47 protein-coding genes and 3 pseudogenes (1 of these 50 running past the window's edge) are annotated in these 56293 nt (G+C 72.7%); 25 read left to right on the forward strand and 25 right to left on the reverse strand.

Going from position 1 to position 56293, the window contains the following annotated elements; translation table 11 throughout:
• The 3 genes from AB0P17_RS08780 to AB0P17_RS08790 all read left to right on the forward strand — a co-directional run.
• Window positions 1–890, forward strand: the 3' portion of a protein-coding gene (locus tag AB0P17_RS08780; RefSeq protein WP_365808912.1) for a LysR substrate-binding domain-containing protein. It extends 7 nt beyond the left edge of the window; 890 of the gene's 897 nt are visible here — the last part of the coding sequence; its start codon lies off the left edge, out of view; it ends in the stop codon at window positions 888–890.
• Window positions 891–1153: 263 nt separating this feature from the next.
• A complete protein-coding gene (locus tag AB0P17_RS08785; protein WP_365808914.1) occupies window positions 1154–2977 on the forward strand; it encodes a long-chain fatty acid--CoA ligase in 1824 nt (607 codons plus the stop codon).
• 105 nt (window positions 2978–3082) lie between these two features.
• Window positions 3083–3910 (forward strand): aldo/keto reductase, encoded by an 828-nt coding sequence (locus AB0P17_RS08790; protein WP_365808916.1) that lies wholly within the window; start codon window positions 3083–3085, stop codon window positions 3908–3910.
• A 92-nt stretch (window positions 3911–4002) separates the two neighbouring features.
• On the opposite strand, the gene AB0P17_RS08795 is transcribed toward AB0P17_RS08790, so the two are convergent.
• Together AB0P17_RS08795 and AB0P17_RS08800 are read right to left on the reverse strand one after the other, a co-directional pair.
• On the reverse strand, window positions 4003–4971 hold the full coding sequence (locus tag AB0P17_RS08795) for an AraC family transcriptional regulator (RefSeq protein ID WP_365808918.1): 969 nt from the start codon (window positions 4969–4971) through the stop codon (window positions 4003–4005).
• 25 nt (window positions 4972–4996) lie between these two features.
• Window positions 4997–5302 (reverse strand): 4a-hydroxytetrahydrobiopterin dehydratase, encoded by a 306-nt coding sequence (locus AB0P17_RS08800; protein ID WP_365808920.1) that lies wholly within the window; start codon window positions 5300–5302, stop codon window positions 4997–4999.
• Between the two features lie 123 nt (window positions 5303–5425).
• On the opposite strand from AB0P17_RS08800, the gene AB0P17_RS08805 reads away from it, so the two are divergent.
• The 3 genes from AB0P17_RS08805 (at window position 5426) to AB0P17_RS08815 (ending at window position 7665) form a co-directional block, all read left to right on the forward strand.
• Entirely contained in the window at window positions 5426–6268 is an 843-nt protein-coding gene (locus AB0P17_RS08805) for a helix-turn-helix transcriptional regulator (protein ID WP_365809124.1), read from the forward strand.
• A 114-nt stretch (window positions 6269–6382) separates the two neighbouring features.
• Window positions 6383–7279 carry an RNA polymerase sigma factor SigF gene (locus tag AB0P17_RS08810; protein ID WP_365808921.1) on the forward strand — a complete coding sequence of 299 codons (897 nt, stop codon included), beginning with the start codon at window positions 6383–6385 and terminating at the stop codon, window positions 7277–7279.
• Between the two features lie 128 nt (window positions 7280–7407).
• A complete protein-coding gene (locus AB0P17_RS08815; RefSeq protein WP_365808923.1) occupies window positions 7408–7665 on the forward strand; it encodes a hypothetical protein in 258 nt (85 codons plus the stop codon).
• A gap of 80 nt (window positions 7666–7745) precedes the next feature.
• Here the strand turns inward: AB0P17_RS08815 and AB0P17_RS08820 are convergent, their stop codons facing one another.
• The 5 genes from AB0P17_RS08820 to AB0P17_RS08840 form a co-directional block, all read right to left on the reverse strand.
• Complete coding sequence (locus AB0P17_RS08820; protein WP_365808925.1) at window positions 7746–10814, reverse strand: glycoside hydrolase family 38 C-terminal domain-containing protein; 3069 nt, start codon at window positions 10812–10814, stop codon at window positions 7746–7748.
• Between the two features lie 79 nt (window positions 10815–10893).
• Window positions 10894–12159 (reverse strand): glycosyl hydrolase, encoded by a 1266-nt coding sequence (locus AB0P17_RS08825; protein WP_365808927.1) that lies wholly within the window; start codon window positions 12157–12159, stop codon window positions 10894–10896.
• 96 nt (window positions 12160–12255) lie between these two features.
• Window positions 12256–13116, reverse strand: a complete 861-nt coding sequence (locus tag AB0P17_RS08830) for a carbohydrate ABC transporter permease (RefSeq protein WP_365808929.1) — start codon at window positions 13114–13116, stop codon at window positions 12256–12258.
• Complete coding sequence (locus AB0P17_RS08835) at window positions 13113–14096, reverse strand: sugar ABC transporter permease (RefSeq protein ID WP_365808931.1); 984 nt, start codon at window positions 14094–14096, stop codon at window positions 13113–13115. The genes AB0P17_RS08830 and AB0P17_RS08835 overlap by 4 nt, the downstream gene beginning before the upstream one ends.
• A gap of 17 nt (window positions 14097–14113) precedes the next feature.
• Window positions 14114–15406, reverse strand: a complete 1293-nt coding sequence (locus AB0P17_RS08840; protein ID WP_365808933.1) for a sugar ABC transporter substrate-binding protein — start codon at window positions 15404–15406, stop codon at window positions 14114–14116.
• Window positions 15407–15806: 400 nt separating this feature from the next.
• Between AB0P17_RS08840 and AB0P17_RS08845 the strand changes: the two genes are divergently transcribed.
• On the forward strand, window positions 15807–16823 hold the full coding sequence (locus AB0P17_RS08845; protein ID WP_365809126.1) for a LacI family DNA-binding transcriptional regulator: 1017 nt from the start codon (window positions 15807–15809) through the stop codon (window positions 16821–16823).
• A 122-nt stretch (window positions 16824–16945) separates the two neighbouring features.
• Here the strand turns inward: AB0P17_RS08845 and AB0P17_RS08850 are convergent, their stop codons facing one another.
• The 4 genes from AB0P17_RS08850 to AB0P17_RS08865 all read right to left on the reverse strand — a co-directional run bounded on the left by AB0P17_RS08850 (window position 16946) and on the right by AB0P17_RS08865 (window position 20658).
• On the reverse strand, window positions 16946–17179 hold the full coding sequence (locus tag AB0P17_RS08850; RefSeq protein ID WP_365808935.1) for a hypothetical protein: 234 nt from the start codon (window positions 17177–17179) through the stop codon (window positions 16946–16948).
• A gap of 89 nt (window positions 17180–17268) precedes the next feature.
• Window positions 17269–17664: a hypothetical protein gene (locus tag AB0P17_RS08855; RefSeq protein ID WP_365808937.1), complete on the reverse strand. Its 396-nt coding sequence runs from the start codon at window positions 17662–17664 to the stop codon at window positions 17269–17271.
• Window positions 17665–17756: 92 nt separating this feature from the next.
• A complete protein-coding gene (locus AB0P17_RS08860) occupies window positions 17757–20156 on the reverse strand; it encodes a phage holin family protein (RefSeq protein ID WP_365808939.1) in 2400 nt (799 codons plus the stop codon).
• A gap of 94 nt (window positions 20157–20250) precedes the next feature.
• Window positions 20251–20658, reverse strand: a complete 408-nt coding sequence (locus AB0P17_RS08865; protein ID WP_365808940.1) for a hypothetical protein — start codon at window positions 20656–20658, stop codon at window positions 20251–20253.
• 247 nt (window positions 20659–20905) lie between these two features.
• On the opposite strand from AB0P17_RS08865, the gene AB0P17_RS08870 reads away from it, so the two are divergent.
• Both AB0P17_RS08870 and AB0P17_RS08875 read left to right on the forward strand, forming a co-directional pair.
• Complete coding sequence (locus AB0P17_RS08870; RefSeq protein WP_365808942.1) at window positions 20906–21697, forward strand: MBL fold metallo-hydrolase; 792 nt, start codon at window positions 20906–20908, stop codon at window positions 21695–21697.
• The gene (locus AB0P17_RS08875; RefSeq protein WP_365809127.1) at window positions 21697–22410 is read left to right on the forward strand and encodes a VTT domain-containing protein; all 714 of its coding nucleotides are present in this window, start codon (window positions 21697–21699) and stop codon (window positions 22408–22410) included. Before AB0P17_RS08870 ends, AB0P17_RS08875 begins: the two co-directional genes overlap by 1 nt.
• A 120-nt stretch (window positions 22411–22530) precedes the next feature.
• On the opposite strand, the gene AB0P17_RS08880 is transcribed toward AB0P17_RS08875, so the two are convergent.
• Window positions 22531–23748: an aminotransferase class I/II-fold pyridoxal phosphate-dependent enzyme gene (locus tag AB0P17_RS08880; RefSeq protein WP_365808944.1), complete on the reverse strand. Its 1218-nt coding sequence runs from the start codon at window positions 23746–23748 to the stop codon at window positions 22531–22533.
• 182 nt (window positions 23749–23930) lie between these two features.
• On the opposite strand from AB0P17_RS08880, the gene AB0P17_RS08885 reads away from it, so the two are divergent.
• The 5 genes from AB0P17_RS08885 to AB0P17_RS08905 all read left to right on the forward strand — a co-directional run bounded on the left by AB0P17_RS08885 (window position 23931) and on the right by AB0P17_RS08905 (window position 27888).
• Window positions 23931–25433, forward strand: coding sequence for a phosphatase PAP2 family protein (locus tag AB0P17_RS08885; RefSeq protein WP_365808946.1), 1503 nt, complete (start codon window positions 23931–23933; stop codon window positions 25431–25433).
• A gap of 65 nt (window positions 25434–25498) precedes the next feature.
• Complete coding sequence (locus tag AB0P17_RS08890) at window positions 25499–26149, forward strand: GNAT family N-acetyltransferase (protein ID WP_365809129.1); 651 nt, start codon at window positions 25499–25501, stop codon at window positions 26147–26149.
• Between the two features lie 73 nt (window positions 26150–26222).
• The gene (locus AB0P17_RS08895; protein ID WP_365808948.1) at window positions 26223–27032 is read left to right on the forward strand and encodes a methyltransferase domain-containing protein; all 810 of its coding nucleotides are present in this window, start codon (window positions 26223–26225) and stop codon (window positions 27030–27032) included.
• 20 nt (window positions 27033–27052) lie between these two features.
• Window positions 27053–27412, forward strand: a complete 360-nt coding sequence (locus tag AB0P17_RS08900; RefSeq protein ID WP_365808949.1) for a VOC family protein — start codon at window positions 27053–27055, stop codon at window positions 27410–27412.
• Window positions 27413–27537: 125 nt separating this feature from the next.
• Window positions 27538–27888 carry a DUF6204 family protein gene (locus tag AB0P17_RS08905; RefSeq protein ID WP_365808951.1) on the forward strand — a complete coding sequence of 117 codons (351 nt, stop codon included), beginning with the start codon at window positions 27538–27540 and terminating at the stop codon, window positions 27886–27888.
• On the opposite strand, the gene AB0P17_RS08910 is transcribed toward AB0P17_RS08905, so the two are convergent.
• The 5 genes from AB0P17_RS08910 to AB0P17_RS08930 form a co-directional block, all read right to left on the reverse strand.
• Entirely contained in the window at window positions 27854–28411 is a 558-nt protein-coding gene (locus AB0P17_RS08910) for a GNAT family protein (RefSeq protein WP_365808953.1), read from the reverse strand. The genes AB0P17_RS08905 and AB0P17_RS08910 overlap by 35 nt on opposite strands.
• A 123-nt stretch (window positions 28412–28534) precedes the next feature.
• Window positions 28535–29497, reverse strand: coding sequence for an LD-carboxypeptidase (locus AB0P17_RS08915; RefSeq protein WP_365808954.1), 963 nt, complete (start codon window positions 29495–29497; stop codon window positions 28535–28537).
• Entirely contained in the window at window positions 29494–31500 is a 2007-nt protein-coding gene (locus AB0P17_RS08920; RefSeq protein ID WP_365809131.1) for a prolyl oligopeptidase family serine peptidase, read from the reverse strand. Before AB0P17_RS08920 ends, AB0P17_RS08915 begins: the two co-directional genes overlap by 4 nt.
• A 94-nt stretch (window positions 31501–31594) precedes the next feature.
• Window positions 31595–33037 (reverse strand): M20/M25/M40 family metallo-hydrolase, encoded by a 1443-nt coding sequence (locus AB0P17_RS08925; RefSeq protein WP_365808956.1) that lies wholly within the window; start codon window positions 33035–33037, stop codon window positions 31595–31597.
• Window positions 33030–33863, reverse strand: coding sequence for a M55 family metallopeptidase (locus AB0P17_RS08930; RefSeq protein WP_365808958.1), 834 nt, complete (start codon window positions 33861–33863; stop codon window positions 33030–33032). Before AB0P17_RS08930 ends, AB0P17_RS08925 begins: the two co-directional genes overlap by 8 nt.
• 149 nt (window positions 33864–34012) lie before the next feature.
• On the opposite strand from AB0P17_RS08930, the gene AB0P17_RS08935 reads away from it, so the two are divergent.
• Window positions 34013–35266, forward strand: coding sequence for a phospholipase D-like domain-containing protein (locus AB0P17_RS08935; protein ID WP_365808960.1), 1254 nt, complete (start codon window positions 34013–34015; stop codon window positions 35264–35266).
• A gap of 121 nt (window positions 35267–35387) precedes the next feature.
• Here AB0P17_RS08935 and AB0P17_RS08940 read toward each other — a convergent pair whose 3' ends face one another.
• Both AB0P17_RS08940 and AB0P17_RS08945 read right to left on the reverse strand, forming a co-directional pair.
• Window positions 35388–36983, reverse strand: a complete 1596-nt coding sequence (locus tag AB0P17_RS08940) for a SulP family inorganic anion transporter (protein WP_365809133.1) — start codon at window positions 36981–36983, stop codon at window positions 35388–35390.
• A gap of 527 nt (window positions 36984–37510) precedes the next feature.
• The gene (locus AB0P17_RS08945) at window positions 37511–38155 is read right to left on the reverse strand and encodes a carbonic anhydrase (protein ID WP_365809135.1); all 645 of its coding nucleotides are present in this window, start codon (window positions 38153–38155) and stop codon (window positions 37511–37513) included.
• 255 nt (window positions 38156–38410) lie between these two features.
• Here AB0P17_RS08945 and AB0P17_RS08950 point away from each other — a divergent pair.
• From AB0P17_RS08950 to AB0P17_RS08960, 3 genes and pseudogenes are all read left to right on the forward strand, one after another.
• Window positions 38411–38761, forward strand: a pseudogene (locus tag AB0P17_RS08950) (response regulator); the annotation flags it as partial.
• 132 nt (window positions 38762–38893) lie between these two features.
• Entirely contained in the window at window positions 38894–39547 is a 654-nt protein-coding gene (locus AB0P17_RS08955) for a winged helix-turn-helix domain-containing protein (protein ID WP_365809137.1), read from the forward strand.
• A complete protein-coding gene (locus tag AB0P17_RS08960) occupies window positions 39547–41019 on the forward strand; it encodes a HAMP domain-containing sensor histidine kinase (protein ID WP_365808962.1) in 1473 nt (490 codons plus the stop codon). Before AB0P17_RS08955 ends, AB0P17_RS08960 begins: the two co-directional genes overlap by 1 nt.
• 71 nt (window positions 41020–41090) lie before the next feature.
• Here AB0P17_RS08960 and AB0P17_RS08965 read toward each other — a convergent pair whose 3' ends face one another.
• The 4 genes from AB0P17_RS08965 to AB0P17_RS08980 form a co-directional block, all read right to left on the reverse strand.
• Window positions 41091–41810 (reverse strand): methyltransferase domain-containing protein, encoded by a 720-nt coding sequence (locus AB0P17_RS08965; RefSeq protein ID WP_365808964.1) that lies wholly within the window; start codon window positions 41808–41810, stop codon window positions 41091–41093.
• A gap of 96 nt (window positions 41811–41906) precedes the next feature.
• Entirely contained in the window at window positions 41907–44438 is a 2532-nt protein-coding gene (locus AB0P17_RS08970; RefSeq protein ID WP_365808966.1) for a SpoIIE family protein phosphatase, read from the reverse strand.
• A 144-nt stretch (window positions 44439–44582) separates the two neighbouring features.
• On the reverse strand, window positions 44583–47147 hold the full coding sequence (locus AB0P17_RS08975; RefSeq protein ID WP_365809138.1) for an MFS transporter: 2565 nt from the start codon (window positions 47145–47147) through the stop codon (window positions 44583–44585).
• 235 nt (window positions 47148–47382) lie between these two features.
• Window positions 47383–47829, reverse strand: a complete 447-nt coding sequence (locus AB0P17_RS08980; RefSeq protein ID WP_365808968.1) for an SRPBCC family protein — start codon at window positions 47827–47829, stop codon at window positions 47383–47385.
• A 140-nt stretch (window positions 47830–47969) separates the two neighbouring features.
• On the opposite strand from AB0P17_RS08980, the gene AB0P17_RS08985 reads away from it, so the two are divergent.
• Window positions 47970–49082: an Rv2578c family radical SAM protein gene (locus AB0P17_RS08985; RefSeq protein ID WP_365808969.1), complete on the forward strand. Its 1113-nt coding sequence runs from the start codon at window positions 47970–47972 to the stop codon at window positions 49080–49082.
• Window positions 49083–49275: 193 nt separating this feature from the next.
• On the opposite strand, the pseudogene AB0P17_RS08990 reads toward AB0P17_RS08985, so the two are convergent.
• Window positions 49276–49891: pseudogene (locus tag AB0P17_RS08990) on the reverse strand (TIGR03086 family metal-binding protein); the annotation flags it as partial.
• Between the two features lie 158 nt (window positions 49892–50049).
• Between AB0P17_RS08990 and AB0P17_RS08995 the strand changes: the two are divergent.
• The 6 genes from AB0P17_RS08995 (at window position 50050) to AB0P17_RS09020 (ending at window position 55921) form a co-directional block, all read left to right on the forward strand.
• Window positions 50050–50796 carry a DUF1684 domain-containing protein gene (locus AB0P17_RS08995; RefSeq protein WP_365808971.1) on the forward strand — a complete coding sequence of 249 codons (747 nt, stop codon included), beginning with the start codon at window positions 50050–50052 and terminating at the stop codon, window positions 50794–50796.
• A gap of 27 nt (window positions 50797–50823) precedes the next feature.
• Entirely contained in the window at window positions 50824–52341 is a 1518-nt protein-coding gene (locus tag AB0P17_RS09000; protein WP_365808972.1) for an ABC transporter substrate-binding protein, read from the forward strand.
• 85 nt (window positions 52342–52426) lie between these two features.
• Window positions 52427–53392 (forward strand): ABC transporter permease, encoded by a 966-nt coding sequence (locus AB0P17_RS09005; RefSeq protein ID WP_365808973.1) that lies wholly within the window; start codon window positions 52427–52429, stop codon window positions 53390–53392.
• Window positions 53389–54285 (forward strand): ABC transporter permease, encoded by an 897-nt coding sequence (locus AB0P17_RS09010; protein ID WP_365808975.1) that lies wholly within the window; start codon window positions 53389–53391, stop codon window positions 54283–54285. The genes AB0P17_RS09005 and AB0P17_RS09010 overlap by 4 nt, the downstream gene beginning before the upstream one ends.
• Window positions 54282–55097, forward strand: a complete 816-nt coding sequence (locus AB0P17_RS09015) for an ABC transporter ATP-binding protein (RefSeq protein ID WP_365808976.1) — start codon at window positions 54282–54284, stop codon at window positions 55095–55097. The genes AB0P17_RS09010 and AB0P17_RS09015 overlap by 4 nt, the downstream gene beginning before the upstream one ends.
• 35 nt (window positions 55098–55132) lie before the next feature.
• Window positions 55133–55921, forward strand: a complete 789-nt coding sequence (locus AB0P17_RS09020) for an ATP-binding cassette domain-containing protein (RefSeq protein ID WP_365808978.1) — start codon at window positions 55133–55135, stop codon at window positions 55919–55921.
• A gap of 63 nt (window positions 55922–55984) precedes the next feature.
• Here AB0P17_RS09020 and AB0P17_RS09025 read toward each other — a convergent pair.
• Window positions 55985–56259: pseudogene (locus AB0P17_RS09025) on the reverse strand (malate synthase A); the annotation flags it as partial.
• Between the last annotated feature and the right edge of the window lie 34 nt (window positions 56260–56293).

Below are 56293 nucleotides of genomic sequence, written 5' to 3' on the forward strand. Positions count from 1 at the left end.
ACCCCGGACAGCTCCGCACCTTCCTGGCCGTCGCGCAGACGCTCAGCTTCACGCAGGCGGCCCGCCGGCTGGGGGTGCGCCAGTCCACCGTGAGCCAGCACGTCCGCCGCCTGGAGGAGGCGACGGGGCGGCCGCTGTTCACCCGCGACACGCACAGCGTGGAGCTGACGGAGGACGGCGAGGCCATGCTCGGCTTCGCCGGGACGATCCTCGCGGCGCACGACCGGGCGGCGGCGTTCTTCACCGGTACCCGGCTGCGCGGGCGGCTGCGGTTCGGCGCGTCGGAGGACTTCGTGCTGACCCGGCTGCCGGAGATCCTGGAGGCCTTCCGGCGTGACCACCCCGAGGTCGATCTGGAACTGACCGTCGGGCTGTCGGGCACCCTGCACGAGCAACTCGCGGCCGGCGGGCTCGATCTGGTGCTGGCCAAGCGGCGTCCCGGCGACACGCACGGCCGGCCGGTCTGGCGGTCCACCCTGGTGTGGATCGGGGCGCCGCGGTTCCGGCTCGACCCGGACCGTCCGGTGCCGCTGATCGTCTTCCCGCCGCCCGGCATCACCCGCGCCCGGGCGCTGGAGGTGCTGGAGGCGCACGGCAGGCACTGGCGCGTCGCGTGTACGAGCGCCAGCCTGAGCGGGCTGACAGCGGCGGCCCGCGCGGGGCTCGGCGTGATGGCCCACACCCGCGGGCTGGTCCCGCCGGGCCTGGTGCCGGTCCCGGCCAGGGCGGGCCTGCCCGAGCTGGGCGAGGTGGAGTTCGTCCTGCTGGACGGCGGCCGCTCCGGCCGGCCGGGGCCGGGCGGCGGGGCGACCCGGGCGGCGGCGGACGCGCTGGCCGCGGCGATCCTGGCGGGCGGCGACCGGCTGCACCGGCCGCCCGCCGGGGACTGACGCGCCTACGTTCGGGTGCGTACCAGGAGTCCCGCACCGGTAGAGCGCCGGTGAGCACGGCGTACGGATTCGGTGGAGATTTCCGCGTTGTCTCCTTACTCCGGGGTCAGAACAAGGCCCCAGCCCACCGGGATATTCCGGCTTCCACCGCTCTGACCTGCGGTGACGCCGTGCGGTACCGGTTGTTCCCGCCGACACCACCCGGTCCTGCAAGGTGGGGTACCGTCACCGCGCTGTGCGGAGCGCCACAAGGAGCCAGGTCATTGCGCGAGTTCACCGTTCCCCCTCTGCCGGCCGCCCCCCACGTCGGTGGGCTCGCGGACGCCGTGTACGACCATGCCCTGGACGATCCCGGCCGGGTCGCCCTCGGCCGCAAGGACGCGGCGGGCCGCTGGCACGACGTGACCTCGGCGGCCTTCCGTGACGAGGTGCTCGCACTGGCGAAGGGGCTGCTGGCACAGGGGGTGCGGTTCGGGGACCGGGTCGCGATCATGTCCCGTACCCGCTACGAGTGGACGCTCTTCGACTTCGCGCTCTGGTCGGTCGGCGCCCAGCCCGTCCCCGTCTACCCGACCTCCTCCGCCGAGCAGATCTACTGGATGATGCACGACGCGGAGGTCTCGGCCTGTGTGGTCGAGGACGAGGACCACGCGATGACCGTCGGTTCGGTCATCGGCCGGCTGCCGCGGCTGAGACGGCTCTGGCAGCTCGACGCGGGCGCGCTGGACGAGCTGTACGCGGCGGGCGCGGGGATCGAGGACGAGGTGGTGCACCGGCACCGTACCGCCGTCACCCCCGACTCCGTGGCCACGGTGATCTACACCTCGGGCACCACGGGCCGCCCCAAGGGGTGCCTGATCACCCACGCCAACTTCATGTTCGAGGCGGACACCGTGCTGGCGCGGTGGGAGCCGGTCTTCCACACCAGGTCGGGCGACGAGGCGTCGACGCTGCTCTTCCTGCCGCTCTCGCACGTCTTCGGCCGCATGATCGAGATCGCGGCGATCCGCGGCCGGGTCAAGCTCGGCCACCAGCCGGCGCTCCAGGCGAGTGCGCTGCTGCCCGATCTGGCCGCGTTCCGGCCGTCGTTCATCCTGGCCGTGCCGTACATCTTCGAGAGGGTCTACCACGCGGCGCGCCGCAAGGCGGAGACGGAGGACAGGGCCGGCGCCTTCGACAAGGCGGTGGAAGTGGCGGTGCGGTACGCGGAGGCGGTGGAGCAGCGGGCCTTCGACCTCGGCCCCGGTCCCTCGGCCGGGCTGCGGATGCAGCACCGGTTCTTCGAACGGGCGGTGTACGGGCGGATCCGCGAGGCGATGGGCGGGCGCGTCCGGCACGCCATGTCGGGCGGATCCGCGATGGACCGGCGGCTCGGGCTGTTCTTCGCGGGCGCGGGCGTCCGGATCTACGAGGGGTACGGGCTCACCGAGTCCTGCGCGGCGGCCACCGCCAACCCGCCCGAGCGCACCCGGTACGGAACGGTCGGGCAGCCGATCCCCGGCACCTCCGTGCACATCGCGGACGACGGAGAGGTGTGGCTGCGCGGCGGCCAGATCTTCGCGGGCTACCTCAACGACCCGAAGGCCACCGACGCCGTCCTCAACGAGGAGTGGCTGGCCACCGGGGACCTGGGGGCCCTGGACGAGGACGGCTACCTGACCATCACCGGACGGAAGAAGGAGATCCTGGTCACCTCCGGCGGCAAGAGCGTCTCGCCGGTGGTGCTGGAGGAGCGGGTACGGGCCCACGCGCTGGTCGCGCAGTGCATCGTGGTCGGCAACGACCGGCCCTACGTCGCGGCGCTGGTGACGGTGGACCAGGAGGCCGTCGACCACTGGCTGGCCGTCCGGCGCAAGCCGCCGCTCAAGGCCGCCGAGCTGGTGCGGGACCCGGATCTGGAGGCGGAGATCCGGCGTGCGGTGGTGGCCGCGAACACGGCGGTCTCGCAGGCCGAGTCGATCCGTACGTTCCGGATCCTGGCGCACCCCTTCAGCGAGGCGCGCGGACTGCTGACCCCGTCGCTGAAGCTCAAGCGGAAGGCGATCGAGGCCGCCTACGCGGCCGAGGTCGCGGCACTCTACCGTTGAACACCTGTCCTCAGGAGACGGAGCGGACGGGCGGACGGGAATCCGCCCGGCTCCGAAATCGTTGGACGACCGAGCAGCAACCGACGACGTTAGGATCGACCGCCCGTGAGCAAGGTCCCCACCCTCACCCTCCACAACGGCATCGAGATGCCCCAGCTCGGCTTCGGCGTCTGGCAGGTTCCGGACAGCGAGGCGACACAGGCCGTGACGACCGCTCTGGAAGCCGGCTACCGCAGCATCGACACCGCGGCCGTCTACGGCAACGAGGAGGGCACCGGCAAGGCCCTCGCCGCCTCGGGCATCGCCCGTGAGGAACTCTTCGTCACCACGAAGCTGTGGAACGGCGACCAGGGCTACGACTCGACGCTGCGCGCGTTCGACGTGTCCCTCGGCAAGCTCGGCCTCGACCACGTCGACCTGTATCTGATCCACTGGCCGACCCCGGCCGCCGACAAGTACGTCGACACGTACAAGGCGTTCGAGAAGATCCTCGCCGACGGGCGCGCCCGGTCCATCGGCGTCTCGAACTTCCTCCCCGAGCACCTGGAGCGGCTGCTCGGCGAGACCTCCGTGGTTCCGGTGCTCAACCAGATCGAGCTGCACCCGCAGCTCCAGCAGGCCGAGTCCCGGGCCTTCCACGCGAAGCGGTCCATCGCGACCGAGGCGTGGTCGCCGCTGGGCCAGGGCAAGGGGCTGCTGGAGGTCCCGACGGTGGTGGCGATCGCGCGCAAGCACGAGCGGACCCCGGCCCAGGTCGTGCTGCGCTGGCACCTCCAGCTGGGGAACGTGGTGATCCCCAAGTCGGTGACCCCGTCCCGGATCCGGGAGAACATCGACGTGTTCGGCTTCGAGCTGGACGCCGACGACCTGGCCGCGTTCGCGGCGCTGGACGAGGGCAGGCGCCTCGGCAGCCACCCGGCGGAGGTCAACTGAGTGCGCGGTGCCGTCCGTACGCCGTCCGTACGGACGCCCGGCCGGGCCGTGCCCGGTCGCGCGGCCGTACGGCCGTAGGGGCGTACGGGCGGTCAGCCCGAGACGAGCGTCCGGGAGACGGCCGGCGTCACGTTCCTGCGGAACTCCTGCGGGCTGACGCCCCGGACCCGCTTGAAGGCGGCGCTCAGCGCGAACGAGCCGCTGTAGCCGACCTTCCTGGCCACCGACTCGACCGTGGCGTCCGTGCCGCGCAGCAGATCCGCGGCCGTGGCCAGCCGCCAGCCGGTGAGATAGGCCATCGGGGGCTCCCCGACCAGTTCGGTGAAGCGCCGGGCCAGCCCGGCGCGGGAGATGCCGCACGCGCCCGCGAGGGAGGCGACCGTCCAGGGCTTGGCCGGCTCGTCCTGGATCAGCCGCAGGGCCTTGCCGACCACCGGGTCGGCCATCGCGCCGTACCAGCCGGGCGCCTCGGCCCCCGGGCGTGAGAACCACTCCCGGAGCGCGGCTATCAGCAGCAGGTCGAGGACCCGGTCGAGCACGACGCTCTGCCCCGGGTCGTCCCGGGAGATCTCCTCCTCCAGAACGGGCGTCAGCGGGCAGCTCCACGCGTCGGCGGGCAGCCGCACCAGCGGCGGCAGCGCGTCCAGCAGCCGGCGGCTCACCTCGCCGTCCATCCGGTAGGTCCCGACGAGCATCGTCGTACCGCCGTCAGGAGCGTTGCCCCAGGTCCGTACGCCCAGCCGCATGGACTCCGCGAGCGGTTCGCCCTCCAGAGTGCGGCAGACCCCGCCGGGGCCGATCACCGCGCAGGGCACCGCGTCCGGCCGGTCGCCGGCGGTGTACGGGTCGGGGCCACGGCTGATGGCGATGTCACCGGCGCGCAGCACCACGGGGTCGCCGCCGCCGTCCGGGACGATCCACGCCTCGCCGCTGGTGACGCACATCAGACAGAGCGGCGCGCGGTCCTCGATCCGGACGGCCCAGGGCGGCTCCATCACCATGCGCAGCAGAAAGGCCCCCCGGGCACGCGGTCCGTCGAGAAGCCCGGCGAGTACGTCCATGACTCCAGGGTAGTTGGGCGCCCCGTCAGCGGGCGCCGTGCGCCGGGGCCAGCTCCTCGACCCGCTGCGCGAGCGCGAAGTCCCTGGTGGTGACGGCGCCCCCCGCGTCATGCGTGTTCACGGCGAGGACGACCGTGCGGTAGCCGAGGGTCAGGTCGGAGTGGTGGTTCAGCTCGTCCTGGACCGCCGCGACATGGGCGACCAGCGCGGCGGCGGCACGGTGCGAGGCGAGCCGGTACGTGCGGGTGATGCGCCCGTCCTCCAGGGTCCAGCCGGGCAGCTCCCGCAGCCGGTTCTCGATCTCGTCCTGCGACAGCGGCTCGACGGCCATGGCGGTGCTCCTCGGGGAAAGGAAGGGGGGGAAGGAAAGGGAAGGGCTGGGGAAGGAGAAGGGGCGGGCGACGCGGCCGACGATACGGGGCTGTACTACGGTCCTCCTATGGCGGCGCGCGCGATGGCGGCAGACGGTACAACGGCTCCCTCCTCCCCCGGTGGCGCGTTCGGCCCGCTGCTGCGCGGCTGGCGGACCCGGCGGCGGCTCAGCCAGCTCGAACTGGCGCTGCGCGCCGACTCCTCGGCCCGCCACATCAGCTTCGTCGAGACGGGCCGCGCCCGCCCGAGCGAGGAGATGGTGCTGCGGCTCGCCGACCGTCTCGACGTCCCTGTGCGGGAGCGCAACGCCCTGCTGCTGGCGGCCGGCTACGCGCCCCGCTTCACGGAGACCGCGCTGGACGACCCGGCCATGGGCGCGCTCCGCGAGGGGCTGGCGCGGCTGCTGCGCGGGTACGAGCCGTACCCGGCGCTGGTCGTGGACGGGACGTACACGGTGGTGGCCGCGAACCGGGGCGTCGCGATGCTGCTGGAGGGCGTGCCGGAGCGACTGCTCACGCCGCCGCTGAACGCCATGCGGCTCACCCTTCACCCGGAGGGGCTCGCCGCCCGGATCCGCAATCTGCCACAGTGGCGCGGGCATCTCCTGGACCAGATGGGCCGTCAGCTCGCCCTGCACCGCTCCCCCGCGCTGCGGGCGCTGTACGAGGAGGTCGCCGCGTATCCGCCGCCGGAGCGGTCCGGGGAGGCGGCCGGGGAGACGGTGGCCGCGACGGACGCCGGGGCGTCCGAGCCGCTCTTCGCGCTGCCGATGGTGATCGAGCACGACGGCCGGACGCTGTCCTTCGTCTCGTCCATCTCCACGTTCAACACGCCGATGGACGTGACCGTCGCCGAGCTGGCCATCGAGACGTTCGTCCCGGCGGATCCGGCGACGGTCACGTATCTGGCGTCGCTCACTCGGTAAAACATGGCGCGTTTCCAAGGGTGTTCAAAAACTCTTGACAGAACGGTGCATGAGAATCGGAAGCCGGGGCACTAGCCGAACTTGTACGGTCCGCTGCGTTGGAGGGTGAGTGTCATGACGACCAGAACTGTGAGTGCTGTCGAGGCGGAGCAGCTGGCGGGCGTCCTGGCGGCCGGAACGGTGGCGAGCGGGACGACCGGTGAGCTGCCCCGTATCGAGGACCCCACCAAGATCGCTCCGAAGGACGCGCGGGCGCTGTCGAAGCTCTTCTTCGACCAGCTCCAGGTCCTTGAGGAAGGCACGCCCGAATACCAGTACGCCCGCAATACGCTGATCGAGATGAACCAGTCGCTGGTGCGGTTCGCGGCGAGCCGCTTCCGCAACCGGGGCGGCGGCGACCTGGAGGACGTGCTCCAGGTGGGCACGATCGGTCTGATCAAGGCGATCGACCGGTTCGACCTCTCCCGCGAGGTCGAGTTCACCTCCTTCGCGGTGCCGTACATCGTCGGTGAGATCAAGCGTTTCTTCCGCGACACGAGCTGGGCCGTCCATGTTCCGCGCCGCCTCCAGGAGCTGCGCGTCGAGCTGGCCAAGGCCAAGGAGCACCTGGCGACGGTCCTGGACCGGGACCCGACCGTCAGGGAACTCTCCGAACTGCTCGGCCTCACCGAGGAGGAGGTCATCGAGGGCCTCGTCGCGACCAACGGCTACACGGCCGGTTCGCTGGACATGCCCACGAACGAGGACGGCGGCACCGGCGGCGGCCGGACCTTCGCCGATGTGCTGGGCGAGACGGACCCGGCGATGGAGAAGGTCGAGAACCTGCACGCCCTGGCGCCGCTGCTGGAGCAGCTCGACGAGCGGGAACGCTCCATCGTGACGATGCGGTTCGGCCAGGAGATGACGCAGTCGCAGATCGGTACGGAGCTGGGCGTGTCGCAGATGCACGTGTCCCGGCTGCTCAACCGCATCATCACGCGGCTGCGCGCGGGGATGCTCGTCGAGGAGTAGGCCGGGGAACGGGCGGCCTGGCGCGGTGTCACGCCCCGTTGTCAAACCCATGGATCAGACTGGGGGGTCCTGACGGTTCCCGGAGTACGGGGACCGTGGACCCACGGATCCATGGGGAGGAAGCCTCGATGGCCATCACCACGTCCCGCACCCCCGCCGCCCCGGACGAGCGCACCGCCGCCCGCGCCTATCTGCGGCTGCTCGCGGCCGTACGCGCCGTGCTGGACGACCCGGCGCGGGCGTCCCTGGCCGTCCCGCTCCTCGCGGCCCCGATGGCCGAGGCCGACGAGGCGCTCACGGCCGCCGGGTTAGCGGGCAACGAGCGGTCGTTCCTGGATCTGGTCTCCGCGCAGGCGCTGGGCGGCGGGCCGGAGCACCGCGGGTGACCGCTGCCGGGCGGGCGGCGGTCACCCGGCCCGAAGGCGGGCGGCGGCCCCGGCAGGGGCCCGCCGCCCGCTCCCGCGGGTCAGCCCCGGGTCAGCCGCAGCGTCACCAGTTCGAACGGGCGCAGCGAGAGCAGGACCGCGCCGTCCGCCAGCCCGGGTCCGCCCGCGCCGCCGGCCAGGTCGGCCGACGGCCGCTCCAGCAGGTCGGTGACGGCGATCCCGGTGGCGTCGAAGCCGAGAGTGACCCGCGCCCTGGCCCGGCCGCCGGTCGCCTCGTAGAGCCGTACGACGAGGTCGCCGCTCGCGTCGTCGGCGAGCTTGACCGCGCTGACGACGACCGCGTCGTTGTCGACGGTGACCAGCGGCGCGACCTCCCCCGATCCGGTGAGCCGGCGCTCGGGCAGATTGACGCGGTAGCCCTCCCGTACGGCGTCACCGATCGCCGCGCCGGGGGCCAGCGCGTGCCGGAAGCGGTGGATGCCCTGGTCGGTCTCCGGGTCGGGGAAGCGCGGCGCGCGCAGCAGCGAGACCCGGACGGTGGTGGTCGTACCGGCGTCCGAGGCCCGGACCGTACGGGTCACGTCGTGTCCGTACGTCGAGTCGTTGACGAGGGCGACGCCCCAGCCCGGCTCCTCCAGGTGGACGAAGCGGTGGTTGCACGCCTCGAACTTGGCCGCCTCCCAGCTGGTGTTGGTGTGGGTGGCCCGGTACACATGGCCGAACTGGGTCTCCGAGGCGTACCGCTCCGCGTGGATGTCCAGCGGGAAGGCGGCCTTGAGGAACTTCTCCGTCTCGTGCCAGTCGACCTCGGTGTCGATGTCGAGCCGCTTGGCGCCCGGCGTGAGGGTCAGGAGCTGGGTGACCTTCGACGCGCCGAAGGACCGCACGACCCGCACGCCGACGGTGCCCGCGCCGGCCGCCGCGTCCGCGGTGCCGTCGCCCTCGACGGGGGTCAGCTCGTCGAGGTCCGTCAGATCGGTGACGGTGTTCCGGTAGAACTCGTCGACGTCCCACGCGTCCCACTGGTTGGGGAAGTCGGGGTGGATCTGGAGCAGGTTGGCCGCCTCGCCCGGGGCGATCGTCTCCCGCTCCGCGCTGATGTCGTACGCCGAGACGACCAGGCCGCGGCCGTCGACCTCGACCTCCAGCAGGCCGTTGCTGAGCACGAAGCCGCCGCCCTCACGCGCCGTGAGCTGCGCGCCCGCGCCACCGCCGGCCGGTCCCGCCGCGCCCGCCGCGACCCCGCCGCGCGCGTGCGGCGCCGCGTTGAAGACCAGGGGCGTGCCGCCGGCCGGGTCACCGGCGAGGGCGCGCTGCGCGGTCTCGATGACGCCGGTCAGCTCGGCCGCGACCTTCGCGTAGGTCTTCTCGGCCTCGCGGTGCACCCAGGCGATGGACGAGCCGGGCAGGATGTCGTGGAACTGGTGGAGCAGCACCGTCTTCCAGACCCGGTCGAGCAGTTCGTACGGGTAGGCCGCGCCGGTCCTGACGGCGGCGGTGGCGGCCCACAGCTCGGCCTCCCGCAGCAGGTGCTCGCTGCGCCGGTTGCCCTGCTTGGTCTTCGCCTGACTGGTGAGGGTGGCGCGGTGCAGCTCCAGGTAGAGCTCGCCGACCCAGACGGGCGGGTTCGGGTACTCGGCCTCGGCCTTGGCGAAGAAGGCGCCGGGGGTCTCCCACTCGACCGTCGCGGAGCCTTCGAGGCTGCGCATCCGGGCCGCCTTGGCGATCATCTCGCGGGTGGTGCCGCCGCCTCCGTCGCCCCAGCCGGTGGGCGCGAGCGAGTGGCGTGCGACGCCCTTCTCCTTGAAGTTCTTCGCGGCGTGGGCGATCTGCTCGCCCGTCATGGAGCAGTTGTACGTGTCGACGGGCGGGAAGTGGGTGAAGATCCGGGTGCCGTCGATGCCCTCCCAGCGGAAGGTGTGGTGCGGGAACTTGTTGATCGTGGACCACGAGATCTTCTGCGTGAGCAGCCACTTGGATCCGGCGGCCTTGATGATCTGCGGCAGCCCGGCGGCGAAGCCGAAGGTGTCGGGCAGCCACGCCTCGTCGTTCTCGACGCCGAACTCGTCGAGGAAGAAGCGCTTGCCGTGCACGAACTGGCGGGCCATCGCCTCGGATCCGGGCATGTTGGTATCGGACTCGACCCACATGCCGCCGGCCGGCACGAACCGGCCCTCGGCGACGGCCTTCTTGACCTTGGCGTAGACCTCGGGGCGATGCTCCTTGATCCAGGCGAACTGCTGCGCCTGGGACATCGCGAAGACGAACTCGGGCTCGTCCTCCAGCAGGGCGGTCATGTTGGCCGTCGTCCGGGCGACCTTGCGGACCGTCTCGCGCAGCGGCCACAGCCAGGCCGAGTCGATGTGCGCGTGGCCGACCGCGCTGAGGCGGTGGGAGGTGGCCGGCGCGGGGGTGGCGAGCACCTCGGCGAGCTGCTCACGGGCGGCGGCGGCCGTGCCGTTCACGTCCTGGAGGTCGACGGCGTCGAGCGCGCGGCTGATCGCGCGCAGGATCTCCCAGCGGCGGGCGCCCTCCACGGGCAGCTCGGCCATCAGCTCGCCGAGCACCTCCAGGTCCTGGATGAGCTGCCAGACCGTCTCGTCGAAGACGGCGAGGTCCATCCGGGCGAGGGTGTACTGCGGTTCGCTGCCCGCGGTCTCCTTGTCGCCGAGCTTCGTCGGCAGGAAGGGGTGGTAGTCGAGGATGACGGGGTTGGACGCGGCCTCGATGTGCAGCAGCACCTCTTCGCCACCGGCGGCGGGCGCCCCGATCCGTACCCACTGGTTGCGCGGGTTGAGGCCCTTCACGGGGGTGCCGTCGGGGCGGTAGACCAGGCCCTCGCACTGGAATCCGGGCATGTTCTCGTCGAAGCCGAGGTCGAGGATCGCCTCGACGGTACGGCCCGCCCACTTCTCGGGGACGGTCCCGGAGACCCGGAACCAGCTCGTGCCCCAGGGCGCGCCCCAGCGGTCGCCCACCGCGACCGGCCCGGCGGGCCCGGCGATGCCCTCCTCGACGGGGACGGGCTCGCCCGGCGCGTGCCAGACGGCGACGTCGAGCGGGATCGACTCGGGGTATACGGCGGGCCTGATGCGTTCGTCGAGGACGCGCTTGAGACGGCCTTCGACCAGGGTGCGGTCGTCGTGCATGTGGGGTGCTCCTGAGGTGCGTGGGTGCGGTGGGTGCCGTGGGTGCGGTGTCCCGCCGGGCGGGCCCGGCGGCGGTCCTTCAGCGGACGTCGTCGGGGTGGACGACCTCCGTGATGCCGCGGGCGGCGAGATGGGCGCGGTCCCCGGCCCGGCTCGCGAGGACGGCGGTGGGCCGGGCGCCCGCCTCGGTCAGCCGGGCGAACGCCTCGAAGAACGCGCCGCCGGGAGCGCAGGTGGCGCGGACGGGCGCGGTGTCAGCGGCATCACCGGTGTCACCGGTGTCGACCGCGAGGGCGAGGGTGCGCGGCGCGGGCGCGTAGGCGCGCTCCCGCCACTCGGCGACCGTACGGGCGAGGGCCTCCCCGGCCGGTTTGACCTTCCGGTCGTTGGTCAGCAGGCCGAGTCCGTACTCCAGTTCCGGGAAGTCGGCCAGGGAGCGCGACACATCGTGCGAGCACCACCAGGTGACGCCCCAGACGTCGGCGCAGTCCAGTGCGGCGGCCACCGTGGCATCGGTGAACGCGGCGGCGTGCTCGGCCGGGATGAGCGGCGCGGGGGCGCCGACCTCCTGGAGCCAGACCGGTCGGCGCGGTTCCAGGGCCCACGCCTTGGACAGCTCGATCATGTACGCGGCGTGGTGCTCGGTGGCGGTGCCGGTACGGCCGTGGCGCTGCGCGGTGCCGTTGAACACCCAGGAGTGCACCGCGGTGACGGCGCCGATCCTGGCCGCGTGCGCGGGGGTGAAGGCGTGTCCGTCCTGGTACCAGGCCGCGTCGTACTCGGCGTGCAGATGGAGCTTGCCGGGGGCGCCCTCCTCGCATGCCGCCAGGAGCGTACGCAGCCAGCTTCCGGCCTGTTCCGGGGTGATGGGGTCGGGGTCGGGGTGCGGCGGCCCGGAGAACTGGTTGATCTCGTTGCCGATGGTCATGCCGATGAAGTTCGGCCGGTCGGCGAGGGCGGCGGCGAGCGTACGGAGGTAGGCGGCCTGCCCGGAGACGACATCGTTGTCAGTGAAAAGGTTCCGCCGGTGCCAGGTCCGGGTCCAGGCGGGCAGGAAGTCGAAGCTCGACAGATGGCCCTGGAGCCCGTCGACGTTGACGTCCAGGCCGCGTTCGGCCGCGGCGTCGACGAGTTGGACGAGTTGCTCGACGGCGCGCGGTCTGATCAGGGTGCGGTTGGGCTGGAAGAGCGGCCAGAGCGGGAAGACCCGGATGTGGTCCAGGCCGAGCCCCGCGATCGAGTCCAGGTCGGCGCGTACGTCGTCCAGGTCGAAGTCCAGCCAGTGGTGGAACCAGCCCTGGCTGGGCGTGTAGTTGACGCCGAAGCGCGGTGCGGGAGTGCTCATGGGAGGCAACGTTGTCCTGCTTCTGTGCGGAGCGTGCGGTGGTGCGTGTGGTGCGTGTGGTTCCTCTGGTGCGTATGGCCCGTGCGGTGCGTGGCGTCAGCCCTTCACGGCGCCTTCGCCGACGCCCCGGAAGAAGTAACGCTGGAGACAGGCGAAGAGCACGATGAGCGGGACCACGGCGATGATCGTCCCCGCGGCGACCAGCCGGGGGTCCTGGGCGAAGGTGCCGTGGAGGTAGTTGAGTCCGACGGTCAGGGTGAAGTTCTCCGGGTCGCTGAGGACGATGAGCGGCCAGAGGAAGTCGTCCCAGGCGCCCATGAAGGCGAAGATCGCGACGACGGCGAGGGTGCCCTTGACGGCGGGCAGGGAGATCCGCAGGAAGCGCTGCCAGACGTTGGCGCCGTCGACGAAGGCCGCCTCCTCCACCTCGTGCGGCAGGTTGAGGAAGGCGTTGCGCATCAGCAGCACGTTCATCGCGCCGATGCATCCCGGCAGCAGCACGCCGATGAGGGTGTTGTTGAGGCCGAGGTCCCGCATGGTGGTGAACTGGGCGATGATGATGCCCTCGACGGGGACGAGCATCGCGAGGATGAACCCCAGGGTCGCGGCGGTCCGGCCCCGGTAGCGCAGCCGGGCGAGCGCGTAGCCGGCCAGGGCGGCGCCGACGCAGTTGGTGACAACGTTGGCGAGGGCGACCTTGAGCGAGTTGAACGCGTACTCCCACACCGGGATGATCTCGGCGACCCGGCCGTAGTTGTGGAGGGTCACATCGTCCGGGAGGAAGGTCGGCGGGTAGCTGTAGATGTCCTCGGTGGGGCCCTTGAGCGAGGTGGAGAGCTGCCAGAGGAACGGCCCGATCATCACGGCGAGCATGACGAGCAGCAGCGCGTAGCGGACGGCGAGCTGCCAGGGCGCGATGCGCCGGCCCTCGGCGTCGGTGGCCTTCAGGATGGTCACGCGTCCTCCTTGCGGTCGGCGCGCAGCACCAGGAGCATCAGGGCGACCGTGACGACGAAGACGACCACGGAGATCGCCGAGGCGTAGCCGACCCGGCCGCTGAGCCCGGTGCCGACCCGCTGGACGAGCATGACCAGGGTGGTGTCCTGGCCGGCCGGTCCGCCGCTCGGGCCCGCCATCAGATAGACCTCGGAGAAGACCTTGAAGGCGGCGACCGAGGAGAGCGCCGCGACGAGGACCATGGTGGAGCGTACGGCGGGCACGGTGACGGTGACGAAGCGGCGGATGGCCCCGGCGCCGTCGACGGCCGCGGCCTCGTGCAGTTCGCGCGGTACGTTGGCCAGCGCGGCCAGGTAGATGATCATGTAGTAGCCGAGGCCCTTCCAGACCGTGACGGCCATCGCGCTGAAGAGCAGCAGCCACTGGTCGCTGAGGAAGCCGACCCGGCCGACGCCGACGGCCTCCAGCACCGCGTTGACCAGTCCGCGGTCGTCGAGCAGCCAGACCCAGATGAGGCCGACCACCACGATCGAGGCGACGACGGGGGTGTAGAAGGCCGAGCGGAAGAAGGTGATGCCGGGGATCTGCCGCTCGACCAGCATCGCGAGCAGCAGCGGCAGCAGGACCAGGGCCGGGACGACGCAGAGGACGTACAGCGTGCTGTTGCGCAGCCCGATCCAGAACATCTCGTCGTGGATCAGCTCCCGGAAGTTGTCCAGGCCCACGAAGCTGCCGGCGATCAGGGTGCGGCGGTCGGTGAAGGAGTTGATGACGGTGCTGAAGAAGGGATAGAGACTGAAGGCGCCGACGATCAGCAGTCCCGGGGCCGCGAACAGCCAGGGACTGAGGGTGTGTTGACGCCGGATCCCGCGGACGGGCCCGCCGCGGGGCCCACGGCCCCCGGAGCCGGAGCTCCGGAGCGTGGGCCCCGCCGCGGCGGATTCCGGGGGAAGCGCCCGGGGGGCGGTGGAGCTTGTCATGGTGCGGGGCTCAGCTCTCAGCTCTGCTTGAGCAGACGGTCACAAGCCTCGACGGCCTGGTCGAGCGCGGCCTGCGGGCTCTGCTTGCCCTGGAGCGCCTTGGCGACCTGGTTGCGCAGCTCGGTCTTCATCTGCTCGCTGAACAGGACGGGCGTGTAGTTCTCGGCCTTCTTCAGGGACTTGGCGGCGGCGATCCGTACGCGCGTCTCGTCGGTGCCGTCCTCCTTGGTGAAGTACGGGTCGTCCAGCGAGCCCTTGGTGCTCGGGAAGATGGCGACCTGCTTGGCGAAGGACATCTGGCGGGTCGCGTCGGTGACGAAGTGCGCGAAGGCGATGGCGGCGGGCTTCTCCTTGGTCTTGGAGTTGACCATCATGCCCATGACGTACATGTTGACCTTGCCGGTGTTGCTGATCTGGTCGGTGATCCCGATGTTCTTGTAGAGGTTCGGGGCCTTCGTCTTGAAGTTCTCCAGATCCAGCGCGCTGCCCGGGTTCATGGCCACGGACTCGGTGAGGAACTTGGTGCCGGAGGACTCGGGGGTCGCGGTCAGCGCCTGGGAGTCGAGCGCCTTGGCCTCGAACAGCTCCTTGTACTTGGTGAGCAGTTCGACGCCCTTGGCGTCGTTGAAGGCGAAGCCGGTGCCCTTGTCGTTCATGAGCTGCACGCCGTAGCGGCCGAAGTCCTCGATCGTGGGCACCTGGGCGAGGGTGGCGATCTTGCCGTTGCTCTGCTCGGCGAGCTTCAGCCCGTCCTTGAAGACCTGGTCGTAGGTGGTCGGGGGCTTCTCGGGGTCGAGACCGGCCTCGCTGAACAGGCGCTTGTTGTAGAAGGTGGGGCCGGTGTTCAGGTACCAGGGGAAGCCGTACGTGCCCTCCATGCCCGGTATCTGGTGGCTCTTCCAGGCGTCCGGCAGATAGTCCTTGGCGAAGCCGGCGGCCGTCTTGTCCTTGTCGAGGTCAAGGGCGAGTCCGGCCTTGGCCAGCGGGGCCACCAGGTCGGGGGAGATGTTGACGACGTCGGGCAGTGTGCCGCCCGCGGCATCCGCGCTGAGCTTGTCCGCGTACCCCTCGGCCGGCCGGTCGACCCACTTCACCTCCGTGTCGGGGTACTCCTTCTCGAAGTCCTTGATGACTCCGTTGAAGTAGTCCTTGAAGTTGGCCTGGAGGTTCCAGGTCTGGAAGGTGATCTTGCCCTTGATGGCGCCCGAGGCGTCGGAGGACTCGTCGTCGGATCCTCCGCCACAGGCGCTGAGAGGCAGGACAGTGGCGAGAACAGCGGCGAGGGCGACTGCTCTTCGGGAGATGCGCACGGTGAACGGCTCCTTCTGCTCGGACCAGGCGTGCGGTGGGCGAGCCGGAGCTTCGGCGCCCCGACTCCTTATGCCCAGCAGACCTTGCAAGGTGCGCGGGTGAAAGTCAACACATTCTCGCCACAAACACGGCCGAAGTTGGTTTCACCGCAGGTCACAGGGGGCATTACGGTTTAGTTGCGGGAGGTTACTAATGCGCTTTAGGATGCTCTGACTCAAGCGCATTAGTCCGGAGTCACGATGGCTCGTCCGATACGGCAGGAAAAGGGGATCCGAGGTGGCAGCCAACCAGCCGTCGGCCGGAGAGACCCGGGCCCCCGCGGACACCTCGCCGGCCACCGGTGCCCGGCCGGGTGGGGAGCCTCCGCCGGTCCGCCGGACCCCCGCGCGCCGTCCGACGATGAAGGACATCGCCCAGCGCGCCGGGGTCTCGGAGAGCGCCGTGTCCTTCGCCCTCAACGACCGCCCCGGCGTCTCGGAGGTCACCCGTGCCCGCGTCCGCCGGGTCGCGGAACAGCTCGGCTGGCGCCCCAGCACCGCCGCCCGCGCGCTCTCCGGCGAGGGCTCGGCCACGGTGGGGCTGGTGCTGGCCCGCCCGGCGGCGTCCCTCGGCGTGGACTCGTTCTTCCTGCAACTGATCTCCGGCATCCAGGAGATCCTGTCAGACCGTCAACTCGGCCTGCTCTTCCAGGTCGTGGAAGACGTGGAGGCCGAGTGCGCGGTCTACCGCCGGTGGTGGGCCGAGCACCGCGTGGACGGTGTCCTGGTCGTCGACCCGAGGACCGACGACCCCCGGCCCGGACTCCTGGACGAGCTGGCCCTGCCCGCCGTCGTCATCGGCGAACTGCCGGACGGCGACACCCGGTCGCACCCGGCGCTCTCCCGGGTCCGGGCGGACGACGCGGGGGCGATGGCCGCCGTCGTGGGCCGGCTGCACGAGCTGGGACACCGCAGGATCGTCCATATCGCGGGACTGTCCTCGCTCGCCCACACCGAGCGGCGGATCCGTTCGCTGCGGGCCGAGGCGGAGCGGTACGGCCTCCCCGAGGTGCGTTCGCTCACCACCGACTACTCGGACACACAGGGCGCGGCGGTGACCCGCCGGGTACTGGAGGAGGACCGCCCGCCGACCGCCCTGATCTACGACAACGACGTGATGGCGGCGGCCGGGGCGGCGGTCACGGCCGGGCTCGGGCTCGCGGTGCCCGGCGACGTCTCGGTCATCTCCTGGGAGGACTCGGCGCTCTGCCGGCTGGTACGGCCGTGGCTGACGGCCCTCTCCCGCGACTCCGTCGCGTTCGGCCGGATCGCGGCGCGGGAGCTGGCCGCGCTCCTCGACGGCGGCGCGGCCCGTACCGTACAGGTCCCGCTGCCCCGGCTGATCGAGCGCGAGAGCCTCTCCCGGGGCCGCGCCTGACCGGTCCCGGACGGTACGGTCCGGGACGTCGCGGCCGGTCCGGTCGGTCCGGTCGGTCCGGTCGGTCCGGTCGGTCCGGTCGCACCCGCGTACGGGCGGGCGCGACCGGGAGGGTGCGGCGATCAGCTCGCCGCCGTACCGCGCTCCGCGGGTTCCTCCTCCGCGGGGGTCCGTTCCGCGGCCCGGCCGCGCTCGGCGGCGGACACGGACACGGGAGCCGCGGCGGATGTGGAGGCGGAGGCCGGGCCGTCGGACGGACTCGGCTCCGGGGACCGGCGGCGGGGCTTCGGTGTGTCGGCGCGCGCGGCCTCTGCGCGGATCATGGCGTTGAGCGCGGCGAAGGCGTCGATGGGCATGGCTGTGTCCTCACGCTGTAGGGGGTGATGCTGCTGCTGGAGGGGGCGGGACCGGAGAAGTCCCTGGGAACGCGCGGGTGCACGTCCTGTCAGCAGCGCAGCACCGCACAGCGCGTCGGGACCGCCGCGCGCGGGGGTCCCACGGGGATGCGGTGGTCCGGGTACGGCGACGGCCTCATGGCGCCCGGCGCGGTGAGCACCGAGGGCTCCATCCGGGCCCGCGCGGGACGCTCGGTCCTGGCGGGGTCGGTGTGCTGATCGGTCTCGGCGGTGTCCTGCTGCCCGTCGCCCTGTCCTTCCCCGGCCGGGGCCGGGGCACCGGAGGCGGGCGGCATGGGCTCGACGGCCCGCGCCGCCGTGGCGCAGGACGCGGCCGCGAGGCCCAGGAAGGCGATCAGCACCAGCAGCGCCACCACCACGGCCCGGCGCACGGCGGCGGCACGAGCGGCCGCGGCGCGGTACGAGAGAGGCGGGGCACAGCGCATGGGCATGACCTCCTGGGACATGCCACCCCTGCCCAGGCACGGCCGCGCCCGGTCCTGCTACCGGCGGAAACCGCTCGCACGGGGTACGCGCGCTAAGCCGGGCCCCGCTCGTTCTCGACCGTGCGTACCCCGCCAGAGAACGTATTCGCCCCGGTGTCGGCGTCCGCCCCGGCCTCGGCGGCGGTCCCGGCACCGGCCCCGGCACCGATGTCGGTGCCGACGTCCACCCCGCGGTCCACCCCGGCCTCCGCGCCGGCCGCCGTCACCGCCGCCAGCGGCACCTGCGGCCCGCCGCCCTCCCGCAGCCACCGCCGGAACACCGCGTGCACCTGCTCGGCGCCGACGAGTTCGGCGTGGTCGGGCACCGGCGCGCTGAACGCCAGCGGCGACAGCAGAAACGGCCGCGCCTGTTCGCCGCCGAGCCCGCCGTGCGAGCCGATCTGCTCCTCGAAAGCGTGCACCCGCCCGGTCTCCGGGTCGTACATCGAGTTGACCATGATGTCGGCCACGTGCGGGAAACCGTCGGTGCGACGCACGGCGTCGGCCGCGCCGGGACCCAGCCCCGCGAGCGGCCCGTCGTCGGCCAGCGCGCCGACGGGGACCTCCGCTCCGTCACGGCCCAGCACCACGGAGCCGTGCTCCTCGCTCCGTACCAGCAGGAAACCGATGCCCGGATGGCTGGCGAGGGTCCGCAGCAGCGCCGGGTGGCGCCGGTCGATCGCCTCCCGGCTCATCCGCTCCGGCACGTCGGGGAAGGAGATCAGGGCGAGGTTCCCGGAGGCGAGCACCACCGGCTCCGAGGAGCGCGCGGGAGGCTCCGCCGCGTCGTCCTCGGCGCGCTCCGGACGGTGCAGCGCGCCGAGCACGGCGTGCCGGGCGGCGTCACGCGCCTCCGCGCCGCTCCTGGTCCGCCCCGCCCGGCGGGAGACGGGCAGTCCGCACCCCGCCCTGACGAGGTCCTTGAGGGTGAGCCCGTACGCGCCCTCGAAGGTCTCGCCGGGGCTCTGGCCGTGGTCGGAGAGGAGCACGATCCGGTAGGTACGGGGCGCGTGTTCGGCGATCCTGGCGATCATGCCGACCGACCGGTCGAGCTGGGCCAGCACCCGCGCGGCGTCCCGGCTGTGCGGCCCGGAGTGGTGCGCGACCTCGTCGTAGGCGACCAGATCGGCGTAGACGGCGGTCCGTCCCGCCAGCATGTCGCCGAGCACCGCCGCGACCACGACGTCCCGTTCGACGACGGTCGCGAAGGCCCGGATGAACGGGTAGAGCCCGCCCCGGCCCACCCGGGGCCGGTCCCCGCGCAGCCGGGCCCGGGTCGACTGGCCGATCTCGCGGCAGACGTCGGCGACGAAGGAGACGACCGTGCGGACGGCGTTGGCCGGGTCGGAGAAGTACGCGAAGTAGCCGGCCCGGGAGCGGTTGGCGCGGCCGCGCCGGGCCGCGATGGAGAGCACCAGCGCGAGCTGGTCGGCGCCACCGCTGAAGAGGTTGCCGCGGCTGGCGCCGTCGAGGGTGAGCAGCCCGCCGTCGCCGGTGCGCGCGATGGCCCGGCGCTGGAGTTCGGCGGCGCTCGCGGGCCGGTTGCTGACCATGATCCGGCCGCTGTCCTTCTCGTACCAGCGGAAGGCGGGGACATCGTGGTTGGAGCCGTGCAGGATGCCGAGCTGGCTGGCGCCGGTCTGGCTGGACCAGTCCGTGCGCCACGGCGTCAGCCGGTGGGTCGGCCGTTCTGGGGTCTGTTCCGAGTTCTCCCGTGGCGTCGCGTGCCCTGGCACCCGCGCTCGCGGCGTTGTCGTCACTCGACGACGCTCCGCGTCGCCTCCCTCCTCCGCCTTGCGATCACAGGCACCAGACCCCGCTCCTTCACCCACGGGAGAACTCGGAACAGACCCCAGCCAGCTCGCGATGTGCGGCACCACCCCGGCGGCGACGGCGTCCAGCAGCACCTGGTGGCCCACCCCGTCGAGCTGGAGGAAGACCGTGCCGGGCTGCTCGTCCGCGCGGCCGTCGTCGCCCGGCCGGCCTCGTCTGCGCCGCCGGCGGTCGGCGAGCCGCGAGAGTCTGCGCCGGTACGCCTCGTCGTCACCGACCGCGAGCGCGGTGGACGTCGCGGAGGCGACCGCGGACATCACGGCCGCGACCACCACCGCGGTCCGCGGATCGGCGGCGCCCCGGCCGTCGGGGATGAGCCGCAGCGCGATCAGCAGCAGCGATCCGTTGAGGAAGAACACCAGCAGGCCGAGGACGAGCGCCGGGACCAGCAGCAGCGCGCGGACGAGCACCGGCCAGACCAGCGCGCCGAGCAGACCGAACGCGCCCGCGCCCCAGGCGGCGGTGACCGCGATCCGGGTGGGGCTGTCCCCGTCGTCGGACTGGAGCTGGAAGTCGGGCAGGATGCCGGCGAGCGCCAGCATCGTCACGGTGGAGACCGCCCATACGATGATCACCCGCAGCAGGGCTCTGCTCGTCGTACGCCATCGCCCCGTCACCACTACCCGTCACCTCACGTCCGGACCCGTACGGCTCACGGGCTCGGCCACCAGCCTCGCACAGGCGCGCGCGGGCCCCGCCGGAACCTGGACGGGGTCACAGCGGCGCGCGGCCTCCCTTCGCGGGGATCGAGAGCCTGCGGTGGACCTCCGCCTTCCGTTCGGCGTCGTAGCACGGCTCGTCCAGGCCGGCTGTCTCCAGCCGTACGCCCCGACGCTCGCACTCCGCGGCGAAGGCGGCGACCGAGGTGAACGCCCGTTCGAGCACACGGTCGTTGGCGGCGACGAAGAGATCGACCAGCCCCTCCTCGACATCGGTCCACAGCCCGCGGTGGTCGGGGCGCAGCCGGTAGAAGTAGAGCTGGCGGGTGACGATGTAGCCCTTGTCCTCGGCCCAGCGCGCGCACATCAGGTGCTGTCCGTGGGTGTCCACCAGGAAGGGGTCGCGGTCCAGTTCCTCCAGCGGCGTCAGGCTGGCGATCGCCGTCACGCGTACCTCGCCCATGCCGCTCCCCCGCTCCCCGCGCACTCCGGGCCCGTCCCCCCGGGCCCGCCTTCGTTCCGCAGACCCTAACCCGCGCACGCCTTCGCGAGGCAGGCGCGTACGGGGCGGTCGGAGGCGCGCGTCCGGGCGCACCTCGTTCGCCCGGACGGGTGGCGGCCGTACGCTGAGTTCGAGGAGCGACCCCGGGCGGGGGGCGGGACACCACGCGCCCCCCGTGCGCGCCGGGGCGGACGGAGCTGAGGTCGGGTTGGGAACTGTCATCACCTGGTGGGGCCATGCCACCTGCACGGTCGAGGATTCCGGGGTACGGATCCTGACGGACCCGGTCTTCGTGCGCCGTCTCGCGCACCTGCGACGGCGCCTGGGCCCCGTACCGCCGCCCGAGGCGGGGGTCGCCGACGCCGTGCTCGTCTCGCATCTGCACTCCGACCATCTCCATCTGCGGTCGCTGGCCAGGCTCGCGCCCGGCACCCGGCTGATCGTGCCGCGCGACGCGGGGCGTTCGGTGCCGGGGCTCCGGCGGCTCGACGCGCGGTGCAATCCGGCGGGGCTGCGGATCACGGAGGTGGACGCGGGCGACGAGGTGGCGGTCGGGCCGGTCCGGGTACGGGCGGTGCCCGCGCTGCACGACGGGCGCAGGCTGCCGGTCGGGCCGCACCGCTCCCCCGCGCTCGGCTATGTGATCACCGGCGAGTCACGGACGTACTTCGCGGGTGACACGGGGCTCTTCGACACCATGGCCGCGTCCGTGGGCCCGGTGGACGTGGCGCTGCTGCCGGTCGGCGGCTGGGGGCCGCACCTGGGGCCCGAGCACCTCGACGCGGGGCGCGCGGCCCAGGCACTGGCGCGGCTGGCGCCGAGCGCGGCGGTGCCGGTGCACTACGGCACGTACTGGCCGATCGGGCTCGACGGGGTCAGACCGCACGAGTTCTACGCGCCGGGCGACGAGTTCGTACGGCAGGCGGCGCGGCTCGCCCCGGAGGTGTCGGTGCATCTGCTGGGCCACGGCGAGAGCGTGCGGCCGGAGGTCGCGCGGTGATCGACCGGCTGCTGGCCCAGTTCGCGGTGCTGCCCCCGGAGTCGACCCAGCAGGCCGTCGGCTATCCGTCGGTCTTTCTGCTGGTGGCGCTGGGCGCGCTGGTGCCGGTGGTGCCGACGGGCGCGGTGGTGAGCACGGCGGCGGTGGTGGCGTTCCACCAGAGTTCGCCGTTCTCCATCGTCTGGCTCTTCCTCGTGGCGTCCTGTGCGGCCTTCCTCGGCGATGTCGCGCTGTACTGGCTCGGCCGGCGCGGGATCGGTTCGAAGAACGGTTCGCGCTGGCTGGCGGCGCTGCGCAGGAGCGCCCCGCCCGACCGGCTGGAACAGGCGCAGGACAAGCTGCGGGAGCACGGGGTGACGGTGCTGGTGCTGTCGCGGCTGGTGCCCGCCGGCCGGATCCCGGTGATGCTGGCCTGTCTGCTCGGCGAGTGGCCGCTGCGCCGGTTCGCCCGGGGCGACATACCCGCGTGTCTGGCGTGGGCCGCGACGTACCAGCTCATCGGGGTGGCGGGTGGCTCGCTCTTCGCCGAGCCGTGGGAGGGCGTGCTCGCGGCGGTGCTGCTGACGGTGGTGGTCAGCGGCGCCCCGGCGCTGTGGCGCAGACTGCGACGGCGCCGGGGGGACGGCGGGACCGATGGGACCGCCGGGACCGCGAAGGTCACGGGGGCCACGGGGGCCACGGCCGACCGGGGTCCGGAGGGCCGGGGAGCGTGAGGACCGGGGGAAGGCGGTGCCGGGGCCGGAGGCGCCGGGGCCCGCGGGCCAAGGCCGGCGGACCGCGGACCCGAGGCGAGGCCGTCCTCTTCGGCGAGGGCGGCGCGGTTCGTCACCGCGTCAGCGCAGTTCGTCGAAGACCGAGCGGAACGCGTCGAGCGCGCCGGCCACATGGGGCAGTTCCAGGGGGGCCGCGGCGGAGAGTGACTCCAGGCGCTGCTCCGGGGTCGCCCCGAGGAGCGGACCGGTCGGCAACCGGACGCGCAGGGCGCCCAGTTCGTCGCCGAACCGGTGGCCCCCCGGGGTGTCCATGCCCAGCCGCGCGCCGAGATGGTTCTCCAGTTCCAGGGAGTCCGTGACGCCGAGCGCGGCCAGCCGGGCGCGCAGCGGCCCGAGGTCGGCGTAGAGATGACGGCCCGCCCGCGGGGCGCGCGCGAGGGCCCCGGAGGCGAGCACCGCGTGCTCGACGGCCCCGGCGATCCGCCCGTAGAGCGTGGCGGCGTCCCGCGCCCGCGCCGTGACCGTCCCCGGCTCGTCCAGCGCGTGGGCGGCGGCCGCGGCGACCGGGCCCGCGACGAGGGCGCCGAGCGCGGTGAGGAAGTCGAGGGTCCTGGCGCGCAGCGCGGCCCCGGCCGGCGTGGCCGGGTAGCGGGCGACGGCCAGCGGCCAGGCGGCCGGGAGGAGCGAGCCGACCGCGTCGCTGACGACGGTGACCTCGTCGGGCCACATCCGGGCCGGGCTGAGCAGCACCGTCTCGTGCGGCCGGTGCAGGGTTTCGCTCCAGGTCTCGTCGCTGATGATGTGCAGCCCCTCGGCGACCGCCGCCTCGCACGCCGCGCCGACCAGTTCGGGCGGGGCGACGGTGGCCGTCGGGTCGTCGGCGGGGCAGAGCAGCAGCACGCGCGGGACGCCGCCTTCCGCCCGGATCCGCCGGACCGTCTCCAGCAGGGCGTACGCGTCGGGCACGCCGCCCGCGTCGGCCGGGGCCGGCACGTGGTAGGCGGGCCGGCCCAGCAGCCGGGCCTGCGGCGTCCACCAGGCGGGACACGGCCGGGGCATCAGCACGTCCCCGCCGTACGCGGCGAGCAGCGCGAGGAGCAGCGGCTGCGCGCCGGGGGCCGCGGCCACATCGTCGAGGCCGCTGGGCAGGCCGCGGCGGGACCAGTAGCCGGAGGCGGCCTCCCGGAGGACCGCGCCGCCGCCGGGCGGCTCCGGCGCGGTCCGGCGGGCCGCCGCCGCGCACTCCTCGGCCAGTTCGGGCAGGACGGGCAGTCCCGCCTCGGGGGCGGGCGGGCCGTAGCGTACGGGGCCACGGCCCTCGGGAGCCGTCCGCCGCATATGCGCCACCTCCGGGGCCGCCCGGGGGCCGGCCCGTCCCGTACGCCCGGTATCTTGAGCCCTTTATACGGAGGTTTGTCCCTGTGCGCTTCTCGGGTTCCGCCGCCCCGTCCCCCTCGGGGGGACCGTCCGCCGTACCGGACCGTCCGCTTGATCCGCCCCCGCCGGGGTATCCGCGTGCCATGCCGAACACCGCAGCCGCCTCCGCAGTCCTCAGCCGCACCCGGATCACCGCGCTGCTCGAAGAGTGGGACAACCGGGCCTTCCGCGCGGTCGCCGGCCGGCACTGGCCGGGCGCGGACCCCGTGCTGCCCAAGCTGAGCCGCAGCGCCAATCACGGGCTGCTCTGGTTCGGGGCGGCGGCGGGGATGGCCGCGCTGGGCGGCAGCGCGCGCTCGCGCCGGGCGGCGCTGCGGGGGGTGGCGTCGCTGGCGCTCGCGTCGGCGGCCATCAACACCGTGGGCAAGCGCGCGGTGCGCAGGGAGCGTCCGCTGCTCGATGTCGTCCCGGTGATACGGCGGCTCAAGCGGCAGCCGTTCACGTCCTCGTTCCCGTCGGGCCACGCGGCCTCGGCGGCGGCGTTCGCCACCGGGGTCGCGCTGGAGTCGAAGGGGTGGGGCGCCGCGGTGGCGCCCGTGGCGGCGGCCGTCGCGCTGTCCCGGGTCTACACCGGCGTGCACTATCCGAGCGATGTCCTGGTGGGCGCGGCGCTGGGGGTGGGGGCGGCGTACGCGGTCCGGGGGATGGTGCCGACGCGCTCGCAACTGCCCGCGCCGGGACGGCCGCACACCCAGGCACCCGCGCTGCCCGGCGGCCGGGGGCTGACCGTGGTCGTCAACAGCGCCTCGGGCTCGGCGGACACGGCGTCGCTGGTGCGTGACGCGCTGCCGTTCGCGCGGGTGGTGGTCTGCGCGCCGGAGGAAGTGGACACGGAGCTGGAGAAGGCGGCGGGCGACTGCCGGGCGCTGGGTGTCCTCGGCGGCGACGGAACGATAAACCGCGCCGTGTCGGTGGCCGTACGCCAGGCGCTGCCGCTGGCGGTCTTGCCCGGCGGTACGTTCAACCACTTCGCGTACGACCTGGGCATCGAGAGCGTCCACGACACCTGCCGGGCCCTGACGGCGGGCGACGCCGTACGGGTCGACCTGGGGCGCTTCACCCCCGGCCCGGACGGGGACGGCGCGCCCGGACACTTCGTCAACACCTTCAGCCTGGGCGTCTATCCGGAGCTGGTCCGGGTGCGCGAGCAGTGGGCGCCCCGGATCGGCGGCTGGCCCGCCGGGGTGCTGGCTGCCGCGCGGGTGCTGCGCGCCGAGCACCAGATCGACGCGGAGTTCGAGGGCCGGCGGCGGTCACTGTGGCTGCTGTTCGCGGGCAACGGGATCTACCAGCAGATGGGCCCCACCCCCGGCCACCGGCAGAATCTGGCCGACGGCCTGCTGGACCTGCGTATCGTGCACGGCGGCCGGGCCCCGGGCCTCCGCCTGCTCGCCGCCGCCCTGGCCGGCCCGCTGAGCCGCTCGCCCGTCCACGCGGCGGTCCGGATGCGCCGCGTACGGATCAAGGACATCGCGCCGGGGACGCGGCTCGCGTACGACGGTGAAGTGGCTCCGGCGCCGCGGGAGCTGACGCTGGACAAGGCGATCGAGGCGCTGACGGTCTACCGGCCGCAGGCTCTCCTGTAGCCGCTCCCGGCGGGGATATCCGCTGGACAGCCCCGGGCGCGCGGCGGAGGATCCCGGTCGTGGACATGGAACCCTTCCTGGAGACCCGGCGGCTGCGGTTGCGCCCCTTCACCGACGGCGAGGACGAGGTGGCCCGGGTCGTCGCGCTCGACAACGACCCGAGCGTCCGGCGGTTCATCGACGGCGGCCTGCCCGTCTCCGCCGGCACGGTCCGGGGCGCGACCCTGCCGAGGCTGCTGGGCCCGGGATTCCGGGCGGCCGAGGAGCGGACCACGGGCGCCTGGCTCGGCTGGTTCTGCCTGGCGCCGCGCCCGGCCCCGGAGCCCGGCGGCGCACCGGACTGGCGCGTCGTGGAGTTGGGCTACCGGCTGCGCCGTGCGGCCTGGGGCCGGGGCTACGCCACCGAGGGGGCGCGCGCCCTGGTCCGTACGGCGTTCACCGTGCTGGGCGCGGAACGGGTGACCGCGCAGACCATGACCGTGAACACCGGATCGCGGCGGGTGCTGGAGAAGGCGGGGCTGCGGTACGTCCGCACCTTCTTCGAGGAGTGGCCGGAGACGATCGAGGGGTCGGAGCACGGGGACGTCGCGTACGAACTGACCCGCGGGGAATGGGAGGAGGCCGGGCCGCGCCCACGCGCGTGGCAGGCACCCTGCCCCCGGAGCCCCCTGCCGAGCAGCCGCGGTTCGGTTCCCGACGACCGAATGTCCACATAACAAGACACCTATCTCATCATTCGACATGGAAGCGTAGCGTGGCCGGGACCACTTCACGAGAGGGAGTCCGGTCATGCCGAAGGAGACCGCCGTCTACACGCACGGGCACCACGAGTCCGTGCTCCGCTCGCACACCTGGCGCACGGCCGCCAACTCCGCCGCCTACCTCCTGCCCGAACTGCGGGCCGGCCAGGACGTGCTGGACGTCGGGTGCGGGCCCGGGACCATCACCGCCGATCTGGCCGCGCTCGTCGCGCCGGGCACGGTGACGGCCGTCGACGCCTCCGAGGGCGTTCTCGACACGGCGCGGGCGACCGCGGAGGCCGCGGGCGTGACCAATGTCCGCTTCGCGGTCGCCGATGTCCACTCCTTGGACTTTCCCGACGACTCCTTCGACGTCGTCCACGCCCACCAGGTCCTCCAGCACGTGGGCGACCCCGTCCGCGCCCTGAGCGAGATGCGCCGGGTCTGCCGTCCCGGCGGGACGGTGGCGGCACGGGACTCGGACTACGCCGCCTTCGCCTGGTTCCCCGCCGTACCGGTGCTGGACGACTGGCGGGAGCTGTACCGCAGGGTGGCGCGGGCCAACGGCGGGGAGCCGGACGCGGGCCGCCGGCTGCTGTCCTGGGCGCGGCGCGCCGGGTTCACCGAGGTCACCGCGACCGCCGCGACCTGGTGCTACGCCACCCCCGAGGAGCGCGCGTGGTGGAGCGGGCTGTGGGCGGACCGTACGGTCGCCTCGGCCTACGCGGCGCTCGCGGTGGACGGCGGACACACGACGCGCGAGCGGCTCGCGGAGATCGCCGCGGGATGGCGGGAGTGGGGCGAGGCGGAGGACGCCTGGTTCATGGTGCCGCACGGCGAGATCCGGTGCCGCGCCTGACACCAACTAACCTGGTGGGCATGGAAATCATGGGTACCACGCTGCGCATCTGCGTCGACGATCTGGAGACATCGGTGGCGTTCTACGAACGCCTCACCGGAAGCCCCGCGCTCCGCTTCGAGCGCGGCGGGGTCTCCGTGGCCGCCGTCGGCTGCTTCCTCCTGATGAGCGGTCCCGCCTCGGAGATCGACGTCCTGCGCAAGGTGACGGCGACCATCGCCGTCAAGGACGTCGAGGAGACGCTCATGGTGCTCACCGGCGGCGGCGCCCGCGTGGTCGCGGGCCCGGTGCCGACACCGGCCGGGCGCAATCTGATCGCCGTCCACCCCGACGGCTCGGTCTTCGAGTACGCGGACCGCAAGGTGGTCCCGGGCGCCTGACGGACCGGTCCGGGCAGGCCCCGCCGGCCGGTCGGATATTCCGCACGCGGGCCGGTCCCGCTGCCGTACGCTGCGCTCCTCAAGCGGTGTGGGCCGGCGTGGACCGGCGGGAGGCGAGCGGCGGGATGAGTACTCAGCACACGTACCGGGTGATCGTGCGCGGGACGTGGGAGGGGCTGGCGGAGGAGAGCCGGGTGCGGCTCCTCGCGGAGCTGGACCGGCACGGACTGGCGCAGATGCGGTTCACGCCGGAGGGCTCACTCACGTACGACGCGGCGCTCAAGCACTTCAGCTACCGCTACGAGGTGGTCTCGGACGCGGCGGACGGTGAGGAGATGGCGGGCGCGCTCGCCGAGGACCGCGCCGAGTCGGCGCTGCGGGCGCTGGGCTGCGGCCACGGCGCGCTGCGGTCCACCGTGACCGACATGGACACGATGAAGATCAACCGGAAGGGGTCCAGGACGGCCCCGCGGTGATCGCCCAGCGCTCGTGGTCGCGCCACCGGCCGTCGATGAGGAGGAAGTCCGGCGAGTAGCCCTCCAGCCGGAACCCGGCGCGCCGTACGAGCGCGACGGAACCGGTGTTGGCGGGCTGGATATTGGCCTCCAAGCGGTGCAGACCGAGCGGGCCGAAGGCGTGGCCGAGGACCAGCCCGAGCCCCTCGCCCATCAGCCCGCGCCCGGCCGCGTGCGCGAAGGCGCCGTAACCGAGCGCCCCGCACCGGAACGCGCCGTGGACGATGTTGTTGATGTTGATGAACCCGGCGATGCGGTCGTCCTCCCGCGCGCAGACGAGATGGCCGGCCCGCGTGGGGTCCTCGATGAGCCGCTTCGCGTAGGCGGCGTACGCGGCCGGCTCGTCCGGCGGGAAGAGCCAGGGCCGGTGCAGCTCCGCGCTCGCGCGGGCGTGGGCGGTGAACTCGTCGGCGTCCTCGGGGCGGAACGGGCGCAGATACGTGCGGGGGCCCTCGGCGAGCGGGGTGGTGGGCGTTGCGGGCATCGCGCCAGCTTACGGGCGGGTGCCATGAGCCCGGCCGAACCCACGGCGCCCGGCCGGGGTCACGGCGCCCGGCCGGGGTCACGGCGCCCGGCCGGGGTCACGGCGCCCGGCCGGGCCGCGCGGTCAGGTCAGCGCGGGCAGGTCCAGGGTGAGCGTGGCGCTCTCCGCGTCCAGCACCCCGGGCACGCCCAGCGGCACCGTCAGGGCCGTCTCGCCGTGCCCGAAGCCCAGTTCCTCGACCACCGGCACGCCGAGCCCCCCGAGCCGGTCGGCCAGCACCGCCCGGACCTCCTCGTACGGGCCGCACTCCGCCCAGGAGCCGAGGCCGACGCCGGCGACGCCGTCCAGCCAGCCGGAGCGCAGCAGTTGGGTGAGGATGCGGTCGATGCGGTACGGCTCCTCCCCGATGTCCTCGATCATCAGCAGCCCGCCGGCGGCGGAGGGGCGGGCGTACGGGGTGCCGAGGTCGGCGGCGAGCAGGCTGACGCAGCCGCCCAGGGTGATGCCGCGGGCCCGCCCGGGGACCAGCGCGCGGGCCGTCTCCAGGCCGAGGGTGCGGACGGACTCGGGCTCGAACAGCGTGGCGCGCAGGGACTCCTGGGTCCTGGGGTCCTTGAGGAAGGTGAGCGCGGCGGGCATCGGGCCGTGGAGCGTGACCAGTCCCGCCCGCACGGCGAACGCCTCGTGCAGCGCGGTGATGTCGCTGTAGCCGACGAAGACCTTGGGGCCCGCGGCCCGCATCGCGTTCCAGTCGAGCAGGTCGGCCATACGCTGGGCGCCGTAGCCGCCCCGGGCGCAGAGGACGGCGGAGACGGACGGGTCGCACCACGCCTCCTGGAGATCGCGGGCGCGGTCCGCGTCCGTACCCGCCAGGTAGCCGAGGCGCGGGTGGACGTCCAGCGCGTGGGGCGCCACGACGGGGTCGAGGTCCCAGCCGCGCAGGACGGCGAGTCCGGCGTCGAGCCGGTCGGCGGGGACGGGGCCGCTGGGCGACACGACGGCGACGCGGTCCCCCTGCCGCAGCCGCGCGGGCCGGGTCAGAGGCGCCGTCCTGGGCGTGGGCGGGGGCGTGGGCAGGGGTGTCATGTCGTCAGCTCCAGATGCGGGACATCGGTGCGGGTGACGCCGAAGGTCTGGGCGTACAGGGAGAGTTCGGCCTCCAGCGCGCGGACCATCGTGTCGGCCCTGCGGAAGCCGTGCCCCTCGCCCTCGAAGGCGATGTACGCGTGCGGGATGCCGCGGCCGGCCGTCCGCTCCAGGAAGCGCGTGCTCTGGGCGGGCGGGCAGATCACGTCGTCGAGCCCCTGGAGCAGCAGGAACGGGACGGTGATCCGGTCGACGTGCTGAAGGGGCGAGCGGTCGTGGTACCGGCCGGGGACCTCGGCGAACGGGCCGATCAGCGAGTGGAGGTACTGGGACTCGAAGTCGTGGGTCTCGTCGGTGGCCCAGCCCACCAGGTCGAGGACCGGGTAGATGATCGTGCCGCAGGCGTAGACGTCCGTGCCGGTGAGGGAGGCCGCCGCGGTCCAGCCGCCGGCGCTGCCGCCGCGTACGGCGATCCTGGCGCGGTCGGCGGTGCCCTCGGCGGCCAGCGCCTCGGCGACGGCCGCGCAGTCCTCGACGTCGACCACGCCCCACTGCTCGCGCAGCCGTTCGCGGTAGGCGCGCCCGTAGCCGGTGGAACCGCCGTAGTTGACCTCGGCGACGCCGATGCCGCGCGAGGTGAAGTACGCGATCTCCAGGTCGAGGACGAGCGGCGCGTGCCCGGTGGGCCCGCCGTGGGCCCACACCACGTAGGGCGGCAGTTCGTCACCGGGGGCGCCACGTCCCGGGTGGTGCGGCGGGTAGACGTGTGCGTGGATCTCGCGGTTGTCGGGCCCGGTGAAGGTACGGATCTGCGGCTCGGGGTAGTACGCGGGGTCCACCGGGTCGTGGTGCGCCGAGCCGATGACCCGGGCCTCCCCGGTGGCGGTGTCCACCTCCACGACCTCGTATCCGCTGCGGGGGCTGGCGGCGACTCCGACGACGCGGTCGCCGCGGACCGCGAGGGTGGGCGCCCATTCGGTCCAGGGCCCGGCCGCGTCGACGAGTTCACCGGTCGCGGGATCGAGGATGCCGAGCGCGGTGGAGCCCCGGCCGTGGATGACGGCGATCAGCCCGTTCGCCAGCGGCTGGAACCACCTCAGACCGATCTTCCACAGCGGGCCGCCGAACTCCTCCCGGCGGCCGGGGCAGAGCACCGTGCTCGCGACGACACCGTCGCCGGTCCCGTGCGGGCTGCCGCGGTGCAGCTCCCACCAGTCGCCGATGTCGGTCACGAAGAGCAGGGAGCCGTCCGGCGCCCAGTCGGCCTGCGCGACCGACTCGTCGGTGTCCCCCACGACCGGCCGGACGCCGGTGAAGGGGGCCGTGCCGGTGGCGCCGGGGGCGGCGACCTCGCCCACCATCACCACCGTGCCCTCCCACGGCATCCGCGGATGGTCCCAGGCGATCCAGGCGACGGCGCGCCCGTCCGGCGAGAGCCGGGGTCCGGTGACGAAGCGGTGCCGGTCGTCGGAGAGTTCGGTGACGGCCGTACGGTCCTCGGCGGCCGTGCCGTCCAGCGGTACGGCCACGATCGCCCGCCGCACGTCGGTGGGCCGCTCACCGGTGAACTCCTCCATGACGCACCAGACTTCGCCCCGGTCCAGGTGGATCACCGGGTCGGCCCAGCGCAGCCCGCCGCCGGTGGCCGACACCGGGGTGAGCGGGCGCGGGCGCGCCGCGCCGTCCGGCTCGTACGCGTACAGCCGCTGGTCGGGGAGGTGGACGAAGACGGCGAGCGGGCCTCCGGAGGGGCGGTCGGCCCCCGCCCAGGGCACGCCGCCGTACTCGATCACCCGGCTGCGGACGTCCCAGGGCGCCGGCAGCACCGGCTCCTCGCGGCCGTCGGCGCGGCGGCGCACGAGGGCGCGCCGGCCGCCCTCCGCCGGGCGCGGCTCGGTCCACCACACCTCGTCGCCGACCGTCCCCACGTAATCGGGACGCCCGTCGTGCGAGGCCGCCAGTGCGGCGTCGATGGGGGACGGCCAGGTCCCGTAGGGCCCCATGGGCAGTATCACGGACGTTCCTCGCTCCCCGGCCCGGCGACGGCCGGGCCTGTTCGGGCGGTGCACGGATGTACGCGGACGAACCGGTGTTGACTCAGGCGGACTTCAGATAATGGTCGAGCACCCGGACACCGAAGTGCAGCGCCGACACCGGCACCCGTTCGTCCACGCCGTGGAAGAGCGCCTGGTAGTCGAAGCCGGGGGGCAGCCGGAGCGGGGAGAAACCATAGCCGGTGATGCCGAGGCGGGAGAACTGCTTCGCGTCGGTGCCGCCCGACATGCAGTACGGCACGACGTGCCCGGCCGGGTCGAAGCGTTCGACGGCTGCGCGCAGCTTGGCGAAGGTCGGTGAGTCGACGGGGGCCTGGAGGGCGACCTCCCGGTGGTGGAACTCCCACTCCACGTCGGGCCCCGTCAGCAGGTCCATGGTGGCGCGGAACTCCTCCTCGCCGCCGGGCACCATCCGTCCGTCGATGTACGCCGTGGCCTGCCCGGGGATCACATTGACCTTGTAACCGGCCTCCAGGACGGTCGGGTTGGCGCTGTTGCGCACCGTCGGCTCGACCAGCGCGGCGGCCGGGCCGAGCTTCCCCAGCAGGCCGTCCACATCGAGGTCGGCGGCGTACACGTCGGTCTCTATGCCGTGCAGCACCGCGATCTCGGCGAGCGCCGCCCGTACGGTCGGGGTGAGCCTGACCGGCCACGGGTGGTCGCCGATCCGGGCGACGGCGGTGGCGAGCCGGCTGACGGCGTTGGCCCTGTTCACCTTGGAGCCGTGTCCGGCCCTGCCGTGCGCGGTCAGCTTGAGCCAGCCGGTGCCGCGTTCCCCGGCGCCGATCGGGTAGAGCGCCATGCCGGGGCCCGCGTGGAAGGTGAAGGCCCCGGATTCGCTGATGCCCTCCGTGCACCCCTCGAACAGGCCGGGGTGGTGGTCGGCGAGAAAGCCCGAGCCGTCCACGGCGCTGGCCTCCTCGTCGGCGGTGTAGGCGATGACGATGTCGCGGCGGGGGCGGACCCCGCCCCGTGCCCAGGCCCGGACGACGGCCAGGACCATCGCGTCCATGTTCTTCATGTCGACGGCGCCCCGGCCCCACACCACACCGTCACGGACCTCGCCGGAGAAGGGGTGGACGGTCCAGTCGGCGGGCTCGGCGGGTACGACGTCGAGGTGGCCGTGGACGAGGAGGGCTTCGGCGGACGGGTCCGTGCCCTCGATCCTCGCCACGACGTTGGTGCGCCCGGGGGTGCGCTCCAGGAGGACGGGTTCGAGTCCGGCCGCGGCGAGGCGCTCCGCGACGTACTCGGCCGCCGGCCGTTCCCGGCAGTCCCCGCCGCCCCGGTTGGTGGTGTCGATCCGGATCAGCTCGGAGGTGAAGGTGACCACCTCGTCGAGGGCTGCCGCGTCAAGGGCGGCGCCGGAGCCGCCGGCCGTGCCGCCGTGCTCGCTGTTGTCGCTGTTGTCGCTGGGATCGCTGTTGTCACGGATCTCGCTGTTGTCACTGGTCTCGCTGGTGTCGCTGGCGTTCATGTCAGCCATACTGCTCCTCCACGGCCGACGAAACGATCGTCGTGACCGCTTTGAACGTGCGAATGGCCTCATACATCGTCCCGCTGGTGTACTTGACGCGCCGTTCACCGCTGGGCACGACGCCCGGTACGACCGTGGCGGCGGCCGAGAGATGGGCCGCGTCGCACTCCAGCTCCACGGTGAACGGGCCGCCGTCGACCGGCGCGTGGCGCACCGCGAGTGCCGTCGCCTCCCGGGCGGCGGCGCGGATGTCCGCGGCGGTACGGGCGGGGGTGCGGCAGACGGCCGCGTACCGCGAGACATGGTCCTTCACGGCGACCTTGTGCGCCTCGGGCGCGTAGCCGATGGCGTCCTCACAGGTCAGGTCGTCTCCGGTGATCAGGATGACGGGGACGCCGTACTCGGCGACGACGTGCGCGTTGAGCAGGCCCTCGCTGGCGCGGGCGCCGTTCAGCCAGACCCCGGTGAGGGTGTTGGGCAGATAGGTGTGGGCCAGCACCCCCTCCGTACCGGCACCCGTGTGATAGCCGACGAAGGCGATGCCGTCGATGTCGCCGCGCTGGGCGCCCTCGACCATGGAGAGCGACTTGTGACGCCCCGTGAGCATTTCGGCGCGCTCGTCCAGCCGCTCCAGCAGCAGATTCCGCATGGACCAGTGCGCCTCGTTGATGAGGACCTCGTCGGCGCCGCCGTCGAAAAAGCCGAGCACCGCCGCGTTCACGTCCGAGGTGAAGAAGGGGCGGCACCGCTCCCACTGCGGAGTCCCCGGCAGGACGTCGCCGGGCCAGGTGACCCCGGTGGCACCCTCCATGTCGGCGCTGATGAGGATCTTCACAGGTGGGCTCCGTTCTCCGCCCGGCGCCGCGCGACCGCGCCGGTCCTGGGGGCAGGGCGGGTGTAGACCGACTCAACAGCACGACTGTAAGGTCCCGCGACGAACGGCACCTCCATCACCGGAGTGCCGGAATGTCTCAGGGGGGAGACATGAGATCCATGAGATTCCGGGTGTTCGCACGGACGCGTGGCCGGCTGGCCGCACTGGGGGCGGCGCTGGTCCTGGCCGCCGCCGGAGTGGGGGTGGCGGGACCGGCCACGGTGGCCGCCGCCGCCGACGCGCCGCCCATGGGCACGGTCTTCAATGAGCCGACGGGGGACGCGGCGGCGCAGAACGCCATCAGGGACCGGATCCGCGCGCTGATCGCGGCGGCCGACGAGGGCTCCACCATCCGCATGGCCCTGTACCACCTCTGGGACAGGACGGTCGCGCAGGATCTGGTGACGGCGCACCAGGACCGGGCGGTGCGGGTCCAGGTGGTGCTGGACGAGTCCAGCGTCAGCACCACGGGCATCGATCCGGCCCCGTACAACACGCTCAAGGCGGCGCTGGGCACGGACATCGAGAGCACCTCGTACGTGAAGCTGTGCGCGGCGGGCCGGTCGTGCCTCTCCACCGGGAGCGGCGGCATCAACCACAACAAGTTCCTGCTGTTCAGCAGTGTCGGCGGCGGCGCGGCCCAGCAGGTCGTCGTGCAGACCTCGTCGAATCTGACGCCGTCGAACTACTCCCGCTTCTGGAACAGCGCGGTGGTCGTGGGCGGGAACACCGCCCTGTACACGGCGTACGGCGACTACTTCGTCAAGCTGGGCCGGCAGAACCGGGCCGCCTGGTCGTACACCTACGCCAACGCGGGTGACTACAAGGTGTACTTCTTCCCGCGCGCCGGGACGACCGCGTCGACCGACACGGTCGTCAACACCCTCGACAACGTCGAGTGCGTGTGGACGGACAGCGCGGGCAGCCACCGTTCGGTGATCCGGGCCGCCATGCTGAAGATCACCCGGCAGGCCGTCGCGGACAAGCTGCGCGCCAAGGCCGCCGAAGGGTGCACGGTCGATCTCGTCTACAGCGAGACGGACACGGGGACGTGGAACGCCCTGCACGGGCAGACCCGGCTTGCGACCCGCTGCTACCAGCACGACCACGACGCGGACCCTGCCACGCCCAACCGGATCGTGCACTCCAAGAACATGATGATCGACGGGAAGTACGCCGGATCGGTGACGCGGCTGGTCTTCACCGGCAGCCACAACTGGAGCGGGCCCGCGCTGCGCGACAACGACGAGTCGATGGTGCGCATCACCACGGGCTCGGTGTACGACGCGTTCCTCGCGAACTTCACGCGGGTACGGGCGGCGGCCGCTCCGGGCACCGCGGACAACGTGGCGGCCTGCCGCTGACGGTACGGGCGCCGGGGACACGCGCCGGTCCGTAACGGCGGGGAAGCCCGCGGGAACGCGCGCCGGTCCGTACGGTGCCCTCGCGTGGGGCGCCGTACGGACCGGGGCGGGCGTGCGGGGGTCAGCGCATCCGTGCCGAGGGCCGGTACTCCTCGACCGGCGTCGGGTCGAGGTAGAACCACTGGGCCGTCGGTCCCGGTGTCGCCTCCTGGTCCGCCCAGGGCTCCTGTCCCGCCGCCGGGGTGGGCGGCGGGGCGGGTGCGTCCGGGGTGTTGGGCCGCAGCAGTTCCACCCGTACCTCACCGGTGCCCCGCTGCTGTGCCACGAACTCGTCGATCTGGTTGCGGCAGGCGTGGTCCCAGTGGGTGACGGCGGTCAGATCGAGCCGGATCCTGGGCATCCCGGCGGAGGCGACCTCCTCCAGCGCGTCGATCAGCTTCGGCAGCCGCAGGAAGGTCGCGTTGCCCGCCATGACCAGCTTCGCCGTGTCGTCGGCCACCTCGGTGCGTACCGAGGTCTGCGACATCCGCAGCGCGGCCAGCACGATGCCCGCCGCGAGGCCCACCAGGACGCCTTCCAGGAGGGCGGTGGCGACGATCACGACCGTGGTGAGGGTCATGACGGCGAACTCACCCCGGTCCTGGCGCCACATCTTCGGGAACTCCGCCGGCGCGAACAGCTTCCAGCCGCTGTGCACCAGGACGCCCGCGAGGACGGAGATCGGGATGAGGGCGAGCACCCCGGGCAGCAGCACGGCGAAGGCGAGCAGCCACAGGCCGTGCAGGGTGCGGGAGATCCGGGTCTTGGCGCCCGCCTGCACATTGGCGGAGCTGCGCGCGACGACGGCGGTCATCGGCAGCGCGCCGAGGAGCCCGCAGATGGTGTTGCCCGCGCCCTGCGCGATCAGCTCGGAGTTGTAGCGCGTGCGTGCGCCGGTGTGCATCCGGTCCACGGCGGCGGCCGTGAACAGGCTCTCGGCCGAGGCGATGATGGTGAAGGTGAGCACGGTGCTCAGGACGGCGCCGTTGGCGAGCATCGCGAACTGTGAGGGCCCGGGGACCTGGACGGACGCCAGCAGATTGCCGACTTGGAGGGTGTTGATGTTCACCCCGGGCAGCGAGGCCACCGCCATGCCGCCGGCCACCGCGACCAGCGCGGCGGGCACCTTGTTCACCGGGGCCGGCATCTTCTTCCAGAGGAAGCTGAGGACGACGGTGCCGATGCCGAGCGCGGCCGCGATCATCTTCTGCGGGTCGGCCAGGGTGCTCGCGATCAGCCCGGGGATGCCGAGCATGTTCTCGATCGGTACGCCGATGGCCTTGGCGTCGGCCATCGGGTACGCCTGACTGAACATCAGCGGCAGCCCGATCCCGGCGAGCATGCCCTGCACCACGGCGATGGAGATCGCCTGGAACATCCGGCCGAGGCGGATCAGCCCGAGCCCGATCTGGAGCACCCCGGAGGCCAGCACGATCACGCCGAGGGTGGCGAGTCCGTGTTCCAGCACCGCCTCGGCGACCAGTGCGGCGAGCCCGGCGGCGGGGCCGCTCACCTGGAGGGTGCTGCCGCGCGCCATGCCGACGACCAGACCGCCCACGACCCCGGAGATGATGCCGAGTTCGGGGGGCGCGCTGGAGGCGACGGCCACACCGATACACAGGGGCAGCGCGACGAGGAAGACGACGAAGGACGCGGTGATCTCGGTGGCGAGATCCACTTTCTGCCCGGCGCCCGTCTTCTTCTTCCCGCCCGGCCCGCCCGGCCCGGCCTGCGGCTTCCCGCCCGGCCAGGCCTTCGCCTTCCCGGCGGACCGCGGCGGGCCCGGCGGCCTCGGCGGCGCGGACGGCGGCGCCCCGTACGCCCCCGACGCGCTCCCGTAGGAGTCGGTCGCGTAGGGGTCCGCCGCGTACGCGTCGCTCGCGTGCGGGTCGGTCGCGTACGGGTCGGTCGCGTACGGGTCCCTCGGGAAGGCATCCGCGGCGGAGTACTGCCCCGTCGCCTCGAACGGGTCCGGTATGTACGGATCCGCCGCGGGGTGCGCTCCCGTAGGGGCGAAGTCGGCGGCGTACGGGTCCGCTCCGAAGGCGTCGAACGGATCCGGCCGCGCCGCGCCGTACCCGGGTTCCGGAGCCGGTTCTGAACTGTCCGCACGGCCCGGCCCGCGGCCCGCGTGCCGGCCGCGGTGGCGGCCCGGGCCCGGCGGACCCGGCTGGACGGGGCCGCCGCCGTATCCCTGCCCCGGGCTCAGCACGGGTGCACCCGGAAGCTGTCGTCGTCCTCGTTCAGCTCCCACACCTCGCCGGTGTGGACCTCGTAGTACCAGCCGTGCAGCCGCAGCCGGCCCTCGGCCAGCCGCCGCCGGGCCGCCGGATACTCGCGCAGCGCGGCCAGTTGGACCCGTACGTTGAGCTGCGCCAGCTCCGTGACGAGCGCGTCGCCCGGTTCGGCGGGAGCGGCGCCGGCCACGGGCGCGCGGTCCAGTACGGAGGCCAGCCCCGGCCTGGCGTTCTCCAGCCAGGCCCCCACACCGGGCAGGCCGGAGAGGTCCTTGCCGGAGGCGAGCGCGCCCATCGCACCGCAGTGCGAGTGCCCGCAGACGACGATGTCCCGTACGTCGAGCACCTCCAGCGCGTACTCGACGGTCGCGGCCTCGCCGGAGACGAGGTGGGGCTGGTGCGGCTGGTGCGGCGGGACGATGTTGCCCGCATTGCGTATTTCGAAGACGTCGCCGGGCCGGGCACCCGTGATCAATGCGGGGATGACACGGGAATCGGAACAGGCGACGAAGAGTGCCTGTGGAAATTGCCCGTCGGCCAGTTTCCGATATGTGTCGCTTTCGAAATCGACACGGCGCCGGAACGAGCGGGCGCGTTCGAGCAGAGCCTTCATGGTGCCTCCCCAGGGGGTGGTGGTGGCCGGCGGGTGGTTGCGGGCCAGGACCTGGTTCAACACCGTAGAGAGCGCTACCCAAGGCGAAGGTTAGAGGAACACTAAGGCAATACCATCATTCGGCCGGACTCTGTGACCTGCCTCCCACTCCTGCGAAAACGGTGTTCGCCGCATTCGTTTATCGTACGGTGTTCGCCCCGGCGCGAATACGGGGGAGAACTCGCGTCGGCCGAATTCACGGAGAGACGGAAATACATGACCCTGAGGGCCCTGCTCATCGAGGACGACGAGACGATCGCCGAGCCCCTGGTCGAGGGTCTGGGCCGGTACGGCCTGACGGTGGGTCATGTGACCACGGGCGCGGACGGACTGCGCGGCCCGTACGGCGACATCGTCCTGCTCGATCTCGGGCTGCCGGACATGGACGGCATCGACGTCTGCCGGGGCATCCGGCAGGTCTCGGACGTGCCGATCATCATGCTCACCGCCCGCGGCACGGAGGCCGACCGGGTGCTCGGCCTGGAGCTGGGCGCCGACGACTACCTCGCGAAGCCGTTCAGCGTACGGGAGTTGATCGCCCGCATCCGGGCCGTCACCCGCCGGACCGCGGCCTGGGCCGGTCCGGCCCCGGCGGGCACCGCGCCCATGGGGCCGAACGGCGCCACGGGCGCCTTCGGCGGGATCCCCGCGCCCATCGGGGTGGAGGTGACCCACGGGCGCGGGGCGTTCCCGTACCCGATGCCGACCGCTCCCCCGGCTCCTTCCGCTCCCCCGGCTCCTTCCGCTCCCCCGGCCGCCGCGGCCCCTCCGGCCCACGCGGCGGCGGCCGCTCCGGCCGCGCCGCCGGTCCCGCCCGCCGCGCCGCGCCGGCCCGCCCCGCCGGAACGGGCGCCCGCACCCCCGCGGGTCCGCGAGCCGGCGCCGGCCTACGAGGCGCCGCCGGGCTACGAGACGCCGCCGGGCTACGGACCGGCGGGTGGTCCCGCGGCGGACCCCCTCCATGAACCGCCCGAGGCCGGGTCCGTGCCCCCGCCGTCCGCCACGGGCGCGCTGATCGTCGACCGGCGCACCCGGCAGGTCTGGGTCGGTGAGCGGGCGGTGATCCTCACCCCCAAGGAGTTCGATCTGCTGGCCCTGCTGACCGAGGATCCCGGCGCGGTCTACTCCCGCCAGCAGATCCTCGACCGGGTCTGGGACCCGAACTTCCACGGGCCCACCAAGACCCTGGACGTCCATGTCGCCACGCTGCGGCGGAAGCTGGGGAATCCGGCCTGGATCCAGACGCTGCGCGGGGTAGGGTTGCGGCTCGCCGTGCGGAGCGAACCGCACCAGGAACACCAGGGCCCGGCCGGTGCCGAGCACGCCTTCGACCACCCGGGGTCACGGTTCTGATGACGCGCAGACTACTGGTCAGCTATCTGACCCTCGCCGCTCTTGTCCTGATCTGTCTGGAGATCCCGCTCGGCTACGTCTACAGCCGCGCGGAGCGCGAACGCGCCACCAACGCCGCCCACGAGGAGGCGGAGTCGATCGCCGACTTCGCCTCGCTCTCCCTCGCCTACGGAAGCCCGGAGGATCTCGCGGCGCGGGTCGTGGCCTGTGCCGAGCGCATGGGCGGCCGGGTCCTGGTCGTGGACCCGGCGGGCGCCCCGCTCGCCACCTCGCACCGGCTCGACGCGCGGGAGCAGGCGGGCCTCGCCGAGCGCCCCGAGATCTCCGCGGCGCTGCGCGGCGGCAACGGCGCCGATGTGCGCACCTCCTCGATCGGCGGCGTCAACTGGCTCTCGGTGGCCGTCCCGGTCCGGCACGGCGCGACGCTCCAGGGCGCCGTGCGCCTCATCGTGCCCACCGACGCCGTCGCGCGCGACGTCCACCGGGTGTGGCTGGGGCTGGCGCTCGGCGGGGCCGGGGTGCTGATCGCCGTCGGTACGGTGGCGTTCGCGCTGGCCCGGTGGATCGGCGGGCCCATCCGTGAACTGGAGCGCGCCGCGCGCACCCTGGCGGGCGGCAGCCTGACCACCCCGGCGTCCGTCACCACGGGCCCGCCCGAAGTGCGGGTGCTGGCGGCCACGTTCAACCGTACGGCCGCGCTGCTGGAGCATCTGCTCGCCTCGCAGAGCGCGTTCGCGGGCGAGGCGTCCCACCAGCTGAAGACGCCGCTCGCGGCGCTGCGGCTGCGCCTGGACAATCTGGAACCCGATGTGCCGCCGCATCTGCGGTCCAACCTCGACGCGGCGATGACGGAGACCGAGCGGCTGGCCAGGATGGTCGAGGGGCTGCTCTCCCTCGCCCGGATGGAGGAGACCGCGCTCACCCCCGAGGCGATCGATCTGGACGTGGCGGCGAGTGAGCGCGTCCATGCCTGGAGCGCGCTGTACGAGCGGCACGGGGTCCGGCTGCTGCTGCTCGGCGATCCGATCGGCCATGCGCTGGCTGTGCCCGGGGCCGTCGAACAGATCCTGGACAACCTGCTCTCCAACTCCCTGCGGGTCGCGCCCGTGGGAAGCGCGGTGACGGTGTTCCGGCGGTTCGGCGGCGTCGGCGCCGAACTCCACGTCGCCGACCAGGGGCCCGGGATGACCCCGGAGCAGCGGCGCCGGGCCTTCGACCGGTTCTGGCGCGCGCCCGACGCGCCGAAGGGCGGCACCGGTCTCGGACTCTCCCTCGTCCAGCGCCTCACCCTGGCCAGCGGCGGCGAGGCGCAGCTCCTGCCCGCGCCGGGCGGCGGCCTGGAGGCGGTCATCAGCCTCCAGACCCTGACGCCCCGGCGCCCCGGCGGCTTTCCGCTGCCCATTCCCCACCCGCGCCGCCGTCCGACGGTCGGGGCGAGGGCGGGGGCGGGAGTGGGTGCGGGCGACGGGTGACCCGTACGGGGCGGTGCCGCGCCGTGCGCCCGGCCCCACGCCGTACAGTCGCCCCGTACGGCCGTCCCGGGTCACTGACCGGCGAGCACGAACCATCTCGCCGGGAGGTCGATCCGGGTGCCGTCGGGCAGGTGCTCCGTCTGCGGGAGCGCGGTGTCCCCGCTGGCGAGGATCTCCAAGCCGGCCCCGCGCAGCAGGTCCGGCACCTCCTCGTCGGTCACGCTCGCGGGCCTGAGCCCGTGCTCGAAGACCCGCCGCAGCTTCTCCGGCGGGCCGCCGGGGCTCTCCACCGCCCCCTGGAGCACCGCCTTGGAGGCGGGGGTCAGCTCGGCGACGAAGGCCCGGCCGCGCGTGCCGACCAGCTCCGCGACGGCCGCCGCGACCGCGGGCCGGTCCTGCGGTTCGCTCTGGTGTATGACGGCGCGCATATAGACATTGGTGTCACCGGTGCGCTCGCGCAGCGCGCGTACGGCGTCGTGGTCGACCAGGTTGAGCTGTTCGAACTCGGCCGTCCCCGTGGTGTCGGCGCGGCGTGCGTGTTCGATCGCCGCGTGCGAGAGATCCACCCCGATCGCGCGGGCGAAACGGGTCGCGAGGTAGCGCGTCTGCGTGCCGTTGCCGCAGCCGAGGTCGACCACGGGCAGTGAGGTGTCGGCGTGCGGCACCAGCAGTTCGCTGTGCGGGACGGAGCCGAGCGACGGGTCGCAGTCCCAGATCGCCTCGCCCGGCGCGTCGGAGGTCTCCCGCCAGTACCCTTCCCAGGATTCACGGTAGCGCGACGACACATCCATGTCGGTCCTCCCCATGTCCGGCTCACCAGGTGCGAGTTGTCGCACCGAGGAGTACCGTCCCTGGGGAGCGTGGGGCAAGAGGGCCGGGTGGTTCCTTCACCCGCTCTTCGCACGGACGCGTGGCGCCCGCGGCAGCGCCTGTTCGAACCAGACCGTCTTGCCGTGTGCCGAACTGCTGCTGCCCCACTCGCGGGCGAGCGCGCTCACCACCCGCAGTCCGCGGCCGTACTCGTCGGAACGGCCCGCGCTGAGCAGGGTGGCGGGAGCGGGTTCGTCGTCGAGGACCTCGCAGAGCAGGGCGTCCGTACGGACCAGCCGCAGCACGACCCGGTGCGAGCGGGCGTGGTTCACGGCGTTGGTGACCAGCTCGCTGACCATCAGTTCGGCCGTGTCCACCACCGTGCCGGACAGCTCCCAGCCGAGGAGCCGGTCGCGTACCAGCCGTCGGGCGCGCCCCACCTCGCGCGGGTCCAGGGCGAGTTCGTACTCCGCCACGTCGTCGGCCAGGATGCCGTTGAGCCGGGCCATCAGCAGCGCCACGTCGTCCTTGCGCCCGTCGCGGGTGTTGAGGGCGCGGATGATCGTGTCGCACGCGTCGTTCATCGAGGCGGCGGGGTGGGCGGCGGAGGCGCAGAGCGCCGCGAGACCGTCCCCGATGTCCGCGCCGCGCACCTCGACCAGCCCGTCGGTGCAGAGCACCAGCCGGTCGCCGGGGCGGATCCGTACGGTCGCGGTCTCGAAGGCCACGCCGCCGACGCCGATGGGGGCGCCGGTCGGCACGTCGAGGACTTCGCCGCTGCCGTCCTCGGCGCGGACGAGCACCGGTGGGATGTGGCCGGCGTTGGCGATCTGGACCTCGGAGCGGATCGGGTCGTACACCGCGTACAGGCAGGTCGCCAGGTACTGTTCGCCGAGCCGCTGCGCCAGGTCGTCCAGATTGCGGAGCAGTTGGGCGGGCGGCATCTCCATGGTGGCCATCGTCTGGACGGCGGTGCGTAACTGGCCCATCATCGCTGCCGAGTTGAGGCCGTGCCCCATCACGTCCCCGACGACCAGCGCGGTACGCGACCCGGGCAGCTTGACGGCGTCGAACCAGTCGCCGCCGATCCGGCCGAGCCGGGTGCCGGGCAGATAGCGGGTGGCGATGTCGCACCCCGCCATGCGCGGCGGGACCTGCGGCAGCATGCTGTCCTGAAGCGTCTCGGCGACGTTCTCCTGGTACGTGTACATGCGGGCGTTGTCGAGGACGAGCCCGGCGCGGGCGGCGAGTTCGGCCCCGGTCGTCCGGTCCATGGCGTCGAACGGCTCGCGCTCGGGCCGCCGCATCAGCACCATGAAGCCGAGCACCACGTCACGCGCCTTGAGCGGGACGAGCAGCATGGAGCGGTAGTTGATGAGGGGCCGCAGATCGCGCTTCTCGAACTCGCCGGAGATCCGGTTGCCCTGCTCCTCGCTGATCCGGGTGATGAGCACGGGCTCACCGGTGACCATGCACTGGAAGAACGGGGTGTGTTCGGGGAAGGCGATGGCCTCGCCGACCGGGACCGTGTCGTCCCAGCGGCCCGGCTCGTCGTTGTGTTCGACCCAGACCCGGTGCCAGATGGTCGTGACGTCGGGCGGCCCGTCCGGGAACCCCTCGCCGGCGAGCACGGCGGCGCGCAGATGGGTGCCGGCGAAGTCGGTGAAGCGGGGCACCGCGGCGCTGGTGACCTCGCGGATGGTGCGGGCCAGATCGAGGGAGCTGCCGATCCGGCCGCTGACCTCGTTCAGGAATTCGAGGCGCTCACGCACCTCCGCGTACTCCAGGTCGAGTTCGGGCCGGGGCGCCACCCGCCGCCGGTACGGTGCCGACTCGTCCTCCGGCAATGGGCTCTCCGGGCGTCCCGCCACCCGTTTCGGCACGCCCCAGTCGGGGGTGACCGGGACCCGGTCCTGGTGACTGAACTCCAGTACGGGATAGCCGAGTTCGAGGACCTGGGAGACGATGCGGCCGGCCGCGGCGGGCCCCATGTTGGGCAGGATGTCCGGCAGCCGCCGCGCCAGCCGGTCGGCGTCGGGGAACTCCGTGTGCAGGGCGAAGGCCGGGGTGATGCGCAGCGCGCCGCCGTGCGGGTCGCCGGTCGCCCCGCCGTCCGCGGTCCGGAACTGCGCGGCGTCGGCGGCGAGTACGAGATGGCGTCCGGGGCCCGGACCGACCAGCGGATAGGCCCACCAGAGCACGTCGAGCCTGCCGCGCCCCGGCTCGGAGAGCTTGGCGCACCCGGCGGTCGCGTAGGAGCCGCGGGTGTGCAGTTCCGGGCCCAGTTCGTCGCGGCCGTACCGGATGTCGTGCCCCGGCCCGGACGGCGTGTCCTGGCCGGGTGGAACGTCCTGTCCTGGCCGGCCGTACGGGCCCTCGTCGCCTCCGTGGGCGACGCTCGGCTCGTCCTGGGCGAGGGCGCCGGCCACCGGCATCAGATCCGCCGCCGGCTGGCCCACCGCCTCGTCCCGCGTGGGCCCGAACAACCGCCGGGCCCCGCTCGACCAGTGCGACACCAGTCCGTCGCCGTCCACGACGACCACGGCGAGCGGAATCCGGCCGGCTGCCGCGAATTGCTCGGGCGGCCCCGGCGGAATACCCCTGTCCATGGGTGGGAGGCTCCTTCCCTGCCGCCGGGATCCGCGGCTCCGCCTCCACGGTACGCACTTCGGCACAGGTTGCGCCGGGCAATGAACTAATCGGTAGTGCGCCCGCGCACAACCCCTTGTCCACCGGAGTTCACTGAATTCCGGTCAGTCCTCGTGGCCCAATTGCAGATCGCGTTCGGTACGTCCGCCGCCCGCCATCCGGAGCACGGTGGCCACCGGAGGATAGCCCGCCGCGATGACCGTGTACTCGCCGGAGGAGAGATCGACGAAACGGAACGTGCCGTCGGCGCCGGTGGTCAGGGTGTCCACCACGTTGCCCGCCGCGTCGAGCAGGGTGACCCTGGCGTCCTCGACGGGCCGCCCGCCCCCGGCCCGCACCGTGCCGCGCAGCACCGCCCCGCCGGCCAGCTCGATGTCCTGCCGGGTCTCCCGCGACGCCTGCACGGTGACCGGGAGCGCGGCGGGCCGGAAGGCGGGGGCGCTCGCGGCCAGCGTGTACTCGCCCGCCACCAGCTCCGAGATCACGTAACCGCCCTCGCGTCCGCTGCGGGTGGTCGCCACGACGTCGCCGCGGACGTCGGTGAGGGTCACGGCGGCGTCCCGTACGGGGGTGCCGTCGGCGGTCACCACGGCGCCCGCCAGCCGGCCCGCGCCGCCGAGGACCACGTCCAGTTCGACGGGGCGTTCACCGACGGTCACCGTGACGGCCTGCGGCTGGTGGCCGCCGGCCGCCGCGATCATCACATACGAGCCGGCCCCGGGCACGCTCAGCGCGTACCGCCCGTCCTGGCCGCTCGCGCCGCGCCCGATCTGCTGTCCCTGGACGTCGATGAGGGTGAGGGCGGCGCGGGGCACGGTGGAGCCGTCCGGGTGCTGGACGGTGCCGCAGACGGCCACGCCCGGGACATACGCGGCGGGCGCCGGGACGTACGCCGCGGGCGCCGCCGGGGCGTACGCGAGGGACGGCTCCGGGACGTACCCTGCGGGCACCCCCGGCACCGGCGGCGCCCCGGCGGCGGGCTGGGCGGCGCGCGGCGGCGGGACCGCGGCCGGCTCGGCGGCGGTGGGCTCGGCGGCGGAGGCGTTCTGGGACACCAGCGGTTTCTCCTTGAGGAAGAAGGCGGTCAGCAGGCCGAGCGCGAGCACCGGCACGAGATAGAGGAAGATCCGCGGCATGGCGTCCGCGTACGCCTGGACATAGCCGTCACGCAGCGCGGGCGGCAGGGCGTGGACCGTCTGCGGGGTGATGGACTCGGGGCTCGGCAGATCCGCCCCGGCGGGCAGCCGGTCGGCCAGCGCCCCGGCGAGACGGCCCGCGAAGAGCGTGCCGAAGACGGCGGCGCCGACGCTGCCGCCGATCTGCCGGAAGTAGTTGTTGGCGCTGGTGGCGGTGCCGAGGTCGGCGGGGCGTACGGAGTTCTGCACGGCCAGCACCAGCACCGGCATCACCAGGCCGACCCCGAGCCCGAGGACCGCCTGCGCCACGGCGCAGAACACCAGGGACGTGTCGGCCTCCAGCCGGGACAGCAGCCACATCCCGACGGCGGCGACCGCGGAGCCGAGCACGGGGTAGATCTTGTAGCGCCCCGTACGGCTGACGAGTTGCCCCGCGAGGACGGAGGAGACGACGATGCCGCCCATCATGGGCAGCATCAGCAGCCCGGACTCGGTGGCGCTGGCCCCCTCGACCATCTGGAGGAAGGTCGGCAGATAGCTGGCCGCGCCGAACAGCGCCACCCCGGCGATCGCGCCCAGCAGTCCGGTGACGTTGAAGACGGAGTCGCGGAAGAGGCGCGGCGGGATGACCGGTTCGGCGGCGAAGCGCTCGACGACCAGGAAGAGCACCGACGTCACGACGGCGCCCGCGGCGAGCGCGAGGATGACGCGGGAGCCCCACGCGTACTCCGTACCGCCCCAGCTGGTCAGCAGCACCAGGCAGGTGGACGCGGCGGCGAGGAGCAGCGCCCCGAGGACGTCGAGCCGGGCGCGGGCGGCCGGTTTGGGGAGCTTGAGGACCACGGTGACGACGGCGAGGGTGACCAGCCCGAAGGGCACGTTGAAGTAGAAGCACCAGCGCCAGGAGGCGTGGTCGGTGAAGAAGCCGCCGAGCAGCGGCCCCGCGACGGAGGCGAGCCCGAAGGCCGCCCCGATGAGCCCCATGTACCGGGCGCGCTGCCGGGGGGGCACGATGTCCGCGATGATCGCCTGGACGCCGATCATGAGTCCGCCCGCGCCGACGCCCTGGAGCGCGCGGAAGGCGATGAGCTGGTCCATCGTGCGGGACCAGCCGGCCAGCGCGGAGCCGATGACGAAGACGACGATCGCGAACTGGAAGACGCCCTTGCGGCCGAGGAGGTCGCCGAGCTTTCCGTAGACGGGCAGGCCGATCGTGGCGGTGAGCAGATACGCGGTGATCGCCCAGGACATCCGGTCCAGGCCCTGGAGTTCGCCGACGATCTTCGGCAGCGCGGTGGCCACGATCATCTGCTCCAGCGAGGCCAGGAGCAGCGCGAGCATCAGACCGAGGAAGACCAGGCGGATCCGGCGGGGGCTGAGCGGGGCGGCGGGGGCGGCGCCCGGGGCGGGGGGCGCGGGGGTGTCCGGGCCGGCGCTCCGCGGGGTGGGCCGCCGCCCGGCGGCGTCGCCGTGCCCGTCCCCGCCATGGGCGGCTCCGCCGTCGCCTTCGACGGCCGGCCCGCCCTCCGGCATCAGAGTGGTCCCACCCACGTACTGCTCCCCTCGTCGCACCTGCGCGGCGTCATTCTTCGCATTGGCCGCCGAGCAGGAGCAAGCGGAAGACTCTCCCCCGAAGAGGAGTGTGACGGTGGGAAGTTGAGAGGAAAAGGTGGCAACGAGGCGCTCATCAGGGGCTTTCCCGCGACGCCGGGCGCCGGGGGCGCACTACCGCGCCGCGGGGAAAACCACTCGAAACGGTGAGAGAGGGTCAGCCCTTCTCGGTCTCCGTGGCGAGCTTGGCCAGCAGTTCGTCGTAGATGCGGCCGAGCCCCTTCGGCGCGAAGGTCCGCTCGAAGAATCCGCCGATGCCGCCGGCGCCGTCCCAGACCGTGCTGACGACGGCCTTCGAACGGCCCTCGCCGGCCGGGGTGACGGTCCAGGTGGTGACCATCGAGGAGTTGCGGTCCTTCTCCACGAGCCGGCCGTCGCTGGGCTCGGTCACCTCCAGCAGGCAGTCGCGCACCCGCTTGCTGGTGGCCTGGAGCCGCCAGTGGACGAGGGTGCCCTCACCGTCGCCGCCCTCACGGACCTCGTACTCGCTGAACTGCCCCGGGAGGAGCTTCGCGCGGGTGTTCTCGTAGTCGGCCAGAGCATCGAACACCGTCTCCGGGTCCGCCGCGATGATTCGCTCCGTCGTGGCCTCGACCTGCGCCATGGGCTCTTCCTCCAGCACTTGGTTCTTCAGTGGGGTGCGGCCAGCCAACCACCCCCTGGCACACCGGCCCAAATCCGGGGTCGCGGCGATCAAGGGAACAAGTGTTCTATTCTGTCGCCAGTGCTACCGAGGAGGCACCCATGCGCTGGGACAATCTGGCCGAAAGCCCACCCGACATCCCGGAGACCGGAACACCCGGAACACCCGGAGCGGGCGGATCCCCCGGACCGACCGGCACACCGGGGCCGCCGCCCGGGGAGATCGCGCTCTTCGGCACGGCCGCGGTGACGACGCGCACCTTCGACACCCCGGAGTTCCGAGGCATCACGTTCCACGAGATCCGGGCCCGTTCGATCGTGAACCGGGTGCCGGGCGCGTCCCGTATGCCGTTCGAATGGACGGTCAACCCGTACCGGGGCTGCACCCACGCCTGTGTCTACTGCTTCGCCCGCAAGACCCACAGCTACCTGGACCTGGACACCGGTCTGGGCTTCGACTCACAGATCGTCGTGAAGGTCAACGCGCCGGAGCTGGTACGCCGCCAACTGGCCTCCCGCCAGTGGCAGGGGGCGCACATCGCGATGGGCACGAACGTCGACTGCTACCAGCGGGCCGAAGGCCGCTACCGGCTGATGCCGGGGATCATCGCGGCGCTGCGCGACCACGCCAACCCGTTCTCCATCCTCACCAAGGGGACGCTGATCCTCCGCGATCTCGATCTGCTGCGCGAGGCGGCCGCCGTCACCGACGTCGGCATCTCGGTCTCGGTCGGCTTCCTCGACCAGGAGCTGTGGCGCACGGTCGAGCCCGGCACCCCCTCCCCCGAGCGCCGTCTCGACGTCGTACGGACCCTGACCGGCCAGGGCATCGGCTGCGGGGTGCTGATGGCCCCGGTCATCCCCTTCCTCGGCGACAGCCCCGAACAGCTCAGGGAGACGGTCCGGGCGATCGCCACGGCCGGCGCCGCCTCCGTGACCCCGCTCGTGCTGCATCTGCGGCCGGGCGCGCGCGAGTGGTTCATGGCGTGGCTGGCGCGGCACCACCCGCATCTGGTGGCCCGGTACGAACGGCTGTACGCGGACGGGTCGTACGCCCCGAAGTGGTACCAGCGCCGCATCACCCGCCAAGTACACGAACTGGCCGACGAGTTCGGCATCGGCCCCGCCGGCAGCGGCACAGCCCGCCGAATCCGCACCGCACCCGCGGCGCCGCCGCTCCAGGAGCCCGGCGGGACCCAACTCACCCTGCTGTGACGGGGGGGCAGCGTTGCCGTGGCCGTGCGATGTGGTGGCCGGATCCCGAGACTACGGGAGCGCGCCCCACGTGCCGGACATGCCGCGGGCGTTGACGAGTCCGTACCGGCCAACTCCTTCGAGTTCGTCGACAGGACAGCCGACCCGAGGGGCGCGGCGCCCATCGCCGTGGCCGCGCTCGGCCCGGCCAGTACCCGGGGGTCCAGTCGGGGCGGCGGCCGCTGAGCCCTACCACCCGGTCCAGCAGCGGGGCACCCTGCGGGATGTCGACCGGGGGCCCGAACAAGCCGTCCCCCGTCGGCCTCGAACCGTCGGCGGCCCCGGCCCCGGCCGGGGCCGGCAGCGCGTACGACGCCTGGAGCCCCCTCTCGGCCAGGTGGTACGCCTGGCCAGTGCTCCGCGCCAGGTCCCAGCCGTGGATCTGCACCTCATTGAGGCCGAAGAGCCCCGCCACCGCACCCGGCAGGTCCACGCCGCCGACCCGCGTGTCGCCGTCCCACGCCTCGGGGACCCGCCAGGCCCTCGGCCAGCTCGTCGAGCTGCCGGGGCAACGCCTCACGCCAGTCGTCGCGCGGCACGGGACGGGCCGCAGTGGGCGCCGTATCCGTCGTCGGCCCCAGCCGCTTCTTCGCCGCGTCGCGGAACGCCGCCGTCAGCCCGAGCAGGTGCGCGAGCATTTCCCGCACCGCGTACTCGGGACATGGCGCCGGGTTCTTGAGCTGGTCATCGGTGATCGCGCCCAGCAGCCCGGCCACCGCGGGGCACGCGGGCCCGAAGTCGAGCGGTTCCTCCTTGGTCTGTGTGTTCATGCAGAGGTGGACCGGCCCGGCCCCATCGCTCCGGTCCTGTCTCGAAGGGCGGTCGTTCTTGGCCGGAAACGACCCATGTAGGTACGATCCGTTCGATCCAGACCCGACAGCGACGCCGTGCCGGATCGAACCATTCACCGAGACGGAGCGAGTGCCGTATGTCCGAACACCCTCATGGATCCGCGCAGGCCATAACCGCAGCTCAGGAGGGTCTGGACGGCTGGCGGGCAGCGCGGCGGACCGCCGTGACCGGGCCCGTCGGCAACCTGGCGCTGATCGAGACCCGGTGGCTGGCTCCCGGAGCGGACCCCGTTGAGGAGAAGGCGCGGGCCGCCGCCCCCGACGGTGTGACCGTCACCACTGTCCTGCGGACCAACATCCACACCGGCGAGCCGGAACACGCCCTGCGCTTCTGGGACCCGGACGCCCCGGCCATCCGGCACTTCTCGCACATCGACACCTTCCCGTTCCGTCCGGACTGGGTGATCGAGGCGACCTTCACGCCGGTCTCCGCCGACCGGCGGGTGCCGTTCGAGCACATCCGGGACAGCGGAGGCAGCCGCGACCTGGTTGTCCCCGGCGACATCCACGTCACCCTGGACTGCGTGGACTACACGCTGTCGGCCTTCGACGACGACGGAACACTCCTCCTGGTCTTCGGTGACCCGACCAACGGAAACGAGACCTACGGCGCCGGCCGCTTCCTGTTCGTCCCACGCGAACCGGACAGCGACGCGACGGGCGGCAATACGGTCGTACTGGACTTCAACCGTGCCTTCGTACCGCCGTGCGGATTCTCCGCTCAGTACAACTGTCCACTGCCGCCGCGGCAGAACCGGCTGCACCTGCCCGTCGAGGCGGGCGAGAAGAACCCGGTCTTCCGCGACGGCTACACGGTCCACTGAGCTCACCGTCGATCAGGAGAAAAAGTGATGAGAAAGTCCGTACCGCTGCTCGGTGGCACCCTGACGGTCGCCCTGTCCCTCGCCCTCACCGCCTGCGGCTCCGGCTCCGGCGGCAAGAACCCCTCGTCCAACGGCTCGTATGACAAGAACGCCACGGTCGGGATCGGCTCGCTCTACGAACCGCAGAATCTGGACAACACCGGAGGCGGCGGGCAGGGCGTGACCGAGGCGCTCAACGGCAACGTCTACGAGGGCCTGTTCAAGCTCACCGACAGCGGCAAGGTCGAGAAGCAGCTCGTCAAGGACTACACCGTCAGCCCGGACGGCCTCACGTACACCTTCGAGCTGCGCGACGGCGTGAAGTTCCACTCGGGCAAGGCACTCACCTCCGCGGATGTGAAGTCCAGCATCGAGAAGGTGACCGCCCCGAACTCCCAGTCGGCGCGCAAGAGCAGCTTCGACGTGGTCAAGTCGATCACGACCCCGGACGCCACCACCGTCAAGGTGACCCTGTCGTCCAGGTCGATCTCGTTCGTCTACAACCTCAGCTACGTCTGGATCGTCAACTCCGAGGCCAAAAACCTCAAGACCTCGGAGGACGGCACAGGACCGTACACCCTGGACAAGTGGGCCCGGGGCTCCGCGCTCAGTCTGGCGCGCTTCCCGGGCTACTGGGGAAAGCCCGCGACCAACGCGAAGGTCGTCTTCCACTACTACAAGGACGCGACCGCCCTCAACAACGCGCTGCTCACCAACGCCGTGGACGTGGTGACCAGCGAGCAGAGCCCGGACGCCCTCGACCAGTTCAAGAACAACCCGAACTACAAGGTCAACGACGGGAATTCGACCACCAAGCTGCTGCTGGCCTTCAACGACCGGGTCAAGCCGTTCGACAACGTCAAGGTGCGCAAGGCCGTCACCTCGGCGATCAACAACAAGAAGCTGCTGGAGTCGGTCTGGGGCGACCACGGCACGCTGATCGGCTCGATGGTCCCGCCGACCGACCCCTGGTACGAGGACCTGACCAAGGTCAACCCGTACGACGTGGCGCTCGCCAAGAAGGAACTCGCCGAGGCCGGCTACGCGAAGGGCTTCAGCTTCACACTGGACACCCCGAACTACGACCCGCACCCGACGGCAGCCACCTTCATCAAGTCGGAACTGGCCAAGGTCGGCATCAACGTCAAGATCAACATCATCACGCCGGACGAGTGGTACACCAAGGTGTACAAGAACCACGACTTCAGCGCGACGCTCCAGGAGCACGTCAACGACCGCGACGTCGTCTGGTACGGAAACCCCGACTTCTACTGGGGCTACGACAACAAGCAGGTCACCGAGTGGGTGAAGCAGGCCGAGCAGTCGGACACCACCGACCGGCAGACGGCGCTGCTGAAGAAGGCCAACAGGAAGATCGCCGAGGACGCGGCCAGCGACTGGCTCTACCTGTACCCGCAGATCGTGGTGGCCAACACCAAGCTGTCGGGCTACCCGCTCAACGGCCTGAACTCGCAGTTCTACGCTTACGACATCAAGAAGAGCTGATGGCCCACCCCGCCGTGCGGGCCCGGCCTCCGTACCGGGCCCGCACGGCGGAATCCCCACTCCCGTCGATCGGTCCCCTACGCTGATGATCTCCTACCTGCTGCGGCGGCTGGCCTTCCTGGCCGGCTCACTGTTCCTGGCCAGCGTGGTGCTCTTCCTCCTGCTGCGGCTGCTCCCCGGCGACCCGGCGAACTCCCTGCTCTCGGTCGGCGCGAGCCCGGAGCAGATCGCCGCGGCCCGCCGCGAGATCGGCTCGGACCGCCCCCTCCCGGAACAATTCGCGCACTGGCTGCACCAACTGGCCACCTTCGACCTGGGGAACTCGTTCGTCAGCTCGCTCCCCGTCGGTCCGGAGATCACCTCCCGGCTCGATGTCACCGTCCCGCTGACGCTGCTCTCCTTCCTGCTGGCCGTGGTGATCGCGGTCCCGGTCGGCTTCCTCGCGGCCCACCGGTCGGCCACCTGGTACGGGACGCTGATCAGCGGGGTCTCCCAACTGGGCATCGCCGTACCGGTCTTCTGGATCGGGATGATCCTCATCACCGTGTTCGCGCTGCGCCTCGGAATGCTGCCCGCCGGGGGCTTCCCGCAGGACGGCTGGGAGCGCCCCGGGGAAGCGCTCACATCGCTGGCCCTGCCGGTGATCACCGTCGCCCTGGTGATGTCCGCCGCGCTGATCCGCTACGTACGGTCCGCGGCCCTGGACATCCTCGGGAGCGACTATCTGCGCACCGCCAGGGCCCTGGGCTCGTCCTTCAGCCGTGCGATGTGGCGGCACGGAATGCGCAACGGCGCCGTGCCGGTCGTCTCGGTCCTCGGCATCGAACTCGCCACCACGCTGCTCGGCGCGGTGGTGGTCGAGACGGTGTTCGCACTGCCGGGGCTGGGCAGTCTGCTCACCCAGGCGGTGGCCCAGCACGACTACCCCACGGTCCAAGGGGTGCTCTTCGTGAGCACCTTCGCCGTACTGGTCATCGGATTCCTCAGCGACCTCGCCCAACGGTTCATCGATCCGCGGCTGCGCGGCAGGCTGTCGGGAGGCACCCGATGAGCGAGACCGAAGCCACTGCCCCCGGTTCGGGTGCGCAGACGGACACGACGATGCCCGTCCGGCCTCCGCGAGCCCCACGCACGCGCCGTTCGCCCGCCCTGGTGTCCGGCTGCGTCCTCGTCGGGCTGATCGTCGCGGTCGCGCTGGTCTCGCTGTTCTGGGTCCCGTACGCCCCCGAGGACACCTCGGGCGGCCGCCTCGCGCCGCCCGGCCTGCCCCATCTGCTCGGCACCGACAAGCTCGGTCGCGACCTGCTGACCCAGCTGATGACCGGGGCGCGTATCGCCCTGGAGGCCGGTCTCGGCGCGGTCGCGATCGGGACGGTGCTCGGCGTCTGCGCGGGTCTGGCCGCGGGCTTCGCCACCCGCTGGCTCGACGACACCCTCTCGACACTGCTGGACGTGCTGATCGCGTTCCCCACCCTGCTGCTGGCCATGCTGATGGTGGCGGCCCGGTCGGCGTCGCTGAGCTCCGCGATTCTCGCCATCGGGCTGGCGATGACCGCCGTGGTGGCCCGGCTGACCCGGGTCCTGGTCAAGCGGGTGCTGGCGCAGGACTACATCACGGCCGCCCGCACCTCGGGCACGTCCTGGCCGCGCGTCATCACCGGCCATGTGATACCCAATATCTGGCCCACGCTGGTGGTGAGCCTCGCCCAGCAGTTCGGCCTCGCCGTCATGGCCGAGGCGAGCCTGTCGTTCCTGGGCCTCGGCGCCCCGCCGCCGAACGCGTCCTGGGGGCGCATGCTCCAGGAGGCGCAGGCGACCGTATTCACCGCTCCCACCGGGGTCATCGCCCCCGGAGTGCTGCTGGTCGTGCTCGTCGTCGGCGTCAACCTGATCGCCGACGGGCTGCGCGACACGCTGGATCCGACCCGGCGGAGGACCCGATGAACGTACTTGATGTCGACGGACTGTCGATCCGCACGGAACAGGGCCGGGCCCTGGTCTCCGACCTGTCGTTCTCGATCGGCGCGGGCTCCCGGCTCGGCCTGGTCGGCGAGTCGGGTTCGGGCAAGTCCCTCACCACACTCGCCGTCATGGGCCTGCTGCCGCCGGGCATGGCCGCCGTCGGCAGCGTCATCCTCAGGGCGGATCCCGACGGGCCCGGAACGGAGGTCATCGGCGCGACCGAGCGGCGACTGACCGCGCTGCGCGGCCGGGCCGCCGCCGTGGTCTTCCAGGAGCCCCTCACCGCACTCGACCCGCTGATGCGGATCGGTGGCCAGGTGGCCGAGCCACTGCGCCGGTGGCGCGGGCTGCGCGGGACGGCGCTGCGCCGCGCGGTGGAGGAAGCCCTCGACCAAGTACGTCTCCCGGAGCCGGACCGGATCACCCGCGCCTATCCGCACGAGATCTCCGGCGGGCAGCGCCAGCGGGTCGCGCTCGCCATGGCCCTCGCCTGCGAACCGGCCCTGCTGATCGCGGACGAGCCCACCACCGCACTGGACGTCACCGTCCAGTCCGAGGTGCTCGCGCTGCTGGACGGGCTGGTCTCCCAGCGGGACATGGCGCTGCTTTTCGTCAGCCACGACCTCGCCGTGGTCTCCACCGTCACCGATCATGTCCTGGTGCTGAAGGACGGGGCAGCCGTCGAGTCCGGGAGCGTGGACGACATCGTGCTGCGCCCCCGGCACCCGTACACCCGGGACCTGGTGGACAGCGCCCGGCACCTGGAAAGCGCACTGGAACGGATCGTCCGATGACGCCCGCGGAAGCCCGCAGAAAGGATGGTGGACCAGTGACCACCCCGATCCTCGCCGCGGACGACGCGGGCTTCGCCTACCGTGGCGCGGCCCCCGTACTGCACGGCGTCTCGCTCGACATCACCGCCGGCCGCAGCGTCGGTCTGGTGGGCGAGTCGGGGGCCGGCAAGACCACGGTGCTGCGGCTGCTGCTCGGCCTCACCCGGCCCACCAGCGGGAGAATCCTGTTCGACGGTGACGAACTGGGGCTCCGGGACCGCGAACAGATGCGCCGCTTCCGGCGCGGCGTGCAGAGCGTGTTCCAGGACCCGTACTCGTCCCTGGACCCCCGGCAGCGGGTCAGCGGAATCGTCTCGGAGCCCTTGCGCTCACTGGGCCTGGTTCCCTCGTCCCGCCGGTCCCGGGAGGAGGACCCCAGGGTCGCCACCACGCTGGAGGCCGTCGGCCTCCCGGCGGACGCCGCGGGCCGCTACCCGCACGAGTTCTCCGGCGGCCAGCGCCAGCGCATCGCCATCGCCAGGGCCACCGTGTGCGACCCCCGGGTACTGCTCGCCGACGAGCCGGTCAGCGCCCTCGACGTCACCACCCGGGTCCGGATCGTCGACCTGCTGCTCGAACTCAAGGAGACCCGGGGGCTGACCATCGCGATGGTCTCGCACGACCTGTCGGTGGTCGCGGCACTGTGCGAGCGGACGGCGGTGCTGGAGCACGGACGCGTCGTGGAGCAGGGCGACACCGCGTCCGTACTGGGCTCGCCCGCCCACCCCTACTCACGACGGCTGATCGCCAGCGTGCCGAGGCTTCCGGCACGGCGGGAACCCTGAGCCGTACGGCAGGAACCCCGAGCCGCACCGCCACAGGGTTCCCGCCGGGGCCGGGGCCCAGCTTCAGCCGCGTAGCGGCTCGTACGCGGGCAGCGTGAGGAAGTCCGCGTAGTCGTCGTCCGGCGCGACCGTCGGCAGTAGATCGTGGGCCTGCTGCCAGCGGCCCGCGGCGAACGCCTCCTCGCCGGACTCGGCGCGGATCGCGACGAGTTCGTCGGCGGCGAGCTACCGAGCCAGCTCCGGGGTGGCCCGTACGGTGCGGCTGTCGTGCTCGAACTCGACGCCCGCGTTGATCCACTGCCAGATCCGCGAACGCGAGATCTCCGCGTGGCCGCGTCGAAGGACGCCTGCGCGATCGGCGCCAGATCCGGA

Source organism: Streptomyces sp. NPDC088124 (genome assembly GCF_040685895.1).
Lineage (GTDB): Bacteria > Actinomycetota > Actinomycetes > Streptomycetales > Streptomycetaceae > Streptomyces.

Excerpts from the sequence above, each read along its gene's own strand:
- AB0P17_RS08795 (WP_365808918.1), bottom strand. The coding sequence starts at position 4,971 with ATGGACGTACTCGCCGGGCTTCTCGACGGACCGCGTGCCCGGGGGGCC.
- AB0P17_RS08800 (WP_365808920.1), bottom strand. The coding sequence starts at position 5,302 with ATGGCCGTCGAGCCGCTGTCGCAGGACGAGATCGAGAACCGGCTGCGG.
- AB0P17_RS08805 (WP_365809124.1), top strand. The coding sequence starts at position 5,426 with ATGGCGGCAGACGGTACAACGGCTCCCTCCTCCCCCGGTGGCGCGTTC.
- AB0P17_RS08810 (WP_365808921.1), top strand. The coding sequence starts at position 6,383 with ATGACGACCAGAACTGTGAGTGCTGTCGAGGCGGAGCAGCTGGCGGGC.
- AB0P17_RS08815 (WP_365808923.1), top strand. The coding sequence starts at position 7,408 with ATGGCCATCACCACGTCCCGCACCCCCGCCGCCCCGGACGAGCGCACC.
- AB0P17_RS08820 (WP_365808925.1), bottom strand. The coding sequence starts at position 10,814 with ATGCACGACGACCGCACCCTGGTCGAAGGCCGTCTCAAGCGCGTCCTC.
- AB0P17_RS08825 (WP_365808927.1), bottom strand. The coding sequence starts at position 12,159 with ATGAGCACTCCCGCACCGCGCTTCGGCGTCAACTACACGCCCAGCCAG.
- AB0P17_RS08835 (WP_365808931.1), bottom strand. The coding sequence starts at position 14,096 with ATGACAAGCTCCACCGCCCCCCGGGCGCTTCCCCCGGAATCCGCCGCG.
- AB0P17_RS08845 (WP_365809126.1), top strand. The coding sequence starts at position 15,807 with ATGAAGGACATCGCCCAGCGCGCCGGGGTCTCGGAGAGCGCCGTGTCC.
- AB0P17_RS08850 (WP_365808935.1), bottom strand. The coding sequence starts at position 17,179 with ATGCCCATCGACGCCTTCGCCGCGCTCAACGCCATGATCCGCGCAGAG.
- AB0P17_RS08855 (WP_365808937.1), bottom strand. The coding sequence starts at position 17,664 with ATGCGCTGTGCCCCGCCTCTCTCGTACCGCGCCGCGGCCGCTCGTGCC.
- AB0P17_RS08865 (WP_365808940.1), bottom strand. The coding sequence starts at position 20,658 with ATGGGCGAGGTACGCGTGACGGCGATCGCCAGCCTGACGCCGCTGGAG.
- AB0P17_RS08880 (WP_365808944.1), bottom strand. The coding sequence starts at position 23,748 with ATGCGGCGGACGGCTCCCGAGGGCCGTGGCCCCGTACGCTACGGCCCG.
- AB0P17_RS08885 (WP_365808946.1), top strand. The coding sequence starts at position 23,931 with ATGCCGAACACCGCAGCCGCCTCCGCAGTCCTCAGCCGCACCCGGATC.
- AB0P17_RS08890 (WP_365809129.1), top strand. The coding sequence starts at position 25,499 with ATGGAACCCTTCCTGGAGACCCGGCGGCTGCGGTTGCGCCCCTTCACC.
- AB0P17_RS08895 (WP_365808948.1), top strand. The coding sequence starts at position 26,223 with ATGCCGAAGGAGACCGCCGTCTACACGCACGGGCACCACGAGTCCGTG.
- AB0P17_RS08900 (WP_365808949.1), top strand. The coding sequence starts at position 27,053 with ATGGAAATCATGGGTACCACGCTGCGCATCTGCGTCGACGATCTGGAG.
- AB0P17_RS08905 (WP_365808951.1), top strand. The coding sequence starts at position 27,538 with ATGAGTACTCAGCACACGTACCGGGTGATCGTGCGCGGGACGTGGGAG.
- AB0P17_RS08910 (WP_365808953.1), bottom strand. The coding sequence starts at position 28,411 with ATGCCCGCAACGCCCACCACCCCGCTCGCCGAGGGCCCCCGCACGTAT.
- AB0P17_RS08915 (WP_365808954.1), bottom strand. The coding sequence starts at position 29,497 with ATGACACCCCTGCCCACGCCCCCGCCCACGCCCAGGACGGCGCCTCTG.
- AB0P17_RS08920 (WP_365809131.1), bottom strand. The coding sequence starts at position 31,500 with ATGGGGCCCTACGGGACCTGGCCGTCCCCCATCGACGCCGCACTGGCG.
- AB0P17_RS08925 (WP_365808956.1), bottom strand. The coding sequence starts at position 33,037 with ATGGCTGACATGAACGCCAGCGACACCAGCGAGACCAGTGACAACAGC.
- AB0P17_RS08935 (WP_365808960.1), top strand. The coding sequence starts at position 34,013 with ATGAGATCCATGAGATTCCGGGTGTTCGCACGGACGCGTGGCCGGCTG.
- AB0P17_RS08945 (WP_365809135.1), bottom strand. The coding sequence starts at position 38,155 with ATGAAGGCTCTGCTCGAACGCGCCCGCTCGTTCCGGCGCCGTGTCGAT.
- AB0P17_RS08955 (WP_365809137.1), top strand. The coding sequence starts at position 38,894 with ATGCCGACCGCTCCCCCGGCTCCTTCCGCTCCCCCGGCTCCTTCCGCT.
- AB0P17_RS08960 (WP_365808962.1), top strand. The coding sequence starts at position 39,547 with ATGACGCGCAGACTACTGGTCAGCTATCTGACCCTCGCCGCTCTTGTC.
- AB0P17_RS08965 (WP_365808964.1), bottom strand. The coding sequence starts at position 41,810 with ATGGATGTGTCGTCGCGCTACCGTGAATCCTGGGAAGGGTACTGGCGG.
- AB0P17_RS08970 (WP_365808966.1), bottom strand. The coding sequence starts at position 44,438 with ATGGACAGGGGTATTCCGCCGGGGCCGCCCGAGCAATTCGCGGCAGCC.
- AB0P17_RS08975 (WP_365809138.1), bottom strand. The coding sequence starts at position 47,147 with ATGCCGGAGGGCGGGCCGGCCGTCGAAGGCGACGGCGGAGCCGCCCAT.
- AB0P17_RS08980 (WP_365808968.1), bottom strand. The coding sequence starts at position 47,829 with ATGGCGCAGGTCGAGGCCACGACGGAGCGAATCATCGCGGCGGACCCG.
- AB0P17_RS08985 (WP_365808969.1), top strand. The coding sequence starts at position 47,970 with ATGCGCTGGGACAATCTGGCCGAAAGCCCACCCGACATCCCGGAGACC.
- AB0P17_RS08995 (WP_365808971.1), top strand. The coding sequence starts at position 50,050 with ATGTCCGAACACCCTCATGGATCCGCGCAGGCCATAACCGCAGCTCAG.
- AB0P17_RS09000 (WP_365808972.1), top strand. The coding sequence starts at position 50,824 with ATGAGAAAGTCCGTACCGCTGCTCGGTGGCACCCTGACGGTCGCCCTG.
- AB0P17_RS09005 (WP_365808973.1), top strand. The coding sequence starts at position 52,427 with ATGATCTCCTACCTGCTGCGGCGGCTGGCCTTCCTGGCCGGCTCACTG.
- AB0P17_RS09010 (WP_365808975.1), top strand. The coding sequence starts at position 53,389 with ATGAGCGAGACCGAAGCCACTGCCCCCGGTTCGGGTGCGCAGACGGAC.
- AB0P17_RS09015 (WP_365808976.1), top strand. The coding sequence starts at position 54,282 with ATGAACGTACTTGATGTCGACGGACTGTCGATCCGCACGGAACAGGGC.